Source organism: Pelotomaculum propionicicum (genome assembly GCF_004369225.1).
GTDB classification, from domain to species: Bacteria; Bacillota; Desulfotomaculia; order Desulfotomaculales; family Pelotomaculaceae; genus Pelotomaculum_B; species Pelotomaculum_B propionicicum.
Genome location: NZ_QFFZ01000021.1, coordinates 1 through 57,039 on the forward strand (window position 1 = coordinate 1; position 57,039 = coordinate 57,039).

Consider the following 57,039-nt stretch of genomic DNA (forward strand, 5'->3'; position numbering starts at 1 on the left):
ATACCATATACGGAATTAAAAGCATACGCAATGCTGTGAGCCAATTTCTGAAGAGCCCGGTGCGGGAAATCCGCACGCCGGGTTCCGTGGGGGTTGGGCCACCAAATGGTGGCCCTTCTACCCGGAGGATAATGCTGCAGAAAATTACTGCAGCATTACCCTACTCGATTATACTCCGGAGGGCATGAAAAAAATACCAGAAACTTTTACCCCTTACATTAAATGGAAATATCATACACTATTAATTGGTTAAGGTATTACTTTTAATGAACCTGTTTGTTTCTCACGCCGTCATACTTTTAGAGTCACGGTGGTTAAATTGCCGGAGGGGGTTCAATAGCTTGGCCAGGCGAATTGTTTTAATAGCGCTTGTTGTAGTGTTAGTTATTGTTATAGGTAACAATGTTATTGGCCGTATTTATTCAATGATCCCTGTCCAAAGAGCAATATTTAATAACATCCAGAGGATAACTTTCAATATCCAGAGGTCGATACTTGAATCCGTAAAGGGTATAAAGAAACAAGTGCTGCCCATCGCGGCCGAATTTCCGGGAAGAGAAGCAGCCTTGAGTTCACCATATATTGCTGTGCAAAACTATTTACATGGAAATGATACCCTGGAGTTGAGTGTATATAATCTCGAAACAGGCGAGGAATATACCGTTCCCACTATCGGAAAACACATTTCCGGTTTTGATATCGAAGGCAAGAATGTGGTTTGGGCGGACCTGCGCAGCGAAACGCGTAACCCGGTGCAGACAGAACCGTCCGGAAAATTTACATATAACCAGAGTAAACTCAACTGGGACATTTTTCTCTATAACCTGGAAACCAGGGAAAAAAAACAGCTTACCTACAACCCGGCCGCCCAGCGCAATCCCCGTATCTGGCAGCATTATGTCGTTTGGGAGGATAACCGCCACGATACTACGGACGACTATTACGGTATCTGGAACGTCTACCTTTACGATCTCAAAAGCGGAAAGGAAACGAGGATTACGAGGGGAGAATACGATCACACTCATCCCCGTATCCGGGACGGTAAGATCGTATGGCGGGACAACCGTAACAACACCAATATAAGATTCCGGGGGTGTGAAAACTGTCCGGACTATAACTGGGACATTTACTTTTATGACATCTCAACGGGCAAGGAGCAGGCTGTAGCTACAGGCCCGACCATGGAATGCGACCCTGACGTATCCGGCGACCTCGTTGTTTGGGCAGAATACAAAGAACTGAATAACGCCGATATTGTAATGAAGAATTTGGAATCCGGCAAAGTGACCAGGTTGACGGATGACTCATTCCACCAGTGGCAGCCGCGGGTAGATAACGGGCGAGTCGTCTGGACCGACGAACGGCGCGGCCACTCCACCAGTGATGTTAGCACCGACTTTGCCAACGCGGACGTCCTTTTGTACCATACCCGAACCGGTAAAACAACCCGGCTTACGGGTGGCTGGATTCAGTCCCAGCCCCTTATATCCGGTCAATATGCTGCTTTTTTATACGACACCCAGGCAAATCCCCGTTACCAGGTTGTTAAGCTGCCGGATAAACTGGTTCGCTAAAATATCGCTTGTCTCAGCTTTTTAAACTTAGAAAGGATTTAATGAAATGTATCTCCCAATCATATTTGTTGTATTTGCGATTGGCTTGTTTTATCTTGCTTATAGGCTATTAAAAGCAGAAAAAGATGTTGCCTTAGAGATTCTAAGGTATATTGTTGTAATTTTTTTATCGTGGCTTGCAGTCTCCCTTATTATTGCCGCCCTAAGGTACGTCACGCCTATAGGCAGGGGTTTTTAACGGCTATTTTCAGCAGAAGACCGTCCCTGTTATATAAAATTTTTTAAATTTTAACTGTAACGTTTTGCGTTTTCAAACGACTATACAGTTAAACAACTTAAGGGGGAGATTTTTTTGAAAAGGGTTAAGAGAACAACTGCCGCTGTGCTGGCTGTGGGCATGCTGCTGTCCACGACCGCCTGGGCGGCGGAAAAAGAGGTGTCGAGCGTGCGGGAAGTGAAAGGCGGTACGGAAATTGTACAGTTGAAAGACGGGGCTGCCGGACAGCCGGTCGCAAAGGCACAGTTGAATGAGTCACAGCGGCAGGCCCTGGAAAAGATCTTTAAGATCGTGCCCGAACTAAAGGAACTCTCCGTGGAAGGTGTGCATGACGAGGGGGATGCTGCTTGGGGGGTAACCTTGAGCGACCGCGCCGGAGAGGCGGCGCCCGGTATTATGCATACTTACGCCAGCATTTTTTTTAAAACTAATACAGGAGAACTGCTATGAGAAAAATGACGGCGTAAAGGACGGCGGACCGGATCTGGCTTTGTTCCCCGATCCTTCCCAGGCCATGACGAGAGAAGCGGCGGAAAAGGTTTTTGCCGGGCTGCTGGAAATGAAGCTGAACTACGTTGAACGGCAGCCCCTGAAGTACCCGGTGTTTGGCAGCAAGAAGGTCGAAACCCGGCCGGTCTTGATGGTATACTCCTTCGAACTATACCCTCATAGATGCTGTGACGGGGAAGCCGCTGGACGGTTTTCAAGAGCAGCCGCTGACCAGCCGGATAAGCCTGGCTGGAGAGGGCAAGAAACTGGTCGCCGGGACTCCCGAAGAAGCGGCCTCTCTACTTGCCGCTGAGACAGGCATAGATATTTCCGGCATGAAGTTTAACGGGGTAGTAGAGCGGGAAGAGTACCTTGAGCCGGGAATTAAGGTGAAAGAGTACAACTGGATGTCCGAACCCCAAACAGGTCCGGACGGCAGGCCGGATCACAGCAAAATGCGTTATTTACATCTCAGCGCGCTGGCAGACACGGGCCAGGTGGTCGGCTTCAGCCTCCAGGATGAATCCGGGCGCGGCAAAAAGAGATGAATTAACTTTATAAACAATGTTCACGGGTGTCCTGGGCTGAATTCCTGTGGTGACGGACTGGCTACCGGGTAAAGTGAAAGAGAAACTTGTTTTCGGATGTAAGCCCGCTAGGTACCGATCCAGATAATTTCCACGCCAATTTCCCTGGCGGAGGCTAGAATTTCGGGATCTCCGGTGACCACCGGATGACGAAAGCGTCCCGCAAGAAATCAAGGAATGGGCGGCCGCCAACGTCTTGCAGCCTTTTACCGGCTCGAAAACCCTGGGTGAATGGAGCTATTTACTTATCGCCGCGGGGGAAAAGTCAACGGCCGGTTACAGTGTGGGGGTTACCAGTATCTCTGGCAGTTCAGACAAGTTAAAAGTTTATTACCGGGTTGACGGCCCGTTGCCCGGTCAGGTGGAGGCGCAGGTGATCACCTACCCGTATATTTTAGTCCGTATCCCGGCAAATGAGGCGGCGGTGGAATTCGTGGAGGGAAACCCGCAATGAAAATATATTCGCAAATATAAAAGAATGGTCCAGACAATTAATAAAAAAGTGAGCAATTATATCAATTCTGAAAAACGTATGGCAAGTGCAAAGGCGGAGGATTTTATTCCGGCTGACAAAGCCATGCAGGAGCTTGGCATTAATGATGCATATTTAGAAGGCACAGACGTGGAGCTTGAATAGAATGTGGAAGGTAGAGTATTTAAGAAATGCTTTGGAGGATATAAAGCAGCTTGATCGAGCGCAGCGTGTGCAGTTCATCAAAGCCATTAACAAGGTGTCAGGTAATCCTCTACCACAGGCAGAGGGCGGTTATGGTAAGCCCCTTGGCAATAAAGGCGGTACCAATTTAGCAGGCTACTTCAAGATTAAGCTCCTTATAGTTCCTGCGAGAGCAGATGATGAGGTTTATATTATTACACAGAGGTTAAAGGGTTGTCATTCAGGCAATAGATTAGCGTTCGTATAAGCCAAATAATTCCTTAAGAGAAATTCTTAGAGCCAAAAAGAAAGAAGTATCAGCCACATTTTCCTGATATTCTTTTAACCTTTGCTTATCAATTGCCCGTATCTGGTCTGGAAGTGCCCGTGTGACTTTACCGTGAAAAATCATCTCCGGCCTGAAAGAGGCGGATTTGGCCCCGGTTGAAAGCGGTACAACTACAACAGTAGATAGATAATTAAAAGGCTCATCGGAAACAACTACTACGTAATGTGGCCCACGCAGGACTCGGCCAGTACCTTCCAGGCTAACACGGTATATATCACCCGAGTGAGGCGCTTCCCCCGGCATTAAAGCTCACCCTTTTCAGCCTGGGCCATCCGTTCCATGTACTCGTCGAGGTCGGCATCTGCAAATTCAGACAGGTTTTCTTCTTCGGCTAACCGGCGGCATTCATCCCGTAAGCTTTTACGTCTCGTTTCCGTAACGTAGTGTTCTACCGCCTGGCGGACGAAGTCACTCAGGGTGGGGAATTTCTGTGGGTCCCGCACTTTTTCAATATCTTTGAGAAGTTTTGATGGCATACGGACAGTTGTACGTACTTGTTCCACGATCTAGCCTCCATAATGTCAGACGTTATTAATATATTATAAGCTTTTGGATTAGATAATGTCAACCGGCTAAGTTTAGAACTTCGGGACCATTCCACCGCATAATCAATACGTATAAAATCCGGTGTTTTATTTGCCATTTAGTTTGGTCAGGATTTTAAGCTGATTTAAAAACTTGTTGCGGAATGGACACTTATATCAAACGGCTTGGCCTGAAGAAAACCGGCACGGTAATAACGTTGTCCCCCGGGACAGAGAGCAGGAATTAGCCTTGGAGAAAAAAAGTTTGGTAGAGGATTTATATGAACTGCAGAAAGAAATTTCTGATCTATCAGCCAAACTGGATCAGGCCGGGGTAGGACAAAGAGAGGCTAATGAAGCACTGGAAAGAGAACTTGTTAAAATAAGACGATTTGCCGGCTTATCCCCTGTGTCCGGACCGGGAGTGGAGTTGGTTGTACAAAGTCACCCGGGGCAGGCCGGATCCGGTACTGTCCATGCTCCAAAAGATATCACCGACGAACATCTTTTAAAAATGGTTAACGAATTATACAACGCAGGCTCGGAAGCTATTGCCATAAACGGCCAGCGCATCACGGCCGTCAGCGAGATACGCCTGGCCGGCAACCACATCAATATTAACGGAACCCCTCTGTCACCTCCTTACCGTATCATCGCCATCGGCAATGCCTCCGCTCTAAAGAGCAGGTTGGAATTAAAAGGCGGCCTTGCCGAATATCTAAGCGATTCCGGCATTTCAGTTGAAACGCAGGAAAAAAATAAGGTTATGGTACCGGCTTTTACAGGGGAGTTATACTTCGAATATGCAAAGCCTGTTAAAGAGAATTAGTATTTAAATACAGCAACATTGAAAGGTATCAGGTGGGTTGTGTGTTGAAATCACTCGCCGAACTTTATAAAGAATACAGGCCCATGATCTTTCGCTACCTCTACCGCTGCACCGGCAGTCACGACCTGGCCGAGGAACTGACCCAGGAGACCTTTTACCAGGCAGTGCTTTCGATAGCCGGTTTTCGCGGTGAGTCCGGCGTGAGTACCTGGCTTTACCGGATCGCCCGTAATGTCTGTTCGAAGAACGTCCGTAAGGCGAACCATTTGCTTTTGGCAGACCCGGCATGGTGTGATACTGCAGCGGCTACGGACGGCGATCCGGAAGAGGCGCTTTGCGGCGCCGAACTTGCCGGACAGGTTGAGCGCGCGCTCTCCCTGCTCCCGGAGGATTACCGGTCGGCGATTCTCATGCGTGAAGTGGAAAATTTAAGCTACGACGAGATCGGAGCAGCCCTGGGCAAGTCTCCCCAGGCCGCACGGGTGATTTTGTTCAGGGCTAAAAAACGCTTCAGGGAAATATATTGCACGCTGGAAAAGGGGGGATTACGTGAGCGAGAGTAAATGCGAGATAGTCCAGGACTTGCTGGCCCTTTATGCCGAGGGTGAGGTCAGCGCAGCCACCGCCGGGTTCGTGGAAGAGCATCTGTCGTCGTGTAACGAGTGCAGGCGCTCGCTGGAGGAGTTTCAAAAACCGATCTTCCATGCGCCCGGACAATTAAACTCTGAGATCAATGAAACGCGTGAAAAAACGGCCGCGGTCTTTCTGGTCAGGCTGCGCCGCACTTTTTTGATGGTACTGGTTTTACTAGCGCTGTCTGCCGCGGGACTTGCGTCGGCCTCATACTATGCGGGGAAAAACGTTGCTACGAGAGATCCTGCTTACGCCAGGGCGGAAAAGATGGGCTTGATCACGCCGGTGGGGCAGACAAAACAACTGGGTCAGAGCTGGATCACCGTCGACGGGATCCTTTTCGACGCCGCCCGTACCACAGTATTCTACAGGATGTCTCCTGCCCAGGATATGTCAGGAGAGATTGAAATCGAAATGCGGGACGAAAACGGGAACTATTATCCATACTTCGCGGGTAAGGGCTACCGGGGGGAACATTTCATGGCCGAGCTTGCCGCTATAGAACCGGACGCGCGTGCAGTGTCGCTCATATTTACAGACAGTGCCGGAAGTGAAAAGGCAGTCTTTGATATTCAGGTGGATACGGTAAAACTTGCCGGGTTAACCAGGGAAATCAGCCCTGAACTGAAAAGCGAGGCAGGCGGGCTGAAAATCAGCCTGGATAAACTTGTTCTGGGGGTTAGCCAGAGCGTCGTGGAATTTACTGTGGCAGTAGAACCGGACAGCGACGTGACCGGTGTCGGCTTTGGAGCCGGCCAGCCGTTCAGCCTGGGCCTGGGACCGGACGGACAGGCGCACGCTGCGGCAGCCGGCTTCACCGGACCGCCGCGCGGGGCCACGGGGGCGCCGCCGGATCAGCCGTCCGGGGGACCGGGACGCCCCGCCGCTAAGGATGCCCCGCCGGTGGGTATACCGCTGTTGATTGATCTAACAAACGGCAAAAGCGCTGCCTATGAAGGCGCCAAGTATAGTACCATTACCAGCACCGGCAGCGTGGCGGGTTCCTTCCTTTTCAACGCCCTTGACGTGGACGCCAAAAAACTAAAACTTTCCTTTCCCCCGCTGTACGCCTACCGGCAAACCATACCCGAGGAGAAGGTAAGTTTGACAATTCCAACGGAAGGCGAGGTTTTATTGGACAGGAACATTACCGCCGGCGGGAAGGAGATTTACCTGGACAGGCTCTCAGTGGAAGGAGAGCGGCTTTGTTTGTATTACAGACTGCCCGGCCAGCAGGGCTATTTCCCCGTTTACCTGCCCGACTTTCGCCTGGAGGACAATGAAGGAAGGCCGCTCGGGCACAGCCGGAACACCTGGGAAAATGAAACCGGCAGGATAGAAATATACCTGACGGATCCCGGACAGCGGGATTTGACCTTAAACCTGGCTGCGGTCGGTGAAAAACTGCCTGACGTGGTTTTTGACCGGATTCCCGTCGGGAATTAGAATGATGAAACGCAGATCACTCTGAATACTTTAAAGCGCGAGGATATTACGGATACTTGTATCCTTATTCTCATTAATAGTTATGAACATATCCAACACCTATGAAGAGAAGGCGTTAGATGCCTTTGTCTCTTGGAAAACAGTTGCATAAAACGCACAGGCCGCGGACGGATTGGGGGCTCTTAAGCGTCATAGCGGCTCTTATCGGGATTGTTTTTGGTACAGTACTGATGAAAGGGGTTAGGTGAGTTGCGCATTGAAATCACTTGCCGAGAAAGGGGACATGGCTTGCCTTTAAGTCCCTGGTAGACGGTTTAACTTAAAGATAAAGAAGTGATATTAGTGGAGATGCCCAAAAAAATTAAAACCACAGTAGTTCCGGTTAGTTCGATGCAGCAGGATAATTCCAGTTTACCTCAAGTCAATGTCGATGCATTCAGAGGTCAGGGGCGGCTGGCATTTGTCTGGAACGGCCTGCTTTATGTTCTTGATGGTGATAACGGCACTCTTACAAAGCTGAGTGATACCGGTCAGGCCAGGTGGCCAAAATATTTGCCTCAGAGACCCGACACAGTATCCCTCGACCCGTGCTGGTCCCCTGACGGGAAACATATCGCGTATGTGGAAGCTGTTGAGCGAGAAGATCTTGCAGACGCCGGGGAAGTCACCTCCTGGCAGCAGGCACGAACACTTTGGGTCGCGGATGCCGACGGTAAAAACGCCCGCCAGGTAAATGAGGCCGGAACAGGAATCAGCCGCCCGCTTTGGTCCCGGGACGGCTCTCATATTATTTACCTGAAAGATAACTCCATCTGGTTGATCAATATCAATGGTGGAAGCCCGGTTAAAATCGCAGGACCTTTACCTGATGCCCCCAACTCTTCTGGCTACTATGGCTATGTCTCATTGCTTGACATCTTAGCCTTCTATGGGAAGCAATAATTCTTTAACACCAAGATTGAGTTGCCATATGTTGCTTTAATAGTTTTTGAAGGAATTTATGAAGATTTTAACATGCTCAACGAGAATAAACCCGGAGGTGGCTGAGATGATTAAATCCGGCAAGAATATCGTTTTCCCAGTTATGTTATTATTTATTTTCACCATTTTCGCCGGGTTGGCCGGCAAACCCCAGGAGGTTCGGGCCGCCGGACAAAGCCTGCTTGCAGGCGGGGCCGGTGCGGCGGCGGCAGGCGAATCATTATATGAATTAACTGTATTTTTGAACGGCAAGCAATTGACTTTTGACCAGGAACCAATTTTAGTTGAAAACAGAATTTTGGTCCCTTTGCGCAAAATTGCAGAGTCGCTAGGAGCCACCGTGGTATGGACCGGGGTAAGACCGCAGGTGACAGTGCAAAAAGGTGACACAGTGATTGGTTTGAACATTGGTTCAAATGAGGGTTTTACAAATAACCGGCAGATATTTTTTCTGGAACAGCCGCCTATCATTGTCAACGGTCGGACAATGGTGCCTCTGCGGTTTCTCTCGGAAACGCTGGGAGCAAAAGTTGATTGGGATGAAAAGGGCAGGACCGTTTCTATTTCAGATGGGGATTTTATGAAGTCTAATCTCCCGGAAGTGACGGAGAATGGGCAGGGAAAGCCTGACGCAGACAAATATTATAAGTTGTATGATGCCGTGGTTGGACCCGATTACAGCCCTTCTGTTGAGGAAGCAAAGGCATACGTCTTAGAACAGGGGCTATTGAAGATCGTAAAAGATGTGCAATTCACGCCCACCCGTTTTATTGAATATGGGCCCACTGACACGATGGTTATTGGAAACGATGAGTCAGGGCGGGAAAAAGCTGTTTGGTTGACAAAGAACCAATATACCGGGGACATTTCTCTCACGGGTTCTGTTCTTATGAATGACGGAGTGTCTAAAGAAACCATCTATTCTAAACTGGAGGAAAAGGGCATTAGGCGTGAAAGTGTTCAAAAGATCTACATTGCTCCATATGAAAAAAACCAGATAGACTGGTTTGTGTTTGCAGAGCAAGAGAATAAAAGATATTATTACTGTTTCGATTACAAGACTGGAGAAATGGTAATTGAGAACATTTTTAGACAATAGCTTGTTATTGAGATATTCGTATGATAACTGCTTATATGCTCAATAGTTTTGTCTTATTTGAAAGATACCGTCTGATCAGTTTTAATAACAGAAGATGATAAATAAACCTGGACTTTACTGGGGAGATACTACAACAAGGAGGTGTACATATTGGGTTTGGAAATCAATGCAACACTGTTTGCGCAAATTATAGATTTGTTAATATTTATCCTTTTCTTTGCCGGTATTGTAATATTAGTATCAAAAGCCTGGGCTTTTAAAAAGGATATTCAAAACAAAGTTGAAATAATGGATGGAGAAATCAAAGAAATGAGAAGGTTATTGGAGGGGAAAAAGCGATAAGAGTCATTATATAGAGTCACTATATTGCTATAGAACTGCTCCAGAGTTTTATACTTTTGAAAACGACAAGGAGATTGTATTTAACCGGCAAGACGATAAGTCAGAAATAAGGGATAAATCTATCCTTACTAACTTGAGTTTGACAGTAATAATTTCCCATCCCTTGTGGCTGTAGGGCTGAGCATGCTTCCAATTTATGGACCCCCTAAATTGTGCCACGCGATAAATTCAGCAATGACGGGGCTTTCCGGGATCGCTGTCAAACCTGAGACTAAGTTGTGGGTTAAAGTCAGTACCTTTTATGAAAACAAAAAGGATATGCATTTTTTGACTGCACCTGACGACTGGGTAGTTAATCAAGTTAATACTATTAAAAATGATTATACCGTTGGCTCAGTTAATGGTGAACCTAATACATTTAGGCCGGTGCTGTCAGAACAATCGCCTGATTTGAATTCTAAGAGGATAGAAGTTCACCAGGTCAATCCTGAGGAGTTACCAAGTAAAAAGAAGGTGACAGGTGAGTGACGGGGGACGGTTATAGTTTTTAAGGTTAATATTTTTCCATAAGATATCCGTTCCGGCATGCAGCTTGCAAAGATTACAGTTGAGGAAGCGCCGGGAATAGGTCTTACAACTACCTCTAAGGCTGGTACCATGCCATAATACCCTGGTACGAAGAATAACCGTAAAAGCCGAAGAGATCTCCCCCTTTGGGAAACAGTCCCAATACCTTTTCCGGCTGCCCGCCGTCGGCCCCGATTATCCAGATGGCGTTGTCCCGCACATACAGGATGTGCTCTCCATCTTTGGACCAGGCCGGCTGGTACACGCCCGCTCCGGCGTCCGTCAGGGGATGAGCGCCGGAGCCGTCTGAATTCCGGATCCAGAGTGTGCGCGTGGCCACCCAGGCAGCCAGTTCCTCGGGTTTACTAAAGCCCCACACGTCGTCGCCCAAGTTCTTTGCGGTAACGAAGGCGATACGGCTGCCGTCCGGAGAGAAGGAGGGGTCGATAGCGACGCTGCCTTCGGGATTGTTAAGTTCCTGGACGCTCCCCGATTCCAGGTCTACAGTGGCCAGGCTCTTTCTTGCCCAGACTATCCGCCAGCCGCCCGTTACCATCAGCAGGCTCCCCTGCGGTGATAAGGACAGCCACCCCCGGTGGGCAAGACCACTGGTGAGGAGTGTAGGCTCGGTATCACCCAACCGAAGGCTCCACAGGCCCATCCCGTCAGCCGCCAGAGAAGCTGAGTGTAATGGGTCCAACCAGTACAGCAACCCTTTGCCGTCTGGCCACCAGGCAGTAACCTGTATCCCGGCCTGTGGGGCCACCAGTCGCTGAACAGGCTGACCGCCGTCTACAGAAATGGTATAGAGCACGTCGCTGCGGTTCTGTGGTTCCTCCGACGGCAGCGTAACATTGTAAGCCAGGGATTTGCCGTCAGGCGACCAGGCCAAGTGAAACGTTCCTTCGGACTTGACCAGCCGGCGCGGCTCGCCTTCCGCCGGCACCAGCCAGACGCCATCTGGCATAGCTACCGCCAGCACGTTACCGGTGGGCGACCAATAAAATCTTTCGCGGCTGACTAACTGGGGCAGGTCTTGAACCTGGTGGGCCTGCGAACCGTCCCGGCGTACCAGCCAAAGCGGGCCGGTATTGGCCTCTTGGTCGGTGACGCGGATAAACGCCAGCCACTGGCCGTCGTGAGACCAGGCTGGCTGCAATGCCCTGCCGGACCCGGTCAGTTGCTTGACCTCTCCCGTTTCGCCATCAAGCGTGTAGAGCAAGCCCTGCCTGATGAAAGCCAGAGCGCCTTGATCCTTGAAGGCGGCTGTATTCACATCCGGGGGGGTTATTATTGGATTGCTGGAGTCCGGTGAGCTTCCCGGTCCCGCCTCCTGAGCAGGCGTTGCGACAGCCAGGGTTTTTAAAGTTCGGTTTAAAATGGTCGCCAGTTCTGCACGAGTTATTTTCTCGTCAGGTTTGAATTCGTTGCCGGTGTACCTCATTATGCCGGTGTTAAAGACAAAGCTGATGTCAGATTGTTGTTTTTGGCTCAAATTAGTTGTATCAAGATAATCCGGCCACATCATTGTGGTAATAACCGATAGCTTTTTTGCTGCAAAAGAGTCAGCTATCGCACTGGCTGCTTCTGCTCTGGTAACAGCTTCATGGGGTCTAAATTTTCTGTCGGCAATATTAAAGATTTTATTATAGCCGATAATCATTGAAGCCTTACTGTACCATATATTATCTTCCACATCGTCATACAAGTCAGAAGGGACAGGCGCTTTGACAAACTTTAAGTCATCATAATTTAAATCAAAGGTTTTAACTAAACATACAGCCAGTTGCGCCCGGTCGACAAATTCGTCCGGACTGAATTTATTGCTTGCTGTGCCAATCATTATACCTTTTTCGTAAACAGCTTCAATATCGGCGGAAGCCTGGGACTGAATGTCGTCAAAGGGAGTCCGGGCAAAACCTGCGTACGGGGCTATTAGAAGAATCGATACTAACAAAAACATAAACAAAGCTCTTTTCATTTATTCTTCTCTTCCTTTACTTTTTTTAAATATTGGACGATAGAGAGCATTAAAAGGTTCACCATGTAGAGTTGAGGCTGCCTGGAACAAAAACTAACAATTGTGCCTGGCTCTGGTCAGGGTCTTTGCTAGCAAGAAAAGGACCGCATTTTGTTGCAGAGATTTAAAATGAGTAGAAGGATAATGCCCAGCCCTTGAAGAAAGATAGCATATTCTGTCAGACTTTCGGGGGTGTTTTTTATATATGTCGAAGACTCTTGATGAATTTTTGGACCAGACGCTGCAGGAGGACTTTAAAAGCCTCAACAACGTTCACCGCAGCATGGTTAACGTGGTCAGGCGCGTGAAAACGGCAGGCGACGAGGGCAACCTGGAAGCCCTGCAGCAGGCTCTGGCCCGCTACGGAGAGCTGCTGGACAGGCAGCAGGAAACACTGCTGGGCCTGCTGGAGAAGCTGCCCTCTTTCAACCTGCAGTCTTACCTGCAGGAAGAGTTTCACCGGGGCTTTATGGACGCCCTGGCGGCGGAAAGCCTGGCCGTGGAAGCAGAGTACCCGGTTTACGAAGTCCTTCCATATAAAGTACGGGTGCTGCCGGAAAAAGAGATGGTCACCATCGACGACCGTGTCTACCGCAACCTGCGCCCCGGCGTCCTGGCCGGGCACTTGAAGAAAAGCATCGACCGCTTAAACGCGGCTTCCTTCGATACCCAGCGCTTTCTCCAAGCCCTGGCGGCGGCTTACGACACGGAGATGGCCAAACAGATCGCCAAGACAAAGATCGACGTCAGTGAACAGGAAGTACTGCTGAAAGACGTCTATAACACCCTCACCCCGCTGCCCCGGCAAAGGCGCGACTACCCGGCGCAGCTTTTTGCCTTCGACCTGCACCGGGTACTGAAAAGCGGGCGGATGAACGCGCCGGACGGCAGACGCCTCTGGCTGGGGAATGTGCGCAACAACAGGCAGGCGCTGGTGGTCCTGGACGCCCAGGGACAGCCTCAACGCCTTGGTGTGATGAAGTTTTACAGGGAGGGATAGCCGGTGGAACCGGCAGTCAGGGAAGAAGCGCTGGAGAGCCTGCGGTGCGGGAACCCGCCGCTGGATTTGCAGGTGCTTAAGGCAATTACGGTGGGAGAGCGGGAAGGGATCTGGAATTTCTGGCGGGACCACTACCTGGACGATTATATTGCCTGCGGCGGCAGCAAGGTGAAGTTTCTCACCGGCAAGCCGGGCTCGGGCAAGACCCACGCCCTCCTCCTGATGCTGGAGGAGGCCCGGCGACTGGGCTATGTCACCTTTTTCACGAGTGCCCGCCGGATGCGCCTGAATAAGTTTGACTCGATCTACCAGGCCGTGCTGGACGCGGTGGATGTAGAAAACCTGGTGGCAGCTTACTGCGATCATGTGATCGGGAGCCTGGGCTACCAGCCCGGGCAGCTTGCGCCGGAGCAAGATTTCTTTAGCTGGGCGCAGGCGCAGGGCCGGGCGGCGGACAGCTTGCGGCGTGAGATCCAGGAGAAGCTGGACGAGCTTTATCAGGACCGGAAAATAAACCACAGCTTCGCAATGGCATTCACCCAGCTCTGCGCCCACCGCCTGGGCTCGCGCCGGCTGGCAGACGGGCAGAAGGAAATCCTGCAGGAATGGCTGAAAGGCCGCTCCCTGCCGGCCAGGGCTTTAAAGCCTCTCAAAATTTTTACCCGCATCGACAAATACAACGCCAGGCACATGATGGCGTCTTTCCTCCATTTGCTGCGCCTCTGCGGCCGCCGGGGGCTTTGCGCGGCGGTAGACGACCTGAGCGCGTTGCTGGAGCGCGGTCCCGAAGGACGGATGCTCTACGGCAGGTCCGCCCGCAACGAGGTCTACGAGAGCCTGCGGCAGTTGGTGGACGACTTCGCCGGATTCGAAGGGGCGTTTTTTGTCTTTGCCGGGCGGACGGAGCTGATCCATGACGAGAAGGGGGGCTTTAAGTCCTACGAGGCGCTGTGGATGCGCATCCAGAACGAGGTCGCGGGGTCGCGCCCGAATAAATTTGCCGATCTTTTCAACCAGGACCTGCTGTTAAAGGAATTCTTCACTGCCGGAACCTGCCTGGAACTGCAACAAAAGCTGAACGAAACTTTCGGTCTCGGCTCCGGTATCCGGCAGGAGGATTTTCACTGCCTGGTGGAAAACGTAAGCATGCTCTCACCGGTGCGGCGGGTGGTGGAGGCAATTGTCAACCAATACGACGCGGGGGGTGAAAGGGATGGAGAATTTTGCAGCCAGACAGGTCATTGAATACCTGCGTTCCGGCGTTTCCTCCCGTAACTTAAGCGCCATTTTTTCCTACGGCCGGGAGGCCGCGTGTGAGCGCGTGGGGCGCGAACTGGAACGGGTGCGCTCGGACGGCGGCGCCTTTTCCCTGGTGGTCAAGGGCAACTTCGGCAATGGTAAAACGCATTTTTTGAACATCATCGCCCACAAGGCGCAAGAACTGAACTTTGCCGTCAGTTTCGTGCCGCTTTCCAAGGAAACTCCCTTCGATAAACTGGACCGCCTGTACCGCCGGGCGGCAGCCGGCCTGTACCTGCCGGGCTGCTCCCAACCCGGTTTTGTCCCCCTGCTGGAAGCGCTGCAGCCGGGCAGCGATCAGGCGAATGAGATGCTGAACTACGCAGCCCGCAACCTGCACCCGAAACTTGAGGCCGTGCTGAAAAACTACCTGGACGGCAGCGGTGACGCCTACAACCAGCATATCCTGGCCGGCGACCTGGCGGGTGATTTCGTTCCCACCACACAGTTGAAATCCATCCATCGCCTGAACTTCGGGAAAGGGTTGTCCCTACCGCCTTTCAAGGTCAAAGAAAACACCTTCGATTACTTCCGCTTCCTTTCCCGCCTGATCCGGGCCGCCGGCTATGCCGGGTGGGTGATCCTCTTCGACGAGTTCGAACAGTTGATGTACCTGGGCATCACGGCCAGGGCCAGCGCCTACCTGAACGCCGCCCGCTTTATGTCGCCTTCTTTCGGCCTGACGGCAACTTATACTGTCTTTGCGGCCTCGTCCAACCTCTGGTCGGAATTGATCTGGAAGCAGAAAAACAGCGACTACGATATTGTGCCGCAGAAACTGGCGGCCAAAGAGAGGCAGTATGACATTCCCACGGTGCGGGAAGTTTTCGGCAGTTTTTTAAAAGAAAACCTCTTTTTGGACACCCTCTCCACTTTCGACATCCGCCGCATGCTCCAGGCCGTGCGCGACCAGCACGCCCTGGCTTACGGCTGGCAGGCGCCGGACGACATCAGCCGGGCAAAGGCAGGCCTTCCCGCGGACCGGCCCCTGCGTACGGTGATCCGGGCCGTGGTGGAGTACCTTGACCTGCAGTATCTCTACGGCGGCAGGCCGGAGATTGCGGCGGCGATGCCGGAGGAGATCCTGCCGGGCGATTTGCCGGAGGATGAGCGGGAGGAGCAGGAAAAGATTCAGGATCATGAGCACGAATGTCTGTAGCCCCGGGACCGGCGCCCGGAGCATTTTTATCGTACGCAAAGTAATTGTGAAGTTATGACAATATATAGATTGAGGGAGGTAGTAGCCAGGAACAAGGATTTTTTCAATGCGAAGGTCCTTAAACCTCAACCTGCTTTCTTAGGAGAAGTTATACCGGTGACTGGAGATGGACGGCTCACGGACGATAAATGATGGAAATTCTGAAATGTGAGGTGACTTCTTGCACGCTGAAGCATTGATCGAGGCTTTCAACGGGGCACTGGCGGAAGAAATAGCGTACCTGCGCGATGAAGGAGGCCGCCCCCTGGTGGTATTGGACGGAGTGCTGGTTTACCGGGGCCAGGAGGGGTTTCTGTATGCCTTCGACCTGGAGGTGGAGGCTTTTCTCCTCGACGGTACGCCGGTGCGTCTGCGCTACGGCTCCCGCGAAACCGCGGGAGAGGTGGTGGCCGTGCGCGGTTCGGAGTTGACTCTGGCGCTGCATGAGAACTTGGGTGAACTCTTGGAGCGGGCCCAAGTGTTCTGCGAGCCCTGGTTTTTACTGGCCGCCCTGCAGGAGAGGATGCTTGATGTGCCGGAGAGAAATCTGCGAATGGCCCTGGCCGTACTGGAAAAAGTGCCGGCGGGCCAGCGTTGTTACGTTTCGCTGTCCACCGCCGCCGGCGCCCAGGAAGAAGCGTTACGCCTGGCCGGTGAAAGGGAAATCAGCTTTATCTGGGGGCCGCCGGGCACCGGCAAGACCGAAACCCTGGCTATGATCGCGAAGCTCTTTTTCGAGCAGGGCGGGCGGGTGCTGATCCTTTCCCATGCCAACGTGGCCGTGGACGGCGCGGTGCTGCGGGCGGCAGCCCGGATCGGGGCGCCGGCTTCTTCCGGACTGGTGGTGCGTTACGGCTGGGCCAGGCTGCCAGCGTTGCGGCAAAGCGGCCTGCAGGCCTCCAGCCTGGCAGTCGCCGGCCGTCCTGAGATGCGGGAGAGGCTTAGAGAGTTGGAGGACGAGCGCGGCGAACTGCTGGCCAGGCTGCGCGCCGGCGGCGCACGGGGCGAACGCCTGACTGAGGTGGAACGGGCCTTGCGGGATCTCAAGGCAGCCTTGAAGGAAGCGGCGGCCCGTGTATGCCGCGCCGCGCGGATAATTGGCTGTACTCTGTCCACAGCGGCCACCGATCCGGTGATTTACAGAGATCATTATGACTATGTACTGCTGGATGAGGCCAGTATGGCCTACATCCCGCAAGTGTTTTTTGCCGCCTCCCTGGCGGGCCGGAAACTGGTGGTAAGCGGCGACTTCCGCCAGCTGGCGCCGGTGGCGCTGGCCGGGACGCCGGGGGTGGAGCGCTGGTTGAAGCGGGATATCTTTGAGGAGGCCGGGATAACGGCTGCTTTTGAAAAAGGGCTGGCGCCGGACATCGCTGTGTTGCGCCTGCAGCGGCGGATGCACCCGGCCATCGCCGGGTTTGTGAACGACTTTGTCTACGGCGGGTTGCTTTACAATGCTCCGGAGACATCCGGACGCGCCGCGCTGGCCGCTGCCGGACCGTGCCCGGGAGCGGCGCTGACGCTGGTGGACCTGAGCGATCTGCCTGCCTTCTGCTACCGGCACGGTTCTTCCCGCTTCAACCCTTTGTCTGCTTTCCTGGCTCTGACGCTGGCCTGGCAGATCAGGTTGGGCGGCCTCACGGTGGGCCTGCTCACGCCCTACGCCGCCCAGGCCAGGTTGCTAAACGCGTTGACGGCAGGATTTTTAGGCGCTGCCGGCGCCCGTTCCGAGGCTGCCGGCCTGGTGGCCGCCACGGTCCATCGCTTTCAGGGAGCGGAGCAGGACGCGGTGGTGCTGGACCTGGTGGACTCCTTTCCCCAGCGCGGCCCCGGCGGCCTCCTTTCCCGCAGGGAAGGGAGCGTGGGGCAGCGGCTGGTTAACGTTGCTGTCACCAGGGCGCGGGGTAAGCTTTTCGTCCTGGCCCGCCGTGATTTTCTGGAGAGCAGGCTGCCCGGCGACTCTGCTGTGTGCGGGCTTTTTCGCTTTATCCGGGAAAACGGCCGGGTGATCGGGGGCAGAGAACTTCTAGCCGGCCTGCCTCCCCGTATGGCGGGCAAAGAAATGGAAATGGAATGGCACTTCGGGCACTGGCCGGCTCTGGAAGCATGGGAGGCCGACGTCCGCCGTGCGGCGTCCGTGCAGCTGGATTGGCCCGCTACAGCCGGCCCGCCGGAGCGTCTGGTAGTGCGTGCCCTGCGGCAGGCGCAAGTAGGCGGCGCCCGCCTTTCCCTGCGCACCGGCCGGCCGTCGGTCTTGCCGGTAGAACTGCAGTCCTATGCCGTGCGGCATACTGCGGCACACACGCCGTTGACGGCGGTGGATCGGGACATTTTCTGGTACGGCAGCCCCTGGCCGGGGGACGGCAAAGTGGACCGCTGCAGTGTCCGGGTAGCGGGGGAGAGGGTCTGCCGTACGCTGATCTACCTGTTGGAGATGGACCTGCGCGGGGGATCTGGCGGGGAGCGCTTCGCCGGCTTGCAGGCGTATGTGGAAAATCTGTTTTCCTGTCCCCGCTGCAACGCTTCGCTTACTGTACGCGCGGGAACCGGCGGCGGTCATTTCCTGGGCTGTACCGCTTACCCGCGCTGCGATCTTCCGGCTGCCAGGCTCACGCCGGAAATTCTGGAAGGCTACCTGTCTGCGGCCGGGCTGACCTGCCCGGCCGGCCACCTCTTAAAGGCAGTTCCTGCAAGAGGCGGGCCGCTGGCAGTTTGCTCCCACAGCCCGGCCTGCCGCTGCGTTTATCAAGTGCGGGACCTGCTTTAGCTTCAGCAAAACAAACTGCAATTTAAGTGGTCTTGAATAAACAGGAACACCTATTCTCGATCAATCTATACAATAAATGTACTTGTGGTTCTTTATTTACTTGTCGGTATCTTCTTTGCCAGAAAACCGTGAAAACAATTTAGGATAATCTCTTGCTCCGTGTAATATTCTTAAGATATCTACTTTTTCAGGGTACACTTTATAAAAAAGAAGATACTTGTTTACAACAATCATACGGAAACCACTCTCACCCATTTTCTTATCAGGAATAAGTACGCCGAGTTTTGGGATATTTCCCATAAACTATTTTCAACATCGTCATACATGTCAGAAGGGACAGGCGCTGTTTAGAAAAAAAAAGCGCAAAAAAATATCCGGCTCTGTAACATACAGTCATTTTATGGTACTGTTAAGTAAAGGAAATATAAAACATATGTACCAGAAAAAATATAATATTAAGAGGTTGCAGGATGTATTTAAAAAATAGTGAGAAATGGGATTGCTTCTTAAATGTAAGAAAGAAGCGAGGTGATGATCAGGATAATAAGTTACATTAGATCTTTCTTTAGACCAGTGGTTAAGGAAACAAATGAAGAAATTGAAGTGATAATTAGAGGAATTATTCAAGGGGGTATTTGAAATAAAAAAATTATCTTCAGTAACTGTAGCTCCGGTAATGGCGGCTTTATTTTTTCTGCTTTTAATCACATGTGTTTGTGTGATGGCCGGGGAAGCTGCGGCGGAGAGCAGTGGTAGTGGTTCCACGTACCCTGTCAAAGAGGCCGGTCAAAAAGTAGAGAGTGGCGAGGAAGCTATTTCCCAGGACAGGGCTATGCAGATCGTCAGGGAAATGTTTCCCGATCTGCTTGAGGGGAAAGATTTGGACATTCAATTGCAGGATGATTACAGGGGTGACAGCAGCGGGATTTGGCATCTGAATTGGAACAATCCCACCCCCGGAGGAAGGCGGGTGGAACATATCAGCATCAGCATTGACGCGGACAGCGGGGCGCTGGTCAACTTATATTACTATGATTCCAACGTCGGAGCTGAAGGGGGCGTAACTCCGTTAACCGAGGAGGCGGCAAAACAAAAGGCGATGGAGTATGCCAGGAAATACCGACCGGCCGAGTTTGGCCGTACCCGGCTGGCTGAAAATGATTATTACGGTTATTATCCGAGCGGCATGATCAAAAACGCCTATAATTTTTACTGGGAGCGGATAGAAAACGGCGTCCCGGTGGAATGGGACGGCATCAGTGTGGGAGTGGATTTATTCAGCGGGCGTCTGGCCAGTTTTTCGGTCAACTGGCACAAGGACGCGGTTTTTCCACAGCCGGGAACAATGCCCGAGGACCTGGAGCAGAAGGTATTAAGTGAATTGGGCCTGATCCTGTGCTACCAGGTGCCGGAAGGAGTGAAAACAAACTTGCCGGGCGTGCCGGAGGCAAATCTGGTTTACCGGTTGAACAGCCCCGGCATGTTGAAAATCAGTCCTGACAGTGGAGAGGTTTTGACCGCGGACGGGAAAACGATACCGCTGATTCAGTACAAGCGTTTTTCCGGTCTTCCAGTCCCCGCGACCGGCGGTTCCTTAGAAGGGACAGGTCCGGTTAACCGGCCTGTCCAGAAGATAAGCCAGGCCGAGGCCCAAAAGGCTGCGCGGGAATTTTTCAGGAAGATCGGCATGGACGGGGAGGTTGACCGCAGAGGGAGCGGCAGCAGCGGAGGCGGTGTGTTTTATGATGAGTACTGGAGCTATGGTTTGGCGGACGAGGAAAACTGGAAGCCAAGGGAACAGCGCAAGCAAATAGATGTTGGAATTGACGTTTTTACCGGTGAAGTGAGAAACTATAACGCTTTTAACGATTATGCCGGATGCGGGCGGGACGATAGCAGCAAGCAAAAAATCACACGGAAAGTTGCTCGCGACAAGGCTGTAGATTTTATCCGTCTTGTCTCCCCAGAAAAATTGGGGCAGGTAGCCGAGGAGCGGCAGGATGAGAGTTATACAAAATTCGGGGAAGGATATACTTTTAATTTTGTCAGATTGGTTAACGGAATACCGTTTTTGCGGGACGGGATTATGATAAGTGTTGGCGCGGGCGGTGAAATCACTAGCTACGACTGCAACTGGCACGCGGTTAAATTTCCCTCCGCCGCGGGATTGACTACCCGTGAGGAAGCGGAAAAGGTTTTTCAGGAAAAGATGCGTCTGAAACCAGCCTACTTCTTCCCGCTTGAAGGAGAAGACCCCCGACCGGGGAAAAAGCCGGTACTCGCCCTGATGTTTGACAGCCGCCGCGATATGGGAATCGACGCCCATACCAGGCAATTGGTGGCGCTAGATATAATGGCGGCACAACCGGAGGAAAAAACCGGGGCTGTGGTTCCACAAGAGCACTGGGCCGCCGCTTCTCTGGCGGTTTTGGCGGACAGTGGCCTGCTGCCGGACGAAGGTTTTGACCCCGACGGGCCGGTTAGCCGCAGGGACGCCGTCAGGGTGCTGATGAGCGCCATGCAAGGAAATTACAGATACAACCAGTACCAGCAGGTTGGTGAGAAAGCGAGCTTCACGGACGTTTCACCAGATGACCGGGACTATGCTGTAATCCAGTATGCCGTTCGCAGGGGCATGCTGGTGAAAAGCGACCGCTTCTTCCCGGAGCAGCCGCTGCTCAGGGAGGAACTGGCGGTCTGGCTGGTACGGGCGCTTGGTTACAGTGAGGTGGCTGAGATGCCTGCGGTGATCGGGCTTAAGGCTGCGGATGCCGGCCAGGTGTCCGATAAAGCGCGCAACTATGTGGCTATCGCCTGGGGCCTGGACTTGATCAAAGGAAATGAAAACAACCTGTTTCGTCCCGCGGACCAGGTCACCTGGGCCGAACTGGCCTCGCTGGTGACCCGGGCCGTGCCCCGCCTGCGGTCTGTACAACAGTGGTGACTATTGTTGTTTGTCAGTGAGTCAGGGGTGTTCCCCTGACTCACTGACATTCTATTCAAACAGCCCGGTTGCTTTGATGGTGTTTATTAAAGAATTCTCAATGTGATTTCCCTGATTCAAAAATTGATTTTTTATCTGTGAAGACGGATTATGTGCCATCCGGGATGACTGGGCGCCAAAATAAAATGTAAAGAAAATTGACTGGTGAGGTGCGTTAAATGAAAAAAACTCTGTTGGTTTTAAACGTTTTAGGTCTGCTCCTGTGCCTGGCCGCGCTGAGCGGCTGTTCCAGCCAGTCCGGGCCGGATGATAAAAAGGAGGTAGGGCAGGCCGCTCAACCGGCGGCGCTTACAAGTTCCAAATTTGCAGCATATGAGGAGTTCCCGGTAAACATCACTCCGGCCGTTAAACCTTATCAAGCTGACCGCGACCTGGGCAACATCACCAACAAAGATATGTTTCAGCTTTCCCCGGCGGCCATAAACCTCCTGGTCGAAAACGGCTTTGTGGTGGTCCCCAATAAATACGGGAAAGAGTTTTTTTCACTCTACGAGGAATACCGGTATCAACCGGCGCCGCTGTTTGTTACAACCGATTCGGTGCTGCACAACTACCACCTGTTTTTTGACCACCTGCTGAGAGTGGTGGAATCAGAAAAGCTGGCCCCGGAGCTGAAAGAACTTAACAAAGCTATGCTTGAACAGGCCCTGAGGCAGTATGAAAGTGTGAAGGGCACTAACTGGGAGAACGCCGCCAGGAGGAATGCCGGCTTTTTTGCCGTGGCCGCCAAACTGATGGATCCGGGTGTCGCCGTCCCCAATCTGGTCAGGGATGAGGTGGAAAATGAGCTGGCCCTAATTGAAAAGCACCAGGGCATCGCGGTTTCACCGCTGATGAGCTCCGGCGCAGGTGGCAATCCGCTCCAGGAGGATTACTCACAATACCTGCCGAGAGGTCACTACGACAGGACCGATTTGCTCAAGTCCTATTTTAAATCAATGATGTGGTACGGCAGGTTGACTTTCCGAGTCAAAAACGATGATGAAACCAGGTCAGCCGCCCTGATCACCCTGGCTTTGGACAATAGTGATAGCCAGCAAAAATGGGAAAAGATCTATGCGGCCACCAGCTTTTTTGTCGGGAAAAGCGATGATATTTCATACAGCCAGTATAAAGAACTGATTGACAGGATTTATGGCGCCGGCGCCGATCCCCAGACTCTGGTTTCCAGCCCGGACAAATGGCATGCCTTCATGGAGGCTGCCGGAGCTCTGGAGCCGCCGGCAGTAAATTCCATGCCTGTTCTGAACGGAACCTCACCCACCGAGCGGGATCAACAGTCTAAAGGTTATCGTTTCATGGGGCAGCGGTTTACCGTGGACTCTTCTGTATTTCAGCGGCTGATTTACCCCGAGGTAAAAGAGAACAGCCAGGGTGAAATGAGGATGCTGCCCAGGGGTATGGACATCCCCTCCGCCATGGGTTCCGCGGAAGCGTCTAAAATCTCGCAGTCCCTGGGGGACACCGGTTACCGGGGTTACCAGGAGAATATGGCCAGGATCAAGAGCACCCTGGCCGGTCTAAGTAAAGAGACCTGGACCGAAAACATCTACTGGAACTGGCTTTATGCGCTGCTGCCCCTGACCTGGGAAAAACCTGAGGGGTACCCTTCCTTTATGCGCAACCAGGCCTGGGCCAGAAAGGAGCTCAACACCTACCTGGGCAGTTGGACGGAGTTGAAACATGACACCATTCTTTACGTCAAGCCTGTTTATGCCGAGGCAGGCGGCGGCGACGAAAAAATTGACGACCGGGGTTATGTGGAGCCCAACCCCTATCTTTACGCCCGCATGGCTTCACTGGTGAAAATGACCGGGGACGGCCTGCGGAGCCGCGGCCTGATCAACGAGCGTGACCAGGCCAGCCTGGACAGAATGAAGACAATGGTCCTGACTCTGAAAACTATCTCAGAGAAAGAATTGACCAATACTCCTTTAACAGTTGAGGAATTTGAGTTCATCCGCTCCTACGGAGTTCAACTGGAGCACTTCTGGCTGGATGCCCTGCGGGACGAGGGCATTGACCACCGCTCCGCTATTTATGACCGGCCGGCCGCCCTGGTGGCTGACGTGGCCAACTATCCCAGCGGCGGGCAGGTGCTGGAAGAAGCGACAGGCAACGTATTCGAGATCTTTGCTGTGGTCCCGGTGGACGGTAAATTAAGGATAGCTGTTGGCGGCGTGTATTCCTATTATGAATTCCCCTGGCCGCTTAATGACCGGCTGACAGACACCAGGTGGCACAAGATGGTGAACACCGGGCAGACGCCCGCGCTGCCAGGCTGGACTGATGCCTTTATCGCCCCGGTAAAATGAAAAAGCTCTTATTACTCGCTCTGGTCATAGTAATTGTCTGCACGGGATGTCTGCTGATTAAAAATCTACTGCCGGGAACTCCGGGCAGCGGCTCGCCTGAAGGTGACTTCGCCGCTTTCAGGGCGAAGAAGATGAAGCTGCCGGCCAGGCAGGAGCCTGTCTGCCTGGTTGCCGTCGGGGACATCATGCTCTCGCGGGGCGTGGCCGGGGAAATCAAAAAACAGGGGGGCGACCCGCTCCATCCTTTTGCAATAATTAAATACTACCTGAAAAGCGGTGACATTGTTTTTGGCAACCTGGAGAACCCGATCACGCCGGGCAGGGAAATCATGATGCCGGAGATGACCCTGCGCGCCGACCCCGGCTCGGCACAAGCCCTGCAAGAGGCCGGTTTCAGCGTCCTTTCCCTGGCTAATAACCATTTGGCTGATTTTGGGTCCGAAGGGTTGCTGGACACCCTTCGATATTTGGATGAAGCGGGTATTGGGCATGCCGGCGCGGGAGAAAACGAGGAAGAAGCTTTTGCCGCCGCATTTAGCGAAGTAAACGGCCTGAAACTGGCCTTCCTGGCCTTTACCGACCCGGCCATTGTCCCGGATGCTTACCTGGCTGGTGTTGAACAGCCCGGTATCGCCTTCCTGGAGCAGGAAAAGGTGAGGGCGGCCGTGCAGGACGCCAGGAGGAAGGCTGACTTCGTGGTGGTTTCCATCCACGCCGGCAGGGAATACGAGAGTGAACCGGACCTTGCTCAAACACAGTTTGCCCGCCTGGCGGTTGACGCCGGCGCGGACCTTGTTCTGGGCCACCACCCCCACGTTGTGCAAAAGATAGAGCAATACAAAGGAAAATACATTATTTACAGCCTGGGTAATTTCATCTTCGATCAGAAGTGGTTCCGGGCTACCCGTGTTGGTCTGGCGGTAAAAATATTCATTGCCGCCGGCGGTGTGGAGAGGATGGAGTTTATGCCCGTTTTCATTAATGACCAGGACCAGCCGCAGCCCCTGGAGGGTGAAGATGCCGCTAAGGTAATAAAGAAACTCGGGCTGCAGACTGCTGGGGAGGCTTACCCGGCCTGGGACCCGGAAAGCCGTGTTTTCAAGGAAAGTACGAGGTACACTTTTTATGCCAATGATCCTAAAGTAAAGTCAAGGCTGATTAAAAACCGGCATTTTGACCTGGACCAGGACGGCGCCTGTGAAGATTTTGCGCTGCGGGACGGTAAATTAATGGTGGCTGCCGGCACGCAGACAGTTTGGCAGTCGCCGGACGAATGGTGGGTGGATGATTTTTTCCTGGGCGACGCCAACAACGACGGTGTTCCGGAGCTGAACCTGCTGATCTGGAAGTCCGGCAGTTACGGCCATCATAAGCCCTTCTGGGTTACACAGGAAGACATGAATATCAAAAACCACCTTTTCATCTTTAAGCTGGCCGGTGGTGTTATTAAGCCGGTTTGGCAGTCGTCCAACCTGGACCGGCCAAACTATGAGGCGGCTCTGGCAGACCTGGATGGCGACGGCAAAAACGAGCTGGTTGTCACGGAAGGCGATTATGCCGATCCCGGGCGGAGAGAGCCCGCCGTCTGGAAATGGAACGGCTGGGGTTTTAGTAAGATTGCTTACGGCGAACCTCAGGATACGTGATCTTAGAAATTTTCAACAATAATAAGTATATTAACCACCTCATGGTTGATGTAGTGGCATTGGCAAGGAGTTGAACCGTACTTGGATCAAAAACAAAAAGTGGTAATCTTTATCATTCTGATAATTGTTTTTTTGTCCATAGTTTTGACTGAAATGAAATTATGGAACTATGTAAACATTATTTTTGTAGGGGCAGTTACTCATATTCTCGTTCCTTTGGAACTGCTGGCTATCTTTGTATGCGTCCGGCTCTACCGTGCGCTCCATAACCCCTTTTTTAAGTTTCAGGGCATAGTCCTGGTCTTGGGTGTGGCCGTGGAAGGATTAAGGGAATTACGGTTCACACTTATTGGGAGATTCATTTATCATTTTGAAGAATCTTACTATCAGGCACTCGGGGCTTCTATAGGCATAATAAGTACAATTATCGGGCTGGCCGGAATATTGCTGGCCTTATACGCGCTCTTGCATTACAGGGAGGGTTGGGAACAGGCCGAAGAGGTGCCTCTTATTAAAAGGTTTTATGATCTTATCCCGTCCGCGGGGAATAACAGGCTATTCTGTTATATGATTATCGGTGTCCCGCTGCTTTTGCACGTATCTCTTATGCTAAGTTCTTTCTCCGGCAGTATCACCGACATAATAATTTCAGTTTTTAACGCCGTCTGGCTGCCGGCGGAACTGCTCGGCCTGCTCCTTAGTCTGGCCCTGCTGCGTATCTACAAAAACAATCTTTTTAAATACCTCGTCGCTGTTTATATAATCCCTTTAGTTGTTACAGCTTTTTCTTATTTCAATGTTTTCCTGAGCTTTTTTATTTACCGGTTCTCGGATAGCAATCCACCTGCTTGTTTTATTTTTAGCCAGATTATCTTTAACTACATCACAGCGTTTCATAAAGTGGTTCTTGCCGGTTTGCTGGTTTATGCCCTGCTAACTTACAGGGAGTCAATGAAAGAACCGGTTATGCAGGAACCATCAGTGTTCCATGATTAATTAAGATAACTTACTACAAATTATATGATGTGCTTGTTGGTCCCGACGGCGACCCTGGGGCTGAGGAGGCAAAGGCATATGTTCTAATAAAAGTGCTCAAATTCAGGGTTGAATATGAGCACTTTATAACGTTTGCAAGAATAATTGCTGGCTGACCAGCGTTACTGGTTGGCTGGGTTATGGCTCCATTTGACAAAAATCTTCTTAATTTTCTCCCACCTGCTGGCAAATCGTTTGTTCAACCTCTTACCCAGGTCGTCGAAAGAGGCGTATACCACAGGCACCAGGACCAGGGTGATCAGAGTGGAGAAAGATAAGCCAAAGGCGATGACAATGGCCATAGGCTTCATCATTTCGTTGCCGGAACCGCCCCCAAGAGCCATAGGCATTAAGGCCAACACTGTACACAGGGTTGTCATCAGGATCGGCCGCAGGCGGATCGGTCCCGCCTGCTTGATCGCTTCGTCGCGCTCAACCCCCCGCTTTCGTAGAGTATTGATATAGTCAACCAGCACGATAGCGTTATTGAGGACGATGCCCACCAGCATAATCGCCCCGATCAAACTCATAACGCTCAGACGGGTTCCGGTGAGCCCCAGCCCGATCACAGCGCCGATAAAGGTGGGAGGCAGGGAAAACATGATAATGAAAGGCTGGAACAAAGATTCAAACTGGGCCGCCATCACCATGAAGACCAGCACAATTGCCAGGATCAGCGCCATACCCAGAGAACTGAATGATTCACTCATATTCTGCCGCTCGCCGCTGAAGTCGATGGTATAACCCTGGGGCAGCGACATTTGCGCCAGTTTTTGCTGCACCTCTGTATTAACAGTACCGGATGCTACGCCGGAAACATCAGCGGTAATTTCCACTTCCCGGTTTTGGTTGGAGCGGCTGATCTCTTTGGGCGAATTCTTTATGGTTATGCTGGCCAAACTGCTTACCGGTACCTTCGCTCCGTTAGAGGAGACCAGCAGCAGGCTGGCAAGGTTGCTCTCCGATTTAGTGAAATCACTGGCTAACTTCATAGTGATATCTACTGTGGTATCCCCGGTATGCAGGCTGCCTACCGTCGATCCTCCGAAGGCGGTTTTAATCACTGAAAGAACCTGGCTTACAGAAAGCCCGTATTGCGCCGCCTTTTCACGGTCATCCACGACCTGTGCCTGGGTGTTGCTGGACAACGAACTCGCTACGTTCCTGGTGCCCGAGACCCCTTTGATGATGTCCACCGCCTCATTCCCCAGATCGGTAAGGACATCCAGGTCATTACCCCGGATAATCACATCGACCGCACTGCTGGACATGCCCATGGCGCCGCTTTCGACAGTCACGGTAAGAGTGGCCCCGGCCACATCACTTAAAGCCACACGCACTTTTTCCGCCGCTTCATCGGCCGTCAGGTCATATTCCTCCGCGTTTTTGAGCTTGTACTCAATGCTGGCCTGGTTGCTTTCGGAAATGCCCAAAAAGGACCTGCCGCCGCCGCCGACCTTGACATAGTCTTTTTTGATACCGCCTTCCAGGGCCTTCCGGGCCAGCTCGTCAACCTCATCCGCCTTGGCGTGGGTTGCCTCCAGCTTTGTCCCCGTGGGCATTTCGATGGATATGTTAACCCCTCTTTCATCCATTGAAGACATGAACTCCATGCCAATCAGCGGGATGCAGCACAGGCTTAAGCAGAACAGCAGCACGGTGCCTAGCACCACTTTTTTACGGTGACCTAGAGCCCAGTTGAGAGTGCTTTTATACAGCGCGGTAAGCTTTTGCAGCCCGTAACCGAAAATTGTCACCGGATTTTTCGTGCCTTTTTTATACTCAAACTTTTCCGGCGCCGGAACAGTTTTCAACATTCTGGAGGCCATCATGGGGACCAGCGTCAGGGCGGCAAAGAGAGCGCAGGCATGAGAGAAGCTGACGGTAAGAGCCAGGGGTCTGAAAATCATGCTGGCGATGCCGCTGACAAAGACAACCGGCATAAAGACCACGATCTGGGAAGCTGCCGAAGCCATTACGGCGGTCCCTACCTCAGACGTCCCCACTTTGGCCGCGTTGACAATGTCAAGCCCTTCCTGCCTCTTTCTGTAGATGCTTTCCAGTACTACAATGGCGAAGTCGACAAGCGAGCCGAGGCCCAGCATCAAGCCGCCCAGGGACAGCATGTTAATGGTTATACCGGAAAAATACATGGCGGAAAAGGTGCCGATCAGGGCGACCGGCAGAGTGATGGCCACAACAGCGGTGCTGCGGGCGCTGCGCAGGAACAAAAACAAAATGATTACCGCCAGGAGACCGCCGAGGAGTCCGTGTTCTTCAACACTTTCAATGGTGTCATTGATGGTGGTGGAAGTGTCGCTGACAATATCCATCTTTATACCGGCAGGCAGAGTTTTACTTAAACCGGCGACTGCTTTACGCACATTCTCAGCAACCTGCACTGTGTTGCCGTCAGATGTTTTCATTACGCCGAGGCTGAGTGACTCACTGCCGTCCACGAAAGTCAGGGTGCTGTCTTCTTTAAAACCATCCCGCACGTCGGCGATGTCCGAGAGGGGGATATGGTTTTTCGAGGAGCCGGGAACACTGATCTGTACATTCTTGATAACATCCAGGTTGTCGAATTGGTTCATGACCCTGATGCTGATTTCATAGGATCCTTTGACCAGAGTGCCCGCTGTGCCGGTAATATCATCACTGGAGATGGCCTGTGCAACCTGCTGTATGCTCAGGCCGTAGGCGTCCATTTTGGTTTGATTAAGCCTTACCTGGATCTCCCGCTCCTTACCGCCGCTGATTGTAACAGAACTTACTCCCTCAATCCGCTCCAGGGCCGGCTGGATCGTATCCTCCGCGACCTCTTTCATCTTGGTGAGGCTGGCTCCTGAAAGAGAGTAGGTCATAATGGACCGTGAGTTAGGGTCCATTTTCATAATCCTGGGACTGCCGGCGTCATCAGGCAGGGAATTTCTCACTGAATCAATTTTGTCCCGCAGGTCGTTTACTTTGTCGTCAACCTTGACCCCGTAATTAAACTGCACCATTACCATTGAGTTGCCGTTGGAAGAGGTGGAGCTGATCTTTTTAACGCCGCTGACCGAACTTACGGCGGATTCTATGGGCTTGGTGACTAATTTTTCTACTTCAGCCGGTGCCGCTCCCTGATAGCTGGTGCTGATGATAGCCATCGGTATACTCATATTGGGCATCAGGGCTACACCCAGGTTGGGCAGGGAGTAAAGGCCTATGAAAATAATAGCGGCAATGAGCATCGAGATGGCTACCGGCCGCTCTACAGAGAAATCGGCTATTTTCACTTGGAACCACCCTCCTGCCTAGTGACCGCCTTCACCTGCTGTCCGTCGGAGAGCAGCCGGTTGCCCTGGACGATGACGCTTTGCCCTTCTTCCAAACCCTTAGTGATTTCGATCCGGGAGTCATTAGACACACCTGTTTCAACATAAACCTCTTTGGCTTTACCGTCTTCCACGATATAGACAATATGCTGCCCATCCTGTTCGATAACAGCGTCCACCGGAACAGCAATGATTTTTTGCAAGGCCCCTGTGAAGAGGTCAATTTTTACGGTCATACCCGGCTTGATTTCCCCGTCCGGGTTGGCAATGGTGACTTCCACAGGGTAACCCATGGTGGTGGCGTCCGTTTTTGGTGCTACCGCGGTCACTGTCCCTTCCACGGATTTATTCAGGGAAGCAATGGTCACCGTAACCTTGCTGCCGGGCTTAATGGTGTTCACCACACTTTCCGGTACGGAAGCCTCCACTTTGACCGTGTCGATATTGACGATGACGGCGGCATCTTTCTGGCTGTTCACCATTTCGCCGTTCTCCACATTGACCTCGCCGACCAGTCCGGCAATCGGCGCGGTAACCGAATAGTCGTAATAATTGTCCTGCGCTATGTCCAGGGTGGCCTGGTCTTTATTCATTTGCTGCCGGCACTGTTCCAGGCTGAGCTGGGCATTGACCAGCTTGGTTTCCGCCTGTTCCAAATCGTTGTTTGACACAGCACCGCTTTCAAAAAGGGCTTTATAGCGGTCATAATTGGACTGGGCATCTTTTAAAGCCTGGACTGCCGTGTCATAGCTCACCTGGGACATGCCCAGGGTGGCTCTCGACTGAGTCAGCTGGTTATAGGCATCCTTGGCTTCGATCTGAAAAAGGACCTGCCCCTTTTCCACCTGGTCACCCAGTTTAACGTTGACAGCGGCGACACGGCCTGTAACTTTAGGAGCTATGGTTGCTTTCCCCGCTGCTTCAATCTTGCCGGAGGTGTTAAAAAATTTGTTCATGTCCGTCTTGGTAACAGTTACAACCTCAACAGCAGTGGCAGAGCTTTCACTGCCGGCTGGTTTTTTACCCCCGCACCCGCTCAAAAGAGAGGCCAACAAAAAAAACAACAGCAAAACCGTTAATCGTTTCACTTTCCTGTCTCCCTTCATTTTCCCATCATAAACATTATAAAAAACGAACATAAACTGCCTCTAAAACAAATAGAAATATTTTTTAAACAAAATTTAAAAAAAAATTAAAATATACAGGCCTAATGTTATAAAAATTTAAAAAACAGTTTTAAAGTTATTTATATTTAGGATTTATAATGAATAAAGAGAACATTTTTCTAATGTCCGGGCGAGGTAAAATGATGTCCTTAAGATCAAAAATTTGGGCCTCCTACATCATCATGATTATTGTCCCGCTGCTCCTGGCGGTTTTGTCGGCTAGACTGATCTTGATTAATTATGAACAAGATCACCAGCTTCAGATAATAGAAACTGCCCAGGAGGAAAAACTTAAGGAGCATATGGATTTTCTTAATGAGTTGGAGAATACCCTGGTCAATCAACCGGATAATCTCAAAAATTCATTTTACCTTACATATCTGAATGATAAGATTTCTTCTTTTGATATGGGCGTCCTGATACAATACAACGGCGAGTTTAAGTATAATTCAGTTTCGGTCAACGCGGAAAAGCTCAAACCTTACCTGTCAAAATTTCTGCAGCAGGATATTACCGGCAGGTGGGTGTCAGCAACCACCAAAGACTATATAGTAAAATGCCGGGCCTTTACCTATAGTGACGAAACACCAGGCCTGATCTACCTTTTTATGAACAGGACCGCTCCCTGGGATACTCCGCCGGATCACACCGGCTATGTGAAGTGGGTATTTTTAATTTTCATCATATGCATTTTTTTAACCAACAGTTTTTTAACCTACCGGTTGTCCAAAAGCCTGATTGAACCTTTGGATTCCGTTAAAAAAGCTGCCAAGGAAATTCAAAATGGCAACCTGGATTATCCCATCAGCTACCCGGTAAAGAACGAGATAGGGGATCTGTATCAAGCCTTTGAAGAAATGAGGTTAAAGCTGAAGCAGTCACAGGCGCTTAACGCACAGTATGAAAACAGCAGAAAAGAACTGGTGTCAAATATATCACACGACCTTAAAACGCCAATCACTGCAATTAAAGGCTACGTACAGGGCATTATTGACGGGGTGGCCAATAATCCGGCCAAAATGGATAAATATCTCCGCACAATCTTGACCAATGCCGTGGAAATGGAGCGGCTGACCAACGATTTGTTCCTTTTTTCCAAACTGGACATCAAACAGCTGCCTTTTTCCTTTGAATGTGTAGACATTAAGAAATACCTCGAGGATGCCGGAGAAGAATTGAATTTTACTTTAAATGTGGAAAATATTTCCCTTAACTATGAATCCTATTATGAAAGCAATGATTTAATAATGGCCGACCGGCAAAGGCTGGTTAGAGTTATCCATAATATTATGGAAAATGCCAAAAGACATTTGAACAAGCGGGAAAAGGAAATAAAAATAGTATTGCGGGAAGAAAAAGAGGAAGCACTGATTGAAATTAGTGATAACGGCTGCGGCATTCCGGCGGATAAACTCCCTTTTATTTTTGACCGGTTTTTCCGGGTGGACTGCGCCAGAAACCGGACCACCGGGGGCAGCGGCATCGGGCTTTCCATTGCCAGGGAGATTATTGAAGCCCACCAGGGTAGGATTTGGGCCGAAAGCACCGAGGGGTGGGGAACCAGTATTTTTTTCACCTTAAAAAAAGTTGACTATTTTGTGGCCTACCAAAACTAGAAAATGTGTTTACAAGGGAGGGGACGGCATGAAAAAGGTGTTAATCATTGAAGACGAGCAATCTATAGCGGAGTTGGAAAGAGATTATCTGGAGATTGACGGTTTTGAAACAGATATTGAGCTGAATGGCCGGACAGGTCTGCAGCGCGCCCTGCAAGGAGACTACGCTATCATCATCCTGGATGTCATGCTGCCTGAAATAGATGGTTTTGAAATCTGCCGGACCATACGCGGCAGGAGCAATGTGCCCATAATTTTTGTCTCGGCCAAAAAAGAGGATATTGATAAAATCAGAGGGTTGGGGCTGGGCGCTGACGATTATATGACCAAGCCTTTCAGCCCCGCGGAACTGGTGGCAAGAATCAAATCCCATCTGGCCCGTTATAACCGGCTGGTTGACCATAAAACTTTTGACCATAACGAGGAATTGAAAATAAAAGGGCTGGTAATCAATAAGAGGTCCCGGCGTGTTTACCTGAACGGCCGGGAAATCCAGTTTACCGCCAAGGAGTTTGATCTGCTGGTGTTTCTGGCGGAGAACCCCGACCGGGTGTTCAGTAAAGAACAGATTTTTGAAAGGATCTGGGGCGTGGATACTTTAGGCGAGATTGCGACAGTATCCGTCCACATCCGGCGGATCCGTGAAAAAATAGAATCAGACACTTCCAATCCCGAGTACATAGAAACCATCTGGGGCAGGGGTTACCGCTTTAATAATTAAGAAGTGTCAGTGGGAAGGCTTCATTAAGTTGTTTATTCTGTAAATAGATATGCTATAATATTGACATAATAGTGGCTGAAGAGGTGGAAAATATGAGCCAGTAAGATAATATCATTACAAATATTAAGCCTTCTACTGCAATTCGGCACGACTATAATTCATTTTCAAAAATGTGCCATGAAACACAGGCGCCTGTTATTGTGACTAAGAACGGCGAAGCCGATCTGGTGGTAATGAGCTGCGAGGCCTATCAGAAGATGATGGCGCGCCAACGGTTGGGGCAGATGTTGTCGGAGGTTGACCGCGAAATCGCCGCAGGTACGCCTATGCGGGATTTTGAGGATGTGTTTGCAGCGATAAAAAAGAGGATAGACAATGCGTAAGAGAAAAGTACTATCCGAAGCTGCCTATTACGACATTGACAGCATGTTTGTCTATATTTTTCAGGATAGCCAGCAAACAGCCGAGAAATTGAGGCTGCGCATATATAATGGTATCAAGAAGCTGTCAGACTCTCCAGAAATGGGGCCGGTCATTCCCGCAGAAGAAGCACCTGGTGCTCAGCGTGGTTACAGGCATATTGTAATTAACCCGTACATTGTATTCTACCGGGTGTTGGAGGATCGCATTGTAATCGCCAGAGTGCTGCACGGACGACAAAACTGGCTGCAATCCCTATTCGGTATCTCAGACGAAGTATAGAAAAAGTAATTGTATATTTATACATTGTGGAATAGCAGTGAGCAGTCAGGCAGAGAGGTTGGTGAAAGCCTTGAACTTGGGCCGCCGACAGCACACCGGTTGGGTAGAAATGAAGTAAAAGAACGGTTATGACGCGTCCCAGTCCCGTTCCTTAGTCCCAATTTATTATAAAAGGCTGGCGGGCAGTTATGAGTCATGATTTAAAGAAGAGATCTTCGATTTTATTGTCAATTATATTGTCAACAACAGTAATAATTTGCGCTTTTTTGCTTGGCGCATGTAATGTCAAAACCAACCAGGACGTTGTCTATGAAAATGAAAAATATGGTTTTTCTTTAAACTTGCCCGGCGAGTTTGCAAAGAGAGTTGATATAAGGGAAGATGGGAACTTTATTTATTTTGTTGATAAAGAGGTCCAGGCAAAGCATCCCGAACAGGTCTTTGGCGTGGTCGGAAGAATTGAAACCTATGACAAAAAAGAATTCTCGCGGGAAAACTTAAAAGAGCTGGAGGATATGTATGGTTTCAGGTACCTGGGGGAATCCGGCAGCTTTCATTTTGGCTGTGCCCATGCCACTGATGTTCAGGTTCCAATGGACGCCTCTGAAAAAATGAGACAGAATTTCAGGACCCTGGAAAAAGAGTTCGATGCGATCGTCGAGAGCTTCACGATAAAAAAAGCCAATGACGGGGAAATTGCAGTCGCAGGCGGACATCAAGACATAAATGGGATTGACGAGTATTCTTTTATGGCTGACAAGCGAGCGATATCTTTGAAAAGCTGGTATAACGAAGCGGATTTAAGCGCTGTTCTTGGCAAGCCGATTTCAGAAACCAACGAGGTGTTGGGAAGCGGAGCCGATACATTCTCAGGCTCTCACATAAAAACACTGAAATATGAAGGCCTAGTTGTAAAGCTGTTTTCACCGAAAGATAACGGAAAAGAGTTCTGGCTCATGAGCGTGGATTTAACAAGCTCAAAGCTGCAGACGCCCAGGGGAATTACTGTCGGATCCACTCTTACCGAGTTGAAAAAGGCTTACAGCGATATCAAAATAGTTCCGGACGGAAGGGCTGACGCGAATAACTGCGCTTACAGGGTCAGCATGCAGGAAAAATATAAGTATATAACGTTTGAAGTTGAAAAGGGAATTGTAAAAGAGATTAAGCTTTTTGTAGAGCTTCCTTAAAATTCAAAGAGAGCCTAAAAACGGGAAGATTGAAGGTGCAAACAGATATCGCTGGCCTATAAACCACTTCTCACTGGAACCAGATGTTTATGGTCGGGTCGGTTTACTGGAACACGGGGTTCGGGCAGGAAGCCGGCGATGTGGTGAAAGATGCTGGTGGAAGCAAGTGGGGAAGCAAGGGGAAGCAAGGGGGAAGCAAGGGGAAGCAAGGGGGAAGCAAGGGGACGTTCTTTTTGCTTCCCTTGTTATTTTGTGATATAATGGTCAAAAATAACGGATGTGGTTATTAGTGGTAAGACAAGCGAGGGAACGCTGTGAAAGTGGTATTTACCACGTAGTATTAAGAGGAGTCAACCGACAGGATATCTTCTATGATGAGGATGATTTTCAACGCTTCCTGGAAATACTGGAACAGAAAAAATTGGGAAAGCAGTTTGAGGTATATGCCTATTGCTTGATGAGCAACCACGTACATGTATTGATACGAGGAGGAAATATCTATGAAAAAGAGCAGTTTATTTAATAAAATTTTATTGTTAGGTATTCTAACAGTAGGATTAATACTTGTTTTTTCATATGTAGTATATGCAAAACAAAACTCAGTAAATAATATTAAATATCAGTTTGTTTCAGATATCAAGAAAACCACCCATGATTTAAAAGCGCTTGAAAAGGCTGGCAACAAGTTAGAAAACGCTTCAATAAGTACTAAAATTAATCCTGAGCAAGCTGTCGAATTGGCTTCTAAATATAGACCAGATTATGCCAGTCAAGCCACAGATGTTGTTGTAGAATACTATCAACTTACAAACACTGCCTTTAATGCTTTTAGTGATAGTACAAAGAATAACAACAAATATCTATCAAAAGATGGTTTTTTGGAAAAAGCTCCATGCTATATCGTAAGTTTTAAAGGAATAACTAGAGTTGGCAAAGCACCTGAAGGGATGCAAGCTCCAATATTCCATGAATATAATGTTGTAATTGATGCTGATTTGGGTGAAGTTCTTTTTAGTTTTGCATATAGATAAGAAATTATATATTCTAACATTAAAAAGATAAGTTGGTGGAGCTACGAGCTCCGCCATATTTTTTAGCTATTTATCTCATTGAATGAGAAACTCATAATTCAATCTTAGGATAAGCCGGCTTTTGAGTTCCTAAAAAGCTATAATTGGATACTGTAATAAGGTCAGACTTAGATGACAATGAACCTGTCCCCCTTGTCCGCCCTTGTCCGGAAATTGTTTGGGCTCAACAGCCAGGTGTTGCCTGGGGTTGAGCCTTTTTGCATAACCCTCCCGGACTCTGTTAACGGACTCTGTTAAGGACTCTGTTAATATTGTAAAACCATTTGCCGGTTCTTAAAGTCTATATATAATATAAGGGTTTTTAACCGGTTAAAGCTTTGAAATGTAAAAAACAATGGAGGTGTTTTATGATGTTGCCGCTGACGATATTTGAACCAAGTCTACCAGAGATAAATGACTACAAAAAGACAAGATTACATGGGCCAAACAAACGGAGATAAATAAGCATATCATAGAGAATAACTACCTTTGGTAGTCTTACTTAATAATACAAGGTATTTAATTCCAGTTCCATAGGTTGCAAATTATAATTTTTTACAGAAGGCACATATTGAAGTTTTAAACCTATATTCGTCAGTATAGTGCCTAATCCTTTAGACGCTATAAACAGCACAATTTAATTTCAGAAAAGTTGCCTTGCCCTTATACCAGGACACAAACCAACTATGTTACCACCGTCATCTTTGAGGCGCCAGCCGTATTCGTCTTTAGCCACTACACCAGACAGCCACCTGTCATTGAAAAATATGCCGATTTTATGATTTTCAAACAACCTGAAGATATCGTTACCTATACCCAAACCCCTGTCTTTTGTGAGGTTTAATATTCCTTCCGTTACATAGCCTGCCAATTTTTTAAACTCATTTTTGCTAATTTCACCGGCAGCCAACATCTTCGCTAGCGCCGCCAGGTGGTTTTGGCCAAGATATCTCGAACGGGACTTCACCTTGCCGTCCTCAGCTATATATCGATGCTCCAGATATGCATACCGCCCTTTCCAGCGGATAAACATTTTTCTTATCAACTCCTGATAGTGCCTATTTATTTAGGCACTAAAACTCGTCTTTTAAGTTGGTTAGTAGATTGTTTCAGAAGTAGCCAATTCCATGATGTTACCATCTACAGTCTGGACCCCCTGAAGGTATGCTATCTCCAAGCCTCGCAGCGCCAGCGCGTTAATCCGTCTGGGGATTCCCTGGGAGAACTGGAACAGATGGACTACGGCGTCTTCGGTAAATACCGGTCGCACCACGCCGGCCAGTTTTGTGTGGTGGGCCACATAGGCCTTCGTCTCTTCCCGGTCCAGCCCGATCAGGTGGTAGCGCAGAGTGAGCCTTTGAGCCAAAGCTTCATTGCCCCTACGGGCCAGGGTGCGGGAAAGTTCCGGGTGTCCCGACAGAATGAGAGAGAAGACCGGATACGCATCCATCTCGAAGTTGGTCAGCATTCTTAGTTCTTCCAGGACCGAAGGCGAAAGGCAGTGGGCTTCATCAATCACCAGGACCGGTATCTGCCCTTCCTGGCGCAAGCTGCAGAAAGTTTCGCGCAGCCGGCGCCTGGCCTCGCTGGTGGCCCACGGCGGGTCGATCTGAAGTTCTCTTAGAAGGTCGCGGTACATTTCCCTTATTGCCATCACCGGGTTGGGCACGTAGATGAACTTGAAGAGGGCTGAAGAGAGCTGTTGCGCCACCGCCCTGATCGCTGTAGACTTACCGGCCCCAATGTCCCCGGTCAGACACATCATCTGTGCCCGCTCTACGGCGTACCGGAGTTTTTCGGTAAGTTCCCGGTACGCCCTGGATGAAAAAAGGGCGCTGGTGGGAATATCCTTGCCGAACGGTGTTTGGGTAAAATCGAAGTGTTTTTCAAACATGGGTATCTACCTCCCTTTCCCGGCAAGCGGGTTGTTTGCCCTTAAGACGGCTTCCAGGTAATAACTTAAGTGCCGGTCACGGCCGTGGGCAGCGATAAAGCGTTTCAATACGGACTCGCTTGTACCGTAGTCGAGTCCGCCGGCCTGTTTCCAGGTTGCATAGGCCCACTCTTTTTCCTGTGGGGAAAGAGGGTGCAGGTATTTTTCCAGTAGACGTAGCAGGCCGGCTTCAGTAAAAAGGGTATGATCCTGCTGGGTACCCTGTTTTGACAGTGCCTTCACCTTTCGCCGGAGTTTTTGCCGGCGGCTTTGGTCCAGTTGCTGCAGGTAGTTGAGTCCGGTGGGATCCGGTTCATCTTCCGCATTATCTCTTTTTATCAATTTGGGCGAGTTGCCGGGCACTTCATAGGGAGCGGCGACTCCGATGAACTTACCCTTTTGCCAGATCTGTACCTGAGCACGGTCCCGAGGATGATAGCGTACCTCAACCCGCGTTCCGGCCAGGCGGTCGTCTACCAGAAATTCCCGGCCGAATAGCGTAATGAGAGAGGTATTGCTTACCGTCCGCTCTACACTTAACAGAAAAGCTCCTTCCAGGGTAACGGGGTCCACCATGCGTAAGGGGGTAGAGTCCGAATTCCACTTGTTAAGGGGCGTATCAAAAATCTCACTGTGCACCACCTGGTGGTAGTGCTCCTCTACCCAGGCCCAGAAGTACCGGTTTAATTCCAATAATGTCGGTAAAGTGGAAAGGGCATGCATCTCGGGGACAAAGCTTTCTTGCATGGTCCTAAACCATCTCTCTATCTTGCCTTTCCCGGCCGCGTCCCGGATTTTTGCCCTTAAAAACCTGATACCCAGACTGGCGCAGGCTTCCCGGATCTGTTTGGCAACAAACTGGGCGCCGTTATCAATGTACAGGGCTGCCGGCGCCCCGTGTTTGGTAACCGCTTTTTTTAAGGTGGTTTCTACCACCCAGGTCTCCTGGCTGATAAAGCATTCCGCGTGAACGATCCGGCGCGTGCTGTCGTCGATGGCCGCCACCACTACCGCCTGGTGTTTTTGCCCCTGATCATCCCGCACCCAAAGCTGCGGTATGCAGATGTCGGCCTCCCATAGCAGGTTTCTTCTCACCTTGCCGAATTTCCGGCGTACTTTTTGCTCCCGCCGCAAGGCCCGGCGGGTGAGGCCGGCCCGGCGGAAATGGTCGTCCAGGGTGGAACGGCGAATGTTACCCCGCCATTCCTCACGTTCCTGCTCCAACATCCGTATAATGGTAGGAGTGCTGCGGGATGGTAGTTCCCGGCGCAGCCTGAAGGCCATTTCCAGGGCTTCGGGGGGAATGGCGCGGGACGCCCCGGCATCAGAACGTGTTTTCGGCAATAACCCGTCAAAGCCGGATTCCTCATAATACCGTAAATAACGCTTAATCGTAGAGACAGATATACCGTGTGCTGTTGCCAACTCTTCCAGAAGGGCGCTCTTTTCCCCACAGGCCAGATCTACGCCAACCAGGTTATCGATCATGGCGTACCGGTGTAAGGCTGCAGCCGTTCGCTGTTGTTCGTCCATTATGGACCACCTCCTCATGGTCCACGTTAGCACAACTTGGCGCCCAGTGCCGTTCTATTTAGTGTGGTAGGAAATATTTCCATTTGGCACAGCCTGGGAAGCACGACCCGGCAGAAAGCTAAATGCCCAACTGGTACAGGCGGCAAATCCGCTACTGCCTGGCGGCACTTTTGGACCCATCCGGGCAACTGTTCCAGTTGGAGGAGTTGGTCTATCTTCCCGGGCCTGCGTATCCGCCGGCTATGCCAGGCTTTCCGTTTATCTTCCCGCACTACCAGCTGCACAGAGGTCCCGGGCAGCCATTCCATAACCACTGTTGTCAACCCACGTAACCAACCGCTCACCTCCCGGCAGGCCTGGTTTACCCATCGCCAGATTGAACCGGGACTGTATCCGGTCTGCTCTGACAGTTGCCTGTACGTACCCTTTAAAGCAGAGTAGGCCTCGACACAGTTTTCTTGTGAAGCAAAGTCCTGGTGGTCTGCGGGCCGCACGGAAAATGTTTCTCTGCAATCACGCCAAACACATCGGTAGCGCTGTGTCGTTTTACCGTCACGCTTCCTGAAAATTGTATTAACCCGATTAAACACCCGGCCTGGTGGGGCTTCACGTTTGCATATGGGGCAGCAGGTTGGGCGATTTGGATCGGGAATTACCCCTTGTCTTTTGGATTGTTTTGATGAGATAATATTCATGACGCACGCCTTGCGTCGTGAAGAGGTGTTGATTCCCCGGGGCAGCCAAAACCACAGGGTTAACGCCTCTTCGTTTTTCTCTTATACTTCTTCCAAAAAAAGAAAAACCCTCGTAAGGGTCATGTAATTCTAGCCATTTGGGCTGATTCGGGTTCAAATATTGCCAGCCGCAACATTATGACTCCTGCGGATACGGATCAGGTTAGAAAGGCGCGCCAGGGGGATTCCAACGCGTTTTTAGAACTTATTCAAGAGAGAAAGGACGATATATACAAACTGGCATACGCCTATGTAAAAAATAGAGAGGATGCCCTGGGTGTTCTTCATGATGTCGTGTAAGCAAAGATCAGGAGGCAGACAATGAAGCGTTTTTCAAAAAATCTTACGCAGGTGGTTATTCCAACGATTCTTCTACTTGCTTTGTTTCTTACCGGCTGTGGAGCCGGGTTGGGCGGGAAAAACATACCGGAGAGCGGTGAAAATAAATTACCGGGCTTTCCCGGGCGGCTGGCGGTGATCCGGCAAGGTGACCTGTGGGTTCTCGAGGGCGGGAAGGAGCCGCAGCGTCTGACCAGCGACGGCCGCAACAGTTCTCCGGCCTGGTCCCCGGACGGGAAATGGCTGCTCTTTTACAAATATGATCCCGCTGACAAATGGTATAGAAATTATTCTTTATGGGTCGCCCGCGCCGATGGCGGGGAAGTATACGGCATCGAACCAGAAAAGCACATACTGGACGCCCGGTGGTCCCCGGCGGCGAACAGCATAGCCTACCTTACGGCAAGGCAGGACGAACGTGTGAGGAGCGAGGAATTTAAGCTGGTTGATGTAAGCGATAATGGCCCCGGGGATCCTCTTTTGCTTAAGGACGCGTCTGAAAAAATAATGAATTTCTGCTGGTATCCCACCGGCGACAGGGTGGTTTTCACGACTGCTGACGCAAATCCAAATGTGAAAGAAAGCCCCGCTATAAAGGTTATGCCTGCAAGGGGTGGCGAGGCCAAAACGATCCTTACTGTAAATGCAGGGTTCTTACCGGATGAGGATCCTCGCCCGTCAATATCCTCTTACCTGGGCGGCCTAAAGTTTTCTCCCGATGGGTATGACCTTAGCTTTTTCAAATATCCCTTTTCGGCATCAATCGGATGATCTGGTGTTCAGCTTTTTAAATGTGGAACCGGCTGATAATTTAAAAGAAAAAACTATTCTCGAAAGCCCCGGCCGGAAATATGTAAAAGAGGTTAGGATCGAACAGCTTCCGGGGCGCCCGGGCGATGAACAAAACCCTGCTCAACCGCCCATGGTCAGGGCAAGGATAGCGCTGGCCGGAAAGCCTCTGTATAACGCTGCGGCGTCGCATACCGAAGGAGGCATGTATGAAGGGAAAGATATTTGTACGGTGAGATTCAGATAAGTAAAACGAAGGGCTGTGTTATGAAACAACAAAACTCGGAGGTATGAATATTGGGGCTGGAATTTAACGCCACTGATTGCTCAAATCGTTGACCTTTTAATATTGATCCTCATTGTTGCCGTTATTATAGTCGTTGTTAAATTTATTATCTCGAAAGGGTCTTTTAAAAAGGATATCTATAACAAAATTGAAACGATGGATAGCGAGTTGAAAGAAATCAGAAGGCTGTTGGAAGAAAAAAAGTGTAAAGTTTTACTAAGCTCTGGATATGGCTTTAGTGTTTCTCCGAAAAAACATATGATTCTGGTGTATTATCAGAAAAACTACAATAAGGAAGTGGGATATTGAATTCTATACCTTTCGGTGACCCCACGGGTCTGATTCTAACAAATATCGTAATTTATATAATATGGCCCTGCGCCCGGAATGGCACAGTGAGGACGACAACGCGGGCGTGATTAAAATCGTGATGACCGGCTCGTCCGCCGACCCGGCCGGGTGGCAGCCCCACATCGGCGGCAAGGCCCGCCGGAAGCTGTTGGCCAAGCGGATGAAGGACGAGAACGACCCGCTCAAAATCGTTATCGTTCGTGACATGTGGCTCACCGGTTTTGACGTGCCCTGTCTGCACACCATGTATGTCGACAAACCGATGAGCGGCCATAACCTGATGCAGGCTATCGCGAGGGTTAACCGGGTATTCCGGGATAAGCCCGGCGGTCTGCTGGTTGATTATATCGGCATAGCTGAAAACCTTAAAGCGGCTCTTTCCCGTTATACTGTCAGCGATAGAAAGAACGCGGGCGTTGATACCGCCGTTGCCGTTGACCTGATGTATGAAAAATACGAATTGATTAATGATATGCTGCACGGTTTTGACTTCAGCAAATTTAAGTCCGGCAGTGCCGCCGAAAGGATGCGGGCCATAGTCGCGACAGTGGATTACATCCTCGGCCTGGGCGAACAACCCAAAAAGGACTTTATCAAGTATGTCATTGAGCTTGCCAGTGCCTACTCCCTCTATGCCACCACTAAAGAGGCTGAGCGCCTGAATGTGGAAATCTGCTTCTTCAAGGCGGTCAGGTCGGGGATTGTTAAGATGATTCTCGGGGGCGCCAAGAAAAAGACCAGGGCACAGATTGATTATCAGCTTAACCAGCTCATCTCCAAGTCATTATTTCGGAAGAAGTTGTGGACATCCTGGGCGCCGTGGGGTTGAATAAACCAAATATTGCCATCCTTTCTGACGAGTTCCTGGAAGAGATCAAGGGAATTCCGCAGAAGAACCTGGCGGTGGAGCTTTTGAAGCGCCTCCTGGAAGGCAGGGTTAAGAGCGTTGCCGGGAGAAACCTTGTCCAGTCGAGGAAATTCTCCGAGATGCTGGAGGCCGCCATCCGGAAGTACCAGAACAGGGCCATTGAAACCACCCAGGTCATCCTTGAATTGATCCAACTGGCCAGGGAAATGAACGAAATGCACCGGCGCGGCGAGGAGACCGGCCTGACCGAAGATGAACTGGCTGTACATTCTAACCGCACAATCAGCAAAGAAATTATCGCTGAGTATTTTACTGCCATAAAGCAAAAGTATAATATGCTAACACCTAATGACATTGAGAATTATGCTCAGGTTATGTTTAGCAGGTCAATGAAAAGCTGACGAAAATGACGAAAGTAAAGCGGTATAATGGTAATATAGAAAAGCAGAATAGAACAGCCCTAGCTGAGGATTAAACCGCCGGGGCTTTTTTCTTTCCCGGTAAAACTTGTAGCCCCAAGCATTAACCTGTAATCTCAACAGATTTTGCAGGCCTTTTTAAAATAAATCCTGGGGATAGTGTTCAAACGGGGCTAAATTTTTTTAAAGGATACTATAGACATTACAAAGAAGTATTTGACAAGAATAATCTTAAGGGTGTCTTAATCAATGATTCTATGGACAATTCAACATTATCCAGCCTATGAGCAAATGCTTGAGACCGGAACACTCGTCTCAATATATCTGCTTCTGGAGTATCCCAGAATCAAATTAAGGGTGTCAGTGTCAGGGGGACGGGGTTGTTGACACCCCTGACACCTCTCCCCTGTGCTTGTCCAACCCGGCCAACTGTTGTAAACTTGATAGTTGAAAGGGGAGACAGCTTTGGTCCTGCTGCAGGCGGTGCAAATTTCAAAATCTTTCGGCTCTCACAGGGTCTTCGCCGGTATCAGCCTTACCGTCCAGGAGGGGGAAAAGGCCGGTATTGTCGGGGTCAACGGCGCGGGCAAGTCCACCCTGCTGAAAATATTAACCGGCAGCCTGGCGCCGGACGCGGGGGAAGTGACCAGGGCCAGAAACCTGTCGCTGTCCTACCTGGCCCAGGACGGCGGCCTGGAATCGGGGCGCAGCATCTGGGACGAGATGCTTACCGTATTCACCCCTCTTATTGATATGGAAAAAAAGCTGAGGGCCATGGAACGGCAGATGTCCGAAACTTCCGCGGCTGAAGGCGCAAGCCGGCAGCTGCTGGAGGACTATGACAACCTTTACGCCCTGTTTAAAAGCCGCGGGGGTTTCGATTACGAGACCAGTGTCCGCACGGTGCTGAGCGGCCTGAAGTTTGCAGATACCGACCTTTCCACCCCGGTCAACACCCTCAGCGGCGGCCAGAAAACCCGCCTGGCCCTGGCCCGCTGCCTGCTGGGGAATCCCGACCTGTTAGTCCTGGACGAACCCACCAATTACCTTGACATGGACAACCTGGCCTGGTTGGAGCAGTACCTGCAGTCCTACCGGGGGGCGGTGCTGTTGGTATCCCACGACCGCTACTTCCTTGACGCCCTGGCCAGAGTTATATATGAGATTACCCCCGCTGGCCTTACCCGCTACACCGGCAATTACAGCGCGTTTGTCCAGCAAAAAGCCGTTTTGCTGGAGCAGCAGTTAAAAGAATATAACCGGCAGCAAGGAGAAATTGCCCGCCAGGAGGAGTTCGTGCGGCGCAATATCGCCGCCAAGGATACCACCAAGCGGGCGCAGAGCCGCCTAAAGGCGCTGGAAAAAATGGAGCGGTTGGAGCGCCCCGGCAAGGAGCGCCGGGTGGTTCTTTCTTTTAACGTGGCCAGGCCCAGCGGCCTGGAGGTGCTGAGGGCCAGCAGCCTGGGCATTGGCTATACAGGACTGCACCTGGCCCGCGGCTTGGATTTTCAAATCAACAGGGGAGAGCGGGTGGCCCTGGTCGGCCCGAACGGGATCGGCAAATCAACCCTTCTGAAAACAGTCGCCGGCCTGCTGCAGCCGTTTGAAGGCCGGGTCAGCGCGGGAATACATGTCCAGGCCGGCTACTACGACCAGGAGCGGCAAGGGCTGAGTGAGGATAAGCAGGTATTGCACGAACTCTGGGACCGCTTCCCCAGCCTGGACGAGGTGGATGTGCGTAAGGTGCTGGGGAGATTTCTGTTCCGGGGCGACGAAGTGAATAAGCGTGTGGCCGATTTGAGCGGCGGTGAAAAATCCCGGCTGGCCCTGGCTGCGTTGATGTTGCAGAAGGCGAACCTGCTGCTCCTGGACGAGCCCACCAACCACCTGGACCTGCCCGGCAAGGAGGTGCTGGAGGAGGCCCTGGACGGTTACCCGGGCACCATCCTTTTTGTGTCACACGACCGGTACTTTATAAATAAAGTTGCGACAAGGGTGCTGGAACTCTCACCTAACGGTGTGTCCAGCTATATGGGCAACTACGATTATTATTTCCAGAAAAAAGCGGAGCGGGTGCAGCAGGGAAGTGGGCGTGCCGGCAGCGGACCAGTACGGATGGAAAGCGCCGAAAAGAAACAGTACCTGCAAAAGAAGGAAGAAGAGAGGCAAAAACGCATGCACCGCCGCCGGGTTGAAGAACTGGAGCGGTCGATCTCAGACCTTGAAGATGTAATTTCCCGCCTGGAAGCGGAGCTTTTTCTGCCGGAGGTTTACCAGGATTACCTGGCCTGCCAGAAGAGGCAGAGTGAGCTCGAAGAAGCCCGCGGTAAGCTACACGAAAAAATGGAAAAGTGGCTGAACCTGGTGGAGGAGTAGGCTGAACTACTTTTCGGGAAGGCTGAAGCTGCTGCCGGCCGGACAAAATCTGAAACGGGGCCCAAAAATGTTCGCCAGCCTGGAGATTACAGCCAATCCGGTGCAGTGGTTGGCGCCCAGGAATTGAAGGTCCAATTCTTTCAGGTAATTGATTGTCGCTTCCTGCTGCTCAACAGGCGCGGGGCCCAGGTGAGTGCCGCCGATAATACCGTAGACCCGGCTTACCCCGGTAACCTTCCGCGCATGCTCCACAATATTTACCAGGCCGGCGTGGGCGCAGCCCAATACAATAATTAACCCTTCAGGGGTAACGCAGTACAAGCTCATGTCGTCGTGAAACGGGTCGGGCATAATATTTCTGCCGTTTTCCAGGCAGAACAATGTCTCATCAGCTTTTTCGAAAACCGTTTTTCTGGGCACTTCACCACTGACAAACACACCTGGCGATATCTCGAGAGGTTCTTTCATAAATACAAATTCCGCTCCAAGGCTTTCCAGCGCTTTTTTTCTGTATGGGACTCCGATATAGCGCGGTTTCTCCGGTGTGCCGTAGTGGCAGGCAAATAAACCGGGGTGCGCGTAAACCGGCAGTTTACCCCGGCAGCGCAGAAAAGACTTCATGCCGCCTGTATGGTCGTAATGCCCATGGCTTAAAACTAAAGCTTCCACAGATTTAAGGTCAATTCCCATAACGTCTGAATTGTTTAGCAGCCCGCCGCTCTCCCCCGTGTCAAAAAGAATTTTCATGCCATTTACTTCAATATAGATGGACAGGCCCCATTCACCCACTATACCACGAGAAGTCCCGACGGTATTTTCGCTAAGTACCGCGAGCCTCAAAAAAGCATCCTTCATATGTCTTCCTCCTCGTATTCGTCTTATATGAACAGCAGCAAGCTCACCGCCATCAGCGCCATCCCGGCTACCAGGCCATATATGGAGAGGTGGTGCTCGCCGTATCTCTGTGCTCTTGGCAGAAGCACATCAAGAGAAATAATACCATTATTCCCGCTACACCCGCGAAAATGACACCAAATACAAGCTCATTGATAAAAGGCATCAATATTAGGTAACCGATTAATGCCCCCAAGGGCTTCATTTTCTATTATACTGTAATGTTTGTCAACACCGGGTCTGAAAATATATTGAACGTCCTTGACATCCTATAATGGGATAGGTATAATTATTTAGTAATTTAGTAAATCACTAATTTACTAATCGTTTAGGGGGAAGGAAAATGAAAATACCGACCACTTTAAAGCACAAGCCTGTCATTGTATGTGAAAATTACGGGAACGTTGACGGCAGGTATGCCTATAATTCAGACGCCAAAGGCCTTTCGCTGGGCCTGGCCCAGTGGAATGACCGGGGCAAGGTGGATATATCCGCCAAAGTATGGAGATACACAGGTGAAAAATGGTCCAGGCAGTCTGAGGAATTGCCGCTGCACCGTGTGCTCGACCTGGCCATTCTAGTTTGCCGGGCGAAACTTCATTTTCAGGAAGCTTATCGGTATGAGAGATTATATGATACCGGGAATCCTGTTATAGACAGGGTCGGCCTGCAGGGTGACGCCATGACAGTGGCCGTATGTACCGACAATGAAAAAATCAATGAGGACATAGTTCTATTCAGGCAGGCGCTCAGCAACGATGATGAAATCCTTGGAGAACGCCTGGCCACTCTGGCAAGGATATTAAAGGAGATGGGTTATTGACAGATGAGCGGCAATAAGAAGAAAGTCAACTCTCGATATTCCTGGACGATGACGGCAGAATTACACGCATTCCCGTGCCGAGCAGAACCAGGATCCCCGTGCTGCGCTATCTGGCCAGCAAGTTTGAGGAAGGTATCTTTTACAGTGAAAAGCAGGTCAACACGGTTATAGACGCGTGGCATAGTTTCGGCGACTACTTCATATTGAGAAGGCTGCTGATAGATTACAATTTTCTTCTTGCACGTACTCCAGATGGATCAAAATATTGGGTGGTTAAAAAAGAAGCATAGAAAGAAGGACTTCTTAATGGATAGAAAAAAGGAACTAAAGCTTCAGTACAAGCAGATGAAACCGCAGATGGGCATATTCATGGTCCGCTGTAAAATCAATAATAAGTATTTTCTTAAAGCTACTCCGGATTTGAGAGGCGTTATCAATGGCACTAAAGCCAGGCTGGGAGGTGGCTTCCATCCCAACCTGGAACTGCAAAAGGAATGGAATGATTTTGGCCCGGAAAATTTCACGATTGAAATTCTTGAGAATCTTGCGTATGACGAAGATGAATCAAAAACAGATTACAGTGAAGAGTTGGCGTTATTAGAAATGATTTGGGAGGAAAAATTTGCAAAAGAAAATATGGAGTTATACAAAAAAAGAATCCCAAGGTAATAGGGATAAGGGACCTGCCCCCTTATCCCTTTTCACATTACTGGGCGGCAGTCATGGCATAGTTGTACAGATGACGTTTGGAAAAGAGTAAAACTGCTATTAATATTAATATCCCAAGCAGGTATGTGAAGTTATTATTTTACATTACAGGAACGGTCTGAAAAGAGTATTGCGCTTACAATATATAGACAGATCTAATTAATGCAATCGGAAATAAATATTTAACTCTGAACATTAACGAGTGTTAGAATCAAAAAAGGAAAATGTAGTGATATTAAAATGTATTTATATGGCATGAAATGAGACACTAATTTTTATAGGTGGTGGTGCAAGTAGGGTTAATAAGCTATTAACCTTGTCCAGGTTTGATAGATATTAACTCATGAGGGAACCGCTTTCCAATATGCCAGCTAAGAGTACCAGGACCTTCTCAGGCAAAACCGTTTCATATGCAGCATGAGCGGCAAGGGCACTGTTATGACAATACTTCCATGAATCCTTCTTGAGTAAGTTTAAAACGGAATGGCTCTATGGAAAGCTCTTTAGACGAGAGAACAGGCTAAACAAGCCATATTTGTATTTTATAACCTAAATTAATCTCAATGAGTAGGAATTTGAGAGTTTTTAGTGTCTACAGCTGCTAGTCAAGATCACTACTGATTGCGGAAGTGAAGCCACACAAGTAGCCATACTAGTGAGTCGTTTCTTGTTGTTTATTTAAAAAGTACTAATAAAGAGACGGTTCTGTTGTTCAATAAAATAAACTTTGGAGGGTGAGCATTTAAATGGCAAAAGATATACCAAGCGGTCAAGGTCGTTCATTTAGAAGAGGTGTTTCAGATTCATTGTTAGAAGATAAAAAAGATTATGATGGTATGTATAAACCATTTGATTTGCCCCATAATGATGCTGCTGTAGAAGCTTACAAAAAGGGTCGCGCAGAAGGAGATAAACTGAAGAAAGAAATTGAAGATCGTGCATTTAGAAGAGGCATATCAGATTCATTGCTAGATGAGAAAAAGGATTACGATGGCAAATATAAACCATTTGATTTGCCCAGAACTGCTTTAGACGCTTATAAGAAGGGTCGCGTAGAAGGAGATAAACTGAAGAAAGAAATTGAGGAAAGGTGCCAATAATTAGGATGTTATGGGATAACCCCTCACTTGGGTAATACATTATGAGGGACGGGACAAGTTTTACAGTTTTGCAAGAGGGCGTTCCCTTGACACTTTGACAATAGTATGGCAACAGTATGGCAACAGTATCAAGTTAGAACCGTCGCTGGATAAGGGGTAATCTTATAGATACCCCTTTTTCTTTTCCCCCAACGGAGTCTGCCCCGGGGTAAGCAAGGGGAAGCTCTTTTTACCTCTATAAGAATAAAGTAATTAAGTATTTACAGGTTTCACCTAATGGCATTAAGGACGGTCCTGAATATAAAATGTTGTTGCAATATTATCATAAAAATGTAATTCTATTAATGTGCATATATGAGCTTATCTCAAGAATGTAATTATATGCGACATAATATGTAAGTTTGAATAAAAGTTTAAGGGGTGTAGTTCCTGTGGGTGGTTTATTTGGTGTTGTTTCAAAAGAAGATTGTGTAATGGATGTGTATTTTGGTACGGATTACCATTCGCACCTGGGAACCAGCAGAGGGGGGATGGCGATCTGGAGCGGAAGCAGTTTCAACAAGTCAATTCATAACATCGAGAATACACCGTTTAGAGCAAAATTTGAAGCTGAGGTTTCAAATATAAAAGGGATCATGGGCATTGGGTGCATAAGCGATACAGAACCCCAGCCTTTAACAGTACGTTCACACCTTGGTCAATATGCGATTAGTACAGTAGGGAAAATTAACAATCTAGATGAAATTGCCGCCAAAGAATTCTCCAATCAGAAAAATATTCATTTTATGGAAACAAGCAAGGGTACAATAAATCCTACGGAGTTTGTGTCTGTAATTATAGATCACGAGAATTCTTTTAAGGAGGGTTTGTTAAAAGCGCAGGAGTTGATTGAGGGTTCCTGTTCTATTCTGCTGTTAACACAGCAGGGAATTTATGCTTCAAGGGATAAATTGGGGAGGACTCCTTTAATAGTTGGTAAAAAAGAAGGTTCTTATTGTGTTTCTTCTGAGTCCTGTACTTTTGCAAACCTTGGATACATTTTCAACTATGAACTCGGCCCGTGTATTTGCTAAACTAAAAGTGTACCACTTTTAGACCTTTGATCAGCGAAAAATTGACCACCCGATCAAACTTTCCTGTACACTGTAGGTGGACAATCAACAGTGTATGGGAGGAAAGGAAATGATCAGCGTGGTCGATAAAGAGATTATCAGAAAACTGTATAATGTGCAAGGTAAATCAATCCGCTGGATTGCCAGAGAACTTGGTTGCGCCAGACAGACCGTCAGGAAAGCCATCCAAGACGCCGAACCCCCAAAATACAACCTTACCAAACCCAGGCCCAAGCCAGTGATCGGACAAATAAAAGCCATATTAGAACAATGGATGGAAGAAGACAAAGACAGCCCTTTAAAACAGCGCCACACGGGCCGTCGCATTTACGAACGGCTGGTAGAAGAATACGACTACCAAGGCAGTGAGTCCGGTATACGCCGGCTGTTGGGACAGCTGCGTCGCAAAGAAAAAGAAACCTTTGTTCCCCTGGAATTCACGCCCGGCAGCAATGCCCAATGCGACTGGTGCGAAGCCACTGTGGTCATTGCCGGTGCAAAAACACTGGCCCAGGTATTTCTCATAAGACTGGGAAACAGCCGGATGCCCTTCGTCATGGCCTTTCCCCACCAGCGCCAGGAAGCATTCTTTGAAGGTATGAGCCAGGCCTTTACCTTCTGGGGAGGAGTGCCGCACAGCATCACCTTCGATAACTTGAAAGCCGCCGTTTTTAAAGTGCTGGAGGGGAAAAGCCGCATCGAGCAAAACAATTTCATCAGCTTTAGGAGTCATTATCTTTTTGAGAGTAGGTTTTGCAACCCCGGCCGCGGCAATGAGAAAGGCGGAATTGAAAACTTCGCCGGGTTCGTCGAACGCAACTTCTTCACCCCCATACCAGAGGTTGGCACCTGGGAAGAACTAAACACCTGTTTGGTGGAGAAATGTCTACAGTATGCGAAAACCCACCAGGTACCGGGAACAAAGATCACTGTTGAAGCAGCCTGGCAGGCAGAGAAAGGGCACCTCTTACCCCTACCCAAAAAGCACTTTGACTGCTGCCGGCGCGTAGAGGTCGAGGCCGCAAAAAACCAACTGGTCCGTTTTGAAAACAACTTTTACTCAATACCTGGGGCCTGGGTAGGCCAGCACCTTACCTTAAAAGCCTACGTACACCAGGTGGAGATCTGCAGCAACCGCCTGACGATTGCCAGCCACCGGCGTTCTTACGCCAGAGGTGAAGAAGTTTACGACCTGGATCATTACCTGGAGACCCTCTACAAAAAGCCCGGGGCGCTGGAGGACGCCAGGCCGTTTAGAAGGGCCAAGCTACCGGGTATATTCCAGGAATACCTCACCGCCTTAAAAGAACATCATCGCCAGCCGGGACGGGAGTTCGTCCAGGTGCTGATGCTGCACCGCGAGACCGGCTGGGACATCCTGGCTGGCGCCCTGAAGGAAGGGCTGCGGCAAGGCATTTACCAGGCCGTTGGGATTAGACAGATCCTTGAAAATATGACCGGCAAGCACCTGGTAGCCGCACCACCTGCGCCGTGCCGCCATCACCACCTGGCCGGCTATAAAATAGACCGGCCCAGGGTAGAAAAGTTTGACCAGTTGCTGGGGCTTAAGGGGATGATGGTTCATTGAGCGCGGTCAACGACCTTCTCATCCGTGATTATCTGAAAAGATTAAAATTGCCGGCCATAGCCCGCCATTACCAGGACCTCGCCCGGCAGGCCGCAGATCACAACCGGTCTTACGAAGATTACCTGGCTGCCTTGTTGGAACAGGAAGCCATATCAAGGGAGGAAAGCACCCGCAGGAACAGGATCAGCAGGGCCTGTCTTCCATATCTCAAGACTCTGGAGGAATTCGACTTCAGCGCCATCCCGTCCCTGAACAAGCAAAAGGTTTTACGTCTAAGCCATTGTGATTTTGTCAAGCAGAAAGAAAATATCGTTATGATCGGCAACAGTGGCACCGGGAAGACCCACCTGGCCATAGCCCTGGCCATGTGCGCCTGCCGACAGGGTTACCGGGTGCGGTACTGGAACGCTCCCGGCCTGGTGACCCACCTGCAACTGGCCCAGCAGGAGAACCGCCTGCTCCAGATGGAAAAACAGTGGCTGAAACAGGACCTCGTTGTGGTGGATGAAGTGGGCTATATCCCCTACAGCCCTGAATGCGCCCGGTTATTCTTCCGTTTTATGGCGGCCAGGTACGAGCGCGGGAGCTGTATTGTCACGTCGAACCTGGAATTTGCCCAATGGTCCACAGTTTTCGGGGAAGAAAAGCTTACCGAGGCATTGCTGGACCGTCTGACACACCGTTGCCACATTCTGCTGATAAACGGTGAAAGCTATCGCTTTCGCCAGAGCATGAAGCGGCATGAGAAAGAGGGGTGAGCGACAGCCAAACCGGTCTGCGGGCTGTGGATATGACACTCATGTGGACTTGTGGACAGGCGCTTATTTCAAAAAAGACATTGTTATTTCTCCAGGCCCCTTGTTTCAAGGCTATAATTTCTGCTGCTCGCGCCGCCTGTCCACAGGGTCCACAATCGCTTGCATAACGCTACGCGTTACGCACATATCCACAGCCCCTGCGGCTCAAGTAATGATGATAATGACAATAATAATTCAAACTTAAAATGTCCTTGATAGACGGACAAATTTTTTCTCCCCTGGTGGTCAACTTTTTCGTGATCACAGTGGTAAACTTTTCGATTGACAAACACAGCCCGGGAGAAATCATTCTTTTGACCCCGGACGGTATTGAGAAAATTTCGTCGCCCAGGGATAAAATGCAAATTTGCGCTTTTTTATGGGTTTACTATGGTTATCCATCCTCAACGTATGAAGGGATGAACGTTGAGGTTATGCGAAATAGAAACGGTGCGGCACTAGCCAAGAACGACAATGTGGAAATTGATATGGTTGCCGGAATACCTGACTCAGGTGTGGGACATGCCATCGGTTACTCAAACCAATCTAAAGTACCTTATGGACGTCCTTTCATCAAATACACCCCTACCTGGTCAAGGAGTTTTATGCCTCAAAACCAGGATATAAGAAATCTTGTCGCCAGAATGAAACTGATGCCCATTCCTGAACTTGTTTCGGGTAAACGCCTGCTCTTTTGCGATGATTCAATTGTCCGCGGTACACAGCTGAGAGAAACTGTGGACCTGCTGTATAGCTGCAATGCCAGAGAAGTCCATATCCGGCCGGCTTGCCCCCCCCTTGTATTCGGGTGTAAGTACTTAAACTTCTCAGTCTCACGGTCGGCAATGGATCTGGCTGCAAGACAGGCCATCATCGAGCTTGAAGGTAAAGAACCGGAGTCTCTTGACGAATATTGTGATCCGGCAAATGAGAAGTACAATCGTATGGTGGATTGCATTTGCAGGCGACTAAACTTTTCAACGCTGAAGTACCAGAACATCCATGACATGGTCGATGCCATCGGTATAGGCAAAGATAAAATCTGCACGTACTGCTGGAATGGGAAAGAATAAGCAGTCGTGTCTAAGAAGTACAGAACTTCCAGAGTAATAATGGAGGCTAACGAAAAATTCGAGGCCAGGCGGAGAGATTGAACCAGTCCATAATCCAAGATGAGAAGTTTAGGATGGAATGACCAAATGGAAAAAGAGCGGACGCCGCTAAAAAAGGCGGAACGGATCCAGATGAAAATAAACGGGCTTACTCACGCCGGGGAAGGGGTTGGGCGCTGCAGCGGCCTTGCCGTGTTCGTTCCTGGCACAGTGCCGGGAGATACAGTACTGGCCAAGGTGGTGGACATAAAAAAGAACTACGCCCGGGGCCGTCTGCTGGAAATCATAGAAAAATCCCCCGCCAGGCGTCAACCGGAGTGCTCCCATTATACCGCCTGCGGCGGCTGCCGGCTGCAGCATGTTGATTACAGGGAACAGCTAAGGCTAAAAACTAGGCTGGTAAGGGACAGCCTGGTTCGCATAGCTGGCTTGGCCGAAGTAAACATCCTCGAAACGGCCGGTATGGATTACCCCTGGCACTACCGCAACAAAGCCAGCTTTCATGTTGAAGAGTGTGATGGCGAATATGAACTGGGTTTTTATGAAGAAGGCTCCCACAAGCTGGCTGGTTTTTTTAAAGAAGGTGATTGTTCAAAGCCGGGCTGCTTGCTGGTAGACAGGGATTTAAATGAAGCCGCGGCAATCATTGAAAAACTTCTTAATAAGCATGGTGACACGGCTTACAACAAAAAACAACAGAGCCTGTTTTTTCGACAGGTTGTCCTGCGCAAAGCTTTTTACAATGGTGAAATAATGGCCGTGCTGGTGACCGGGAGCGGACAATGGCTGCGGGAAAAAGCTTTCGTCGATGAGCTTCTGTCTCTTTATCCCGGTCTTACTTCTGTCGTGCGCAATATCAATGACAAGCCGTCCGGAGCGGTGCTCGGGAGGCAAAACATATGTCTTGCCGGGCGGGATTACATCGTCGACCGCCTGGGGCAGCTCAATTTCCGAATTTCACCTTCTTCCTTCTACCAGGTTAACCCCGCCCAGACAGTAGTATTGTATGAGAAGGCGCTGGAATACGCGGCACTGACCGGAGTTGAGACGGTGGTGGACGCCTATAGCGGCGTCGGTACCATCGCCCTGTTCCTGGCCGGGCACGCCAAAAAAGTTTACGGACTGGAGGCGGTTCCCCAGGCGGGGGAGGACGCCCGCAGGAACGCAGTATTAAATAAAATAAACAATGTTGAATTCCAGTTGGGAGAAGTGGAAAAGCGGCTCCCCGCTCTGGCAGCGCAGGGGCTTCGCCCGGATGTAGTGGTGCTGGATCCGCCACGCAGCGGCTGTAAAAGGAAGGCTCTGGACACGGTGGCGGAAATGCGAACGCCGCTGGTGGTCTACGTTTCCTGCGACCCCGGCACCATGGCCCGGGACATCTGCTATCTGGTCCAAAACGGCTACCAGGTGAATGAAGTGCAGCCGGTGGACATGTTCCCCTGGACGGTGCATGTCGAGTGCGTGGTATTGATGTCACGTGTAACAAAGGGGTAAGGGCGGGGAAGGCTGTAGTTAAGCCATTTTGAGGCATCATGCACTTACCCCGGCGGTGGTGACATCGAAATAGAAGCTCGTTTATGGCTATGCGGACTGCTGTTCGGAAACATGTCTACCGCTTATTGGGGGCAGGGTTTAGTAGACAGAATGGTTGTTTGGCTGTCCATTATACAAAAGGCGCGGAGGTAGTCAAGCGCATCTACCGTGAATATTTAGAGGGTGCTAGTTTACACCAGATAGGACATGGCCTTGAAGCCGACGGCATCCTGACCGCCGCAGGTAAGCCTAAATGGCGAGCGGAAACCATCCGGAAGATCCTCAAAAATGAGAAGTATATCGGGGATGCCCTTTTACAAAAGACCTACACTGTTGAATTCCTTTCCAAGAAGCGAGTCATCAATAACGGCATTGTACCCCAGTATTATGTTGAGAACAGCCATGAGGCGATTATCCCGCGAGAGTTATATATGCAGGTACAAGAGGAGCTTGTCAGACGTGCTAATATGCACGCCGGCAAGAATGATAAAAAGCGCGTATACAGTGCCAAATATGCCCTTTCAAGCCTGGTGATATGCGGCGAATGCGGCGATATCTACCGCCGGGTGCATTGGAATAACCGTAGTAAGAAATCGGTGGTTTGGCGGTGTGTAAACCGTTTGGAGGAAAAAGGCTCCGATTGCGGTTCACCGACAATTCCCGAAGAAGATCTGCAGAATGCTGTCACAAGGGCAATTAACAGGGTCGTCGCAGATCGGGATGGTTTTATTGCGACACTTCAGCAAAATATCGAAACGGTGTTGAGTGAACAATTTGACAAAGATACCGATTATATTGATGCAAAACTGGATGAATTACAAAACGAGCTTCTGCGGCTTGCCAACTCGAAGGCCGATTATGAAAAAGTAGCGGAAGAAATCCACCGCCTACGGGAACTTCGGCAGGACACAGTGGCTCACAATGCCGAGCGTCAAACCCAACGCCAGCGCATCGCAGAAATGACCGAGTTTCTGCAGGGACAAAGCGGCGTGCTTATCGAGTACGATGACAAACTGGTACGGAGGCTTGTGGAGCGGGTAACGGTGTATGAGGATAGGCTGATGGTGGAATTCAAGTCTGGTGTTGAGATTGAAATCCAATATTAAAAAATAATTTTAACCAAGCCGTGGCCTCTATTTACTTTATGTCATAAATTATTTTGAGCAAACTGTTTATTTTATGACAAGGAGGGCATATAACCTGAGTTTTGCAGTAAAAACAAGTTATAAAGCTCTGCAAGTACAGCATTTATGCGGACTTCAGAGCTTAACTTTTTGGTATATTAATGTTGTATATTCAGACCTTATTTGTGGTATTGCAAAATTT

At 50.1% G+C, this 57,039-nt stretch carries 52 protein-coding genes and 3 pseudogenes; 43 read left to right on the plus strand and 12 right to left on the minus strand.

Annotation, left to right across the window (positions count from 1 at the left end; genetic code table 11):
• The 7 genes from Pmgp_RS20080 to Pmgp_RS10415 form a co-directional block, all read left to right on the plus strand.
• Positions 1-188: hypothetical protein (locus Pmgp_RS20080; protein ID WP_205078008.1), on the plus strand; the 188-nt coding region annotated here is incomplete at its 5' end.
• A 153-nt stretch (positions 189-341) separates the two neighbouring features.
• Complete coding sequence (locus Pmgp_RS10390; RefSeq protein WP_192902882.1) at positions 342-1,574, plus strand: hypothetical protein; 1,233 nt, start codon at positions 342-344, stop codon at positions 1,572-1,574.
• 352 nt (positions 1,575-1,926) lie between these two features.
• Positions 1,927-2,301: a hypothetical protein gene (locus Pmgp_RS10395; protein ID WP_134213922.1), complete on the plus strand. Its 375-nt coding sequence runs from the start codon at positions 1,927-1,929 to the stop codon at positions 2,299-2,301.
• A 227-nt stretch (positions 2,302-2,528) separates the two neighbouring features.
• The gene (locus Pmgp_RS10400; protein WP_134213923.1) at positions 2,529-2,888 is read left to right on the plus strand and encodes a hypothetical protein; all 360 of its coding nucleotides are present in this window, start codon (positions 2,529-2,531) and stop codon (positions 2,886-2,888) included.
• A gap of 235 nt (positions 2,889-3,123) precedes the next feature.
• Entirely contained in the window at positions 3,124-3,381 is a 258-nt protein-coding gene (locus Pmgp_RS10410; RefSeq protein ID WP_192902883.1) for a protease complex subunit PrcB family protein, read from the plus strand.
• 24 nt (positions 3,382-3,405) lie between these two features.
• Positions 3,406-3,564: a hypothetical protein gene (locus Pmgp_RS19735; RefSeq protein WP_192902884.1), complete on the plus strand. Its 159-nt coding sequence runs from the start codon at positions 3,406-3,408 to the stop codon at positions 3,562-3,564.
• Between the two features lies 1 nt (position 3,565).
• Positions 3,566-3,850 carry a type II toxin-antitoxin system RelE family toxin gene (locus Pmgp_RS10415; RefSeq protein WP_134213925.1) on the plus strand — a complete coding sequence of 95 codons (285 nt, stop codon included), beginning with the start codon at positions 3,566-3,568 and terminating at the stop codon, positions 3,848-3,850.
• Here the strand turns inward: Pmgp_RS10415 and Pmgp_RS10420 are convergent.
• Positions 3,836-4,174, minus strand: a complete 339-nt coding sequence (locus Pmgp_RS10420; RefSeq protein ID WP_134213926.1) for a type II toxin-antitoxin system PemK/MazF family toxin — start codon at positions 4,172-4,174, stop codon at positions 3,836-3,838. The two genes, Pmgp_RS10415 and Pmgp_RS10420, sit on opposite strands and share 15 nt — an antisense overlap.
• Positions 4,174-4,434, minus strand: coding sequence for a ribbon-helix-helix domain-containing protein (locus Pmgp_RS10425; RefSeq protein WP_134213927.1), 261 nt, complete (start codon positions 4,432-4,434; stop codon positions 4,174-4,176). Before Pmgp_RS10425 ends, Pmgp_RS10420 begins: the two co-directional genes overlap by 1 nt.
• A 271-nt stretch (positions 4,435-4,705) precedes the next feature.
• Here Pmgp_RS10425 and Pmgp_RS10430 point away from each other — a divergent pair, with 271 nt between their 5' ends.
• From Pmgp_RS10430 to Pmgp_RS10460, 7 genes are all read left to right on the plus strand, one after another.
• Positions 4,706-5,284 (plus strand): DUF881 domain-containing protein, encoded by a 579-nt coding sequence (locus tag Pmgp_RS10430; protein WP_192902885.1) that lies wholly within the window; start codon positions 4,706-4,708, stop codon positions 5,282-5,284.
• Positions 5,285-5,325: 41 nt separating this feature from the next.
• Complete coding sequence (locus Pmgp_RS10435; protein WP_134213929.1) at positions 5,326-5,847, plus strand: RNA polymerase sigma factor; 522 nt, start codon at positions 5,326-5,328, stop codon at positions 5,845-5,847.
• On the plus strand, positions 5,834-7,363 hold the full coding sequence (locus Pmgp_RS10440; protein WP_192902886.1) for a zf-HC2 domain-containing protein: 1,530 nt from the start codon (positions 5,834-5,836) through the stop codon (positions 7,361-7,363). The genes Pmgp_RS10435 and Pmgp_RS10440 overlap by 14 nt, the downstream gene beginning before the upstream one ends.
• Positions 7,364-7,705: 342 nt before the next feature.
• Positions 7,706-8,305: a TolB family protein gene (locus Pmgp_RS10445; RefSeq protein ID WP_153189207.1), complete on the plus strand. Its 600-nt coding sequence runs from the start codon at positions 7,706-7,708 to the stop codon at positions 8,303-8,305.
• A gap of 58 nt (positions 8,306-8,363) precedes the next feature.
• Positions 8,364-9,443: a copper amine oxidase N-terminal domain-containing protein gene (locus tag Pmgp_RS10450; protein ID WP_243119807.1), complete on the plus strand. Its 1,080-nt coding sequence runs from the start codon at positions 8,364-8,366 to the stop codon at positions 9,441-9,443.
• Positions 9,444-9,593: 150 nt separating this feature from the next.
• Positions 9,594-9,785, plus strand: coding sequence for a hypothetical protein (locus tag Pmgp_RS10455; protein ID WP_134213932.1), 192 nt, complete (start codon positions 9,594-9,596; stop codon positions 9,783-9,785).
• Positions 9,786-9,968: 183 nt separating this feature from the next.
• On the plus strand, positions 9,969-10,313 hold the full coding sequence (locus tag Pmgp_RS10460) for a hypothetical protein (protein ID WP_153189208.1): 345 nt from the start codon (positions 9,969-9,971) through the stop codon (positions 10,311-10,313).
• Between the two features lie 115 nt (positions 10,314-10,428).
• Here the strand turns inward: Pmgp_RS10460 and Pmgp_RS10465 are convergent, their stop codons facing one another.
• Positions 10,429-12,333: an S-layer homology domain-containing protein gene (locus tag Pmgp_RS10465; RefSeq protein WP_134213934.1), complete on the minus strand. Its 1,905-nt coding sequence runs from the start codon at positions 12,331-12,333 to the stop codon at positions 10,429-10,431.
• A 244-nt stretch (positions 12,334-12,577) separates the two neighbouring features.
• Here Pmgp_RS10465 and Pmgp_RS10470 point away from each other — a divergent pair, with 244 nt between their 5' ends.
• The 4 genes from Pmgp_RS10470 (at position 12,578) to Pmgp_RS10485 (ending at position 18,636) form a co-directional block, all read left to right on the plus strand.
• Positions 12,578-13,372 (plus strand): hypothetical protein, encoded by a 795-nt coding sequence (locus Pmgp_RS10470; protein WP_134213935.1) that lies wholly within the window; start codon positions 12,578-12,580, stop codon positions 13,370-13,372.
• Between the two features lie 3 nt (positions 13,373-13,375).
• Entirely contained in the window at positions 13,376-14,617 is a 1,242-nt protein-coding gene (locus tag Pmgp_RS10475) for a BREX system ATP-binding domain-containing protein (RefSeq protein ID WP_134213936.1), read from the plus strand.
• Positions 14,586-15,830 carry a BREX system ATP-binding domain-containing protein gene (locus Pmgp_RS10480; protein WP_134213937.1) on the plus strand — a complete coding sequence of 415 codons (1,245 nt, stop codon included), beginning with the start codon at positions 14,586-14,588 and terminating at the stop codon, positions 15,828-15,830. The genes Pmgp_RS10475 and Pmgp_RS10480 overlap by 32 nt, the downstream gene beginning before the upstream one ends.
• A 220-nt stretch (positions 15,831-16,050) precedes the next feature.
• The gene (locus Pmgp_RS10485; protein WP_134213938.1) at positions 16,051-18,636 is read left to right on the plus strand and encodes a DEAD/DEAH box helicase; all 2,586 of its coding nucleotides are present in this window, start codon (positions 16,051-16,053) and stop codon (positions 18,634-18,636) included.
• Positions 18,637-18,732: 96 nt separating this feature from the next.
• Here Pmgp_RS10485 and Pmgp_RS20895 read toward each other — a convergent pair whose 3' ends face one another.
• Entirely contained in the window at positions 18,733-18,936 is a 204-nt protein-coding gene (locus Pmgp_RS20895) for a type II toxin-antitoxin system RelE/ParE family toxin (RefSeq protein WP_134213939.1), read from the minus strand.
• Between the two features lie 421 nt (positions 18,937-19,357).
• Between Pmgp_RS20895 and Pmgp_RS10495 the strand changes: the two genes are divergently transcribed.
• From Pmgp_RS10495 to Pmgp_RS10510, 4 genes are all read left to right on the plus strand, one after another.
• Complete coding sequence (locus Pmgp_RS10495; RefSeq protein ID WP_192902887.1) at positions 19,358-21,580, plus strand: YcdB/YcdC domain-containing protein; 2,223 nt, start codon at positions 19,358-19,360, stop codon at positions 21,578-21,580.
• 218 nt (positions 21,581-21,798) lie between these two features.
• Positions 21,799-23,955, plus strand: a complete 2,157-nt coding sequence (locus Pmgp_RS10500; protein ID WP_134213941.1) for a DUF3160 domain-containing protein — start codon at positions 21,799-21,801, stop codon at positions 23,953-23,955.
• Positions 23,952-25,601, plus strand: coding sequence for a CapA family protein (locus tag Pmgp_RS10505; protein ID WP_134213942.1), 1,650 nt, complete (start codon positions 23,952-23,954; stop codon positions 25,599-25,601). The genes Pmgp_RS10500 and Pmgp_RS10505 overlap by 4 nt, the downstream gene beginning before the upstream one ends.
• A gap of 81 nt (positions 25,602-25,682) precedes the next feature.
• Positions 25,683-26,597, plus strand: coding sequence for a hypothetical protein (locus Pmgp_RS10510; protein WP_134213943.1), 915 nt, complete (start codon positions 25,683-25,685; stop codon positions 26,595-26,597).
• Between the two features lie 161 nt (positions 26,598-26,758).
• Here the strand turns inward: Pmgp_RS10510 and Pmgp_RS10515 are convergent, their stop codons facing one another.
• Together Pmgp_RS10515 and Pmgp_RS10520 are read right to left on the minus strand one after the other, a co-directional pair.
• Complete coding sequence (locus tag Pmgp_RS10515) at positions 26,759-29,914, minus strand: efflux RND transporter permease subunit (protein WP_134213944.1); 3,156 nt, start codon at positions 29,912-29,914, stop codon at positions 26,759-26,761.
• Positions 29,911-31,041 carry an efflux RND transporter periplasmic adaptor subunit gene (locus Pmgp_RS10520; RefSeq protein WP_192902888.1) on the minus strand — a complete coding sequence of 377 codons (1,131 nt, stop codon included), beginning with the start codon at positions 31,039-31,041 and terminating at the stop codon, positions 29,911-29,913. The genes Pmgp_RS10515 and Pmgp_RS10520 overlap by 4 nt, the downstream gene beginning before the upstream one ends.
• Before the next feature lie 218 nt (positions 31,042-31,259).
• Between Pmgp_RS10520 and Pmgp_RS10525 the strand changes: the two genes are divergently transcribed.
• The 7 genes from Pmgp_RS10525 (at position 31,260) to Pmgp_RS10555 (ending at position 36,379) form a co-directional block, all read left to right on the plus strand.
• Positions 31,260-32,735, plus strand: a complete 1,476-nt coding sequence (locus Pmgp_RS10525; protein ID WP_192902889.1) for a sensor histidine kinase — start codon at positions 31,260-31,262, stop codon at positions 32,733-32,735.
• 28 nt (positions 32,736-32,763) lie between these two features.
• A complete protein-coding gene (locus tag Pmgp_RS10530; protein ID WP_134213947.1) occupies positions 32,764-33,456 on the plus strand; it encodes a response regulator transcription factor in 693 nt (230 codons plus the stop codon).
• 122 nt (positions 33,457-33,578) lie between these two features.
• The gene (locus tag Pmgp_RS10535; RefSeq protein WP_282432899.1) at positions 33,579-33,839 is read left to right on the plus strand and encodes a type II toxin-antitoxin system prevent-host-death family antitoxin; all 261 of its coding nucleotides are present in this window, start codon (positions 33,579-33,581) and stop codon (positions 33,837-33,839) included.
• Entirely contained in the window at positions 33,832-34,158 is a 327-nt protein-coding gene (locus Pmgp_RS10540; protein ID WP_134213949.1) for a type II toxin-antitoxin system RelE/ParE family toxin, read from the plus strand. Before Pmgp_RS10535 ends, Pmgp_RS10540 begins: the two co-directional genes overlap by 8 nt.
• Before the next feature lie 188 nt (positions 34,159-34,346).
• Positions 34,347-35,348: a hypothetical protein gene (locus tag Pmgp_RS10545; RefSeq protein WP_134213950.1), complete on the plus strand. Its 1,002-nt coding sequence runs from the start codon at positions 34,347-34,349 to the stop codon at positions 35,346-35,348.
• A 289-nt stretch (positions 35,349-35,637) separates the two neighbouring features.
• Positions 35,638-35,871 carry a transposase gene (locus Pmgp_RS10550; RefSeq protein ID WP_192902890.1) on the plus strand — a complete coding sequence of 78 codons (234 nt, stop codon included), beginning with the start codon at positions 35,638-35,640 and terminating at the stop codon, positions 35,869-35,871.
• Positions 35,849-36,379 (plus strand): hypothetical protein, encoded by a 531-nt coding sequence (locus Pmgp_RS10555; protein WP_134213952.1) that lies wholly within the window; start codon positions 35,849-35,851, stop codon positions 36,377-36,379. The genes Pmgp_RS10550 and Pmgp_RS10555 overlap by 23 nt, the downstream gene beginning before the upstream one ends.
• A gap of 682 nt (positions 36,380-37,061) precedes the next feature.
• Here Pmgp_RS10555 and Pmgp_RS10560 read toward each other — a convergent pair.
• The 4 genes from Pmgp_RS10560 to Pmgp_RS10575 all read right to left on the minus strand — a co-directional run bounded on the left by Pmgp_RS10560 (position 37,062) and on the right by Pmgp_RS10575 (position 40,378).
• A complete protein-coding gene (locus Pmgp_RS10560; protein WP_134213953.1) occupies positions 37,062-37,451 on the minus strand; it encodes a hypothetical protein in 390 nt (129 codons plus the stop codon).
• A 63-nt stretch (positions 37,452-37,514) separates the two neighbouring features.
• Entirely contained in the window at positions 37,515-38,312 is a 798-nt protein-coding gene (locus Pmgp_RS10565; protein ID WP_134213954.1) for an ExeA family protein, read from the minus strand.
• Between the two features lie 6 nt (positions 38,313-38,318).
• Positions 38,319-39,884, minus strand: coding sequence for a DDE-type integrase/transposase/recombinase (locus tag Pmgp_RS10570; protein WP_192902891.1), 1,566 nt, complete (start codon positions 39,882-39,884; stop codon positions 38,319-38,321).
• Between the two features lie 26 nt (positions 39,885-39,910).
• Positions 39,911-40,378: a hypothetical protein gene (locus tag Pmgp_RS10575; RefSeq protein ID WP_134213956.1), complete on the minus strand. Its 468-nt coding sequence runs from the start codon at positions 40,376-40,378 to the stop codon at positions 39,911-39,913.
• Positions 40,379-40,939: 561 nt separating this feature from the next.
• Between Pmgp_RS10575 and Pmgp_RS10580 the strand changes: the two genes are divergently transcribed.
• The 4 genes and pseudogenes from Pmgp_RS10580 to abc-f all read left to right on the plus strand — a co-directional run bounded on the left by Pmgp_RS10580 (position 40,940) and on the right by abc-f (position 46,046).
• Positions 40,940-41,728: a TolB family protein gene (locus tag Pmgp_RS10580; RefSeq protein WP_134213957.1), complete on the plus strand. Its 789-nt coding sequence runs from the start codon at positions 40,940-40,942 to the stop codon at positions 41,726-41,728.
• 4 nt (positions 41,729-41,732) lie between these two features.
• Entirely contained in the window at positions 41,733-41,993 is a 261-nt protein-coding gene (locus Pmgp_RS10585) for a hypothetical protein (protein ID WP_134213958.1), read from the plus strand.
• A 595-nt stretch (positions 41,994-42,588) separates the two neighbouring features.
• A pseudogene (locus tag Pmgp_RS20900) lies at positions 42,589-43,652 on the plus strand (DUF3387 domain-containing protein).
• A 483-nt stretch (positions 43,653-44,135) separates the two neighbouring features.
• Complete coding sequence (gene abc-f / locus Pmgp_RS10595) at positions 44,136-46,046, plus strand: ribosomal protection-like ABC-F family protein (protein ID WP_134213969.1); 1,911 nt, start codon at positions 44,136-44,138, stop codon at positions 46,044-46,046.
• A 6-nt stretch (positions 46,047-46,052) separates the two neighbouring features.
• On the opposite strand, the gene Pmgp_RS10600 is transcribed toward abc-f, so the two are convergent.
• Both Pmgp_RS10600 and Pmgp_RS20310 read right to left on the minus strand, forming a co-directional pair.
• Positions 46,053-46,901, minus strand: coding sequence for an MBL fold metallo-hydrolase (locus Pmgp_RS10600; protein WP_134213959.1), 849 nt, complete (start codon positions 46,899-46,901; stop codon positions 46,053-46,055).
• A 23-nt stretch (positions 46,902-46,924) separates the two neighbouring features.
• Positions 46,925-47,142 (minus strand): annotated as a pseudogene (locus tag Pmgp_RS20310) (zinc transporter ZupT); the annotation flags it as partial.
• A 141-nt stretch (positions 47,143-47,283) separates the two neighbouring features.
• Here Pmgp_RS20310 and Pmgp_RS10610 point away from each other — a divergent pair.
• The 10 genes and pseudogenes from Pmgp_RS10610 (at position 47,284) to Pmgp_RS10655 (ending at position 56,819) form a co-directional block, all read left to right on the plus strand.
• Entirely contained in the window at positions 47,284-47,763 is a 480-nt protein-coding gene (locus tag Pmgp_RS10610; RefSeq protein WP_134213960.1) for a DUF6530 family protein, read from the plus strand.
• Between the two features lie 59 nt (positions 47,764-47,822).
• Positions 47,823-48,053 (plus strand): DUF2087 domain-containing protein, encoded by a 231-nt coding sequence (locus Pmgp_RS10615; RefSeq protein ID WP_282432900.1) that lies wholly within the window; start codon positions 47,823-47,825, stop codon positions 48,051-48,053.
• Positions 48,054-48,069: 16 nt separating this feature from the next.
• On the plus strand, positions 48,070-48,432 hold the full coding sequence (locus Pmgp_RS10620; protein WP_134213962.1) for a GIY-YIG nuclease family protein: 363 nt from the start codon (positions 48,070-48,072) through the stop codon (positions 48,430-48,432).
• Positions 48,433-49,217: 785 nt separating this feature from the next.
• Positions 49,218-49,571 (plus strand): hypothetical protein, encoded by a 354-nt coding sequence (locus Pmgp_RS10625; RefSeq protein WP_134213963.1) that lies wholly within the window; start codon positions 49,218-49,220, stop codon positions 49,569-49,571.
• Positions 49,572-50,002: 431 nt separating this feature from the next.
• Entirely contained in the window at positions 50,003-50,644 is a 642-nt protein-coding gene (locus tag Pmgp_RS10630) for an amidophosphoribosyltransferase (protein ID WP_345789142.1), read from the plus strand.
• A gap of 109 nt (positions 50,645-50,753) precedes the next feature.
• On the plus strand, positions 50,754-52,271 hold the full coding sequence (gene istA, locus Pmgp_RS10635; RefSeq protein ID WP_192902892.1) for an IS21 family transposase: 1,518 nt from the start codon (positions 50,754-50,756) through the stop codon (positions 52,269-52,271).
• Entirely contained in the window at positions 52,268-53,029 is a 762-nt protein-coding gene (gene istB / locus Pmgp_RS10640; RefSeq protein ID WP_134213965.1) for an IS21-like element helper ATPase IstB, read from the plus strand. Before istA ends, istB begins: the two co-directional genes overlap by 4 nt.
• Positions 53,030-53,364: 335 nt before the next feature.
• Positions 53,365-54,141: pseudogene (locus tag Pmgp_RS10645) on the plus strand (amidophosphoribosyltransferase); the annotation flags it as partial.
• Positions 54,142-54,267: 126 nt separating this feature from the next.
• Complete coding sequence (gene rlmD / locus Pmgp_RS10650; RefSeq protein ID WP_134213966.1) at positions 54,268-55,674, plus strand: 23S rRNA (uracil(1939)-C(5))-methyltransferase RlmD; 1,407 nt, start codon at positions 54,268-54,270, stop codon at positions 55,672-55,674.
• 83 nt (positions 55,675-55,757) lie between these two features.
• Positions 55,758-56,819: a recombinase family protein gene (locus tag Pmgp_RS10655; RefSeq protein WP_134213967.1), complete on the plus strand. Its 1,062-nt coding sequence runs from the start codon at positions 55,758-55,760 to the stop codon at positions 56,817-56,819.
• Positions 56,820-57,039: the final 220 nt, after the last annotated feature.

Bases quoted from the DNA above. Each gene is read 5' to 3' on its own strand.
- Pmgp_RS10470 (WP_134213935.1), top strand. From the start codon at position 12,578: ATGTCGAAGACTCTTGATGAATTTTTGGACCAGACGCTGCAGGAGGAC.
- Pmgp_RS10415 (WP_134213925.1), top strand. From the start codon at position 3,566: ATGTGGAAGGTAGAGTATTTAAGAAATGCTTTGGAGGATATAAAGCAG.
- istA (WP_192902892.1), top strand. From the start codon at position 50,754: ATGATCAGCGTGGTCGATAAAGAGATTATCAGAAAACTGTATAATGTG.
- Pmgp_RS10620 (WP_134213962.1), top strand. From the start codon at position 48,070: ATGGATAGAAAAAAGGAACTAAAGCTTCAGTACAAGCAGATGAAACCG.
- Pmgp_RS10545 (WP_134213950.1), top strand. From the start codon at position 34,347: ATGAGTCATGATTTAAAGAAGAGATCTTCGATTTTATTGTCAATTATA.
- Pmgp_RS10480 (WP_134213937.1), top strand. From the start codon at position 14,586: ATGGAGAATTTTGCAGCCAGACAGGTCATTGAATACCTGCGTTCCGGC.
- Pmgp_RS10600 (WP_134213959.1), bottom strand. From the start codon at position 46,901: ATGAAGGATGCTTTTTTGAGGCTCGCGGTACTTAGCGAAAATACCGTC.
- rlmD (WP_134213966.1), top strand. From the start codon at position 54,268: ATGGAAAAAGAGCGGACGCCGCTAAAAAAGGCGGAACGGATCCAGATG.
- Pmgp_RS10530 (WP_134213947.1), top strand. From the start codon at position 32,764: ATGAAAAAGGTGTTAATCATTGAAGACGAGCAATCTATAGCGGAGTTG.
- Pmgp_RS10460 (WP_153189208.1), top strand. From the start codon at position 9,969: ATGCTTCCAATTTATGGACCCCCTAAATTGTGCCACGCGATAAATTCA.
- Pmgp_RS10540 (WP_134213949.1), top strand. From the start codon at position 33,832: ATGCGTAAGAGAAAAGTACTATCCGAAGCTGCCTATTACGACATTGAC.
- Pmgp_RS10610 (WP_134213960.1), top strand. From the start codon at position 47,284: ATGAAAATACCGACCACTTTAAAGCACAAGCCTGTCATTGTATGTGAA.
- Pmgp_RS10525 (WP_192902889.1), top strand. From the start codon at position 31,260: ATGATGTCCTTAAGATCAAAAATTTGGGCCTCCTACATCATCATGATT.
- Pmgp_RS10465 (WP_134213934.1), bottom strand. From the start codon at position 12,333: ATGAAAAGAGCTTTGTTTATGTTTTTGTTAGTATCGATTCTTCTAATA.
- Pmgp_RS10495 (WP_192902887.1), top strand. From the start codon at position 19,358: ATGGCCGGGGAAGCTGCGGCGGAGAGCAGTGGTAGTGGTTCCACGTAC.
- Pmgp_RS10570 (WP_192902891.1), bottom strand. From the start codon at position 39,884: ATGGACGAACAACAGCGAACGGCTGCAGCCTTACACCGGTACGCCATG.
- Pmgp_RS10580 (WP_134213957.1), top strand. From the start codon at position 40,940: ATGAAGCGTTTTTCAAAAAATCTTACGCAGGTGGTTATTCCAACGATT.
- Pmgp_RS19735 (WP_192902884.1), top strand. From the start codon at position 3,406: ATGGTCCAGACAATTAATAAAAAAGTGAGCAATTATATCAATTCTGAA.
- Pmgp_RS10450 (WP_243119807.1), top strand. From the start codon at position 8,364: ATGAAGATTTTAACATGCTCAACGAGAATAAACCCGGAGGTGGCTGAG.
- Pmgp_RS10420 (WP_134213926.1), bottom strand. From the start codon at position 4,174: ATGCCGGGGGAAGCGCCTCACTCGGGTGATATATACCGTGTTAGCCTG.
- Pmgp_RS10655 (WP_134213967.1), top strand. From the start codon at position 55,758: ATGGCTATGCGGACTGCTGTTCGGAAACATGTCTACCGCTTATTGGGG.
- Pmgp_RS10560 (WP_134213953.1), bottom strand. From the start codon at position 37,451: ATGTTTATCCGCTGGAAAGGGCGGTATGCATATCTGGAGCATCGATAT.
- Pmgp_RS10555 (WP_134213952.1), top strand. From the start codon at position 35,849: ATGAAAAAGAGCAGTTTATTTAATAAAATTTTATTGTTAGGTATTCTA.
- Pmgp_RS10625 (WP_134213963.1), top strand. From the start codon at position 49,218: ATGGCAAAAGATATACCAAGCGGTCAAGGTCGTTCATTTAGAAGAGGT.
- Pmgp_RS10500 (WP_134213941.1), top strand. From the start codon at position 21,799: ATGAAAAAAACTCTGTTGGTTTTAAACGTTTTAGGTCTGCTCCTGTGC.
- Pmgp_RS10505 (WP_134213942.1), top strand. From the start codon at position 23,952: ATGAAAAAGCTCTTATTACTCGCTCTGGTCATAGTAATTGTCTGCACG.
- Pmgp_RS10565 (WP_134213954.1), bottom strand. From the start codon at position 38,312: ATGTTTGAAAAACACTTCGATTTTACCCAAACACCGTTCGGCAAGGAT.
- Pmgp_RS20895 (WP_134213939.1), bottom strand. From the start codon at position 18,936: ATGGGAAATATCCCAAAACTCGGCGTACTTATTCCTGATAAGAAAATG.